Annotated in this window: 33 protein-coding genes; 14 read left to right on the plus strand and 19 right to left on the minus strand. The window is 52.6% G+C overall.

Annotated features, from left to right (window positions below; translation table 11 throughout):
- Positions 1–179: 179 nt before the first annotated feature.
- The 6 genes from HY774_20350 to HY774_20375 all read right to left on the minus strand — a co-directional run bounded on the left by HY774_20350 (position 180) and on the right by HY774_20375 (position 8997).
- The gene (locus HY774_20350) at positions 180–917 is read right to left on the minus strand and encodes a hypothetical protein (GenBank protein ID MBI4750836.1); all 738 of its coding nucleotides are present in this window, start codon (positions 915–917) and stop codon (positions 180–182) included.
- An 8-nt stretch (positions 918–925) separates the two neighbouring features.
- Positions 926–1945, minus strand: a complete 1020-nt coding sequence (locus HY774_20355; GenBank protein ID MBI4750837.1) for a lytic transglycosylase domain-containing protein — start codon at positions 1943–1945, stop codon at positions 926–928.
- A 122-nt stretch (positions 1946–2067) separates the two neighbouring features.
- Entirely contained in the window at positions 2068–5382 is a 3315-nt protein-coding gene (locus HY774_20360) for an efflux RND transporter permease subunit (protein MBI4750838.1), read from the minus strand.
- 69 nt (positions 5383–5451) lie between these two features.
- Positions 5452–7032: an efflux RND transporter periplasmic adaptor subunit gene (locus HY774_20365; GenBank protein ID MBI4750839.1), complete on the minus strand. Its 1581-nt coding sequence runs from the start codon at positions 7030–7032 to the stop codon at positions 5452–5454.
- A gap of 13 nt (positions 7033–7045) precedes the next feature.
- On the minus strand, positions 7046–8383 hold the full coding sequence (locus HY774_20370; GenBank protein MBI4750840.1) for a TolC family protein: 1338 nt from the start codon (positions 8381–8383) through the stop codon (positions 7046–7048).
- Positions 8384–8547: 164 nt separating this feature from the next.
- Entirely contained in the window at positions 8548–8997 is a 450-nt protein-coding gene (locus tag HY774_20375; protein ID MBI4750841.1) for a hypothetical protein, read from the minus strand.
- A 307-nt stretch (positions 8998–9304) separates the two neighbouring features.
- Here HY774_20375 and HY774_20380 point away from each other — a divergent pair, with 307 nt between their 5' ends.
- A complete protein-coding gene (locus HY774_20380; protein ID MBI4750842.1) occupies positions 9305–10390 on the plus strand; it encodes a DUF4118 domain-containing protein in 1086 nt (361 codons plus the stop codon).
- 17 nt (positions 10391–10407) lie between these two features.
- Positions 10408–11802 carry a sigma-54-dependent Fis family transcriptional regulator gene (locus HY774_20385; protein MBI4750843.1) on the plus strand — a complete coding sequence of 465 codons (1395 nt, stop codon included), beginning with the start codon at positions 10408–10410 and terminating at the stop codon, positions 11800–11802.
- Positions 11803–12154: 352 nt separating this feature from the next.
- On the opposite strand, the gene HY774_20390 is transcribed toward HY774_20385, so the two are convergent.
- Positions 12155–12307 (minus strand): hypothetical protein, encoded by a 153-nt coding sequence (locus HY774_20390; protein MBI4750844.1) that lies wholly within the window; start codon positions 12305–12307, stop codon positions 12155–12157.
- A gap of 395 nt (positions 12308–12702) precedes the next feature.
- On the opposite strand from HY774_20390, the gene HY774_20395 reads away from it, so the two are divergent.
- Positions 12703–13773 (plus strand): formylglycine-generating enzyme family protein, encoded by a 1071-nt coding sequence (locus tag HY774_20395; protein MBI4750845.1) that lies wholly within the window; start codon positions 12703–12705, stop codon positions 13771–13773.
- A 95-nt stretch (positions 13774–13868) separates the two neighbouring features.
- On the opposite strand, the gene HY774_20400 is transcribed toward HY774_20395, so the two are convergent.
- The 3 genes from HY774_20400 to HY774_20410 all read right to left on the minus strand — a co-directional run bounded on the left by HY774_20400 (position 13869) and on the right by HY774_20410 (position 17634).
- Positions 13869–15134, minus strand: a complete 1266-nt coding sequence (locus tag HY774_20400; protein ID MBI4750846.1) for an MFS transporter — start codon at positions 15132–15134, stop codon at positions 13869–13871.
- 154 nt (positions 15135–15288) lie between these two features.
- Positions 15289–16659, minus strand: a complete 1371-nt coding sequence (gene chrA / locus HY774_20405; protein ID MBI4750847.1) for a chromate efflux transporter — start codon at positions 16657–16659, stop codon at positions 15289–15291.
- A 12-nt stretch (positions 16660–16671) separates the two neighbouring features.
- Positions 16672–17634, minus strand: coding sequence for a chromate resistance protein (locus HY774_20410; protein ID MBI4750848.1), 963 nt, complete (start codon positions 17632–17634; stop codon positions 16672–16674).
- Positions 17635–17779: 145 nt separating this feature from the next.
- Between HY774_20410 and HY774_20415 the strand changes: the two genes are divergently transcribed.
- On the plus strand, positions 17780–18703 hold the full coding sequence (locus HY774_20415) for a sterol desaturase family protein (GenBank protein ID MBI4750849.1): 924 nt from the start codon (positions 17780–17782) through the stop codon (positions 18701–18703).
- A 429-nt stretch (positions 18704–19132) separates the two neighbouring features.
- Here the strand turns inward: HY774_20415 and HY774_20420 are convergent, their stop codons facing one another.
- The 4 genes from HY774_20420 to HY774_20435 form a co-directional block, all read right to left on the minus strand.
- A complete protein-coding gene (locus HY774_20420) occupies positions 19133–20074 on the minus strand; it encodes a TlpA family protein disulfide reductase (protein ID MBI4750850.1) in 942 nt (313 codons plus the stop codon).
- 76 nt (positions 20075–20150) lie between these two features.
- Positions 20151–20528 carry a hypothetical protein gene (locus HY774_20425; GenBank protein ID MBI4750851.1) on the minus strand — a complete coding sequence of 126 codons (378 nt, stop codon included), beginning with the start codon at positions 20526–20528 and terminating at the stop codon, positions 20151–20153.
- A gap of 137 nt (positions 20529–20665) precedes the next feature.
- Positions 20666–20905 carry a hypothetical protein gene (locus HY774_20430; GenBank protein MBI4750852.1) on the minus strand — a complete coding sequence of 80 codons (240 nt, stop codon included), beginning with the start codon at positions 20903–20905 and terminating at the stop codon, positions 20666–20668.
- 140 nt (positions 20906–21045) lie between these two features.
- A complete protein-coding gene (locus HY774_20435) occupies positions 21046–21408 on the minus strand; it encodes a hypothetical protein (protein ID MBI4750853.1) in 363 nt (120 codons plus the stop codon).
- Between the two features lie 321 nt (positions 21409–21729).
- Here HY774_20435 and HY774_20440 point away from each other — a divergent pair, with 321 nt between their 5' ends.
- Both HY774_20440 and HY774_20445 read left to right on the plus strand, forming a co-directional pair.
- Positions 21730–24873 carry a UvrD-helicase domain-containing protein gene (locus HY774_20440; protein MBI4750854.1) on the plus strand — a complete coding sequence of 1048 codons (3144 nt, stop codon included), beginning with the start codon at positions 21730–21732 and terminating at the stop codon, positions 24871–24873.
- A 112-nt stretch (positions 24874–24985) separates the two neighbouring features.
- A complete protein-coding gene (locus tag HY774_20445; GenBank protein ID MBI4750855.1) occupies positions 24986–26089 on the plus strand; it encodes a DUF1016 domain-containing protein in 1104 nt (367 codons plus the stop codon).
- Between the two features lie 335 nt (positions 26090–26424).
- On the opposite strand, the gene HY774_20450 is transcribed toward HY774_20445, so the two are convergent.
- Positions 26425–27129 (minus strand): ATP-binding cassette domain-containing protein, encoded by a 705-nt coding sequence (locus HY774_20450; GenBank protein ID MBI4750856.1) that lies wholly within the window; start codon positions 27127–27129, stop codon positions 26425–26427.
- 116 nt (positions 27130–27245) lie between these two features.
- On the opposite strand from HY774_20450, the gene HY774_20455 reads away from it, so the two are divergent.
- On the plus strand, positions 27246–27857 hold the full coding sequence (locus HY774_20455; protein ID MBI4750857.1) for an ATP-dependent Clp protease proteolytic subunit: 612 nt from the start codon (positions 27246–27248) through the stop codon (positions 27855–27857).
- A 338-nt stretch (positions 27858–28195) separates the two neighbouring features.
- Here the strand turns inward: HY774_20455 and modB are convergent, their stop codons facing one another.
- A complete protein-coding gene (gene modB / locus HY774_20460; GenBank protein MBI4750858.1) occupies positions 28196–28870 on the minus strand; it encodes a molybdate ABC transporter permease subunit in 675 nt (224 codons plus the stop codon).
- Positions 28871–29088: 218 nt separating this feature from the next.
- Positions 29089–32340: a glycosyl hydrolase gene (locus HY774_20465; protein ID MBI4750859.1), complete on the minus strand. Its 3252-nt coding sequence runs from the start codon at positions 32338–32340 to the stop codon at positions 29089–29091.
- Positions 32341–32689: 349 nt separating this feature from the next.
- Between HY774_20465 and HY774_20470 the strand changes: the two genes are divergently transcribed.
- The 3 genes from HY774_20470 (at position 32690) to HY774_20480 (ending at position 36899) form a co-directional block, all read left to right on the plus strand.
- On the plus strand, positions 32690–34879 hold the full coding sequence (locus tag HY774_20470) for a thioredoxin family protein (GenBank protein MBI4750860.1): 2190 nt from the start codon (positions 32690–32692) through the stop codon (positions 34877–34879).
- Positions 34880–34938: 59 nt separating this feature from the next.
- Positions 34939–35526, plus strand: a complete 588-nt coding sequence (locus tag HY774_20475; protein MBI4750861.1) for a thioredoxin family protein — start codon at positions 34939–34941, stop codon at positions 35524–35526.
- 614 nt (positions 35527–36140) lie between these two features.
- Positions 36141–36899 carry an alpha/beta hydrolase gene (locus HY774_20480; GenBank protein ID MBI4750862.1) on the plus strand — a complete coding sequence of 253 codons (759 nt, stop codon included), beginning with the start codon at positions 36141–36143 and terminating at the stop codon, positions 36897–36899.
- Positions 36900–37000: 101 nt separating this feature from the next.
- Here the strand turns inward: HY774_20480 and modA are convergent, their stop codons facing one another.
- On the minus strand, positions 37001–37780 hold the full coding sequence (gene modA, locus HY774_20485; GenBank protein ID MBI4750863.1) for a molybdate ABC transporter substrate-binding protein: 780 nt from the start codon (positions 37778–37780) through the stop codon (positions 37001–37003).
- 184 nt (positions 37781–37964) lie between these two features.
- Between modA and HY774_20490 the strand changes: the two genes are divergently transcribed.
- The 4 genes from HY774_20490 to HY774_20505 all read left to right on the plus strand — a co-directional run bounded on the left by HY774_20490 (position 37965) and on the right by HY774_20505 (position 42985).
- On the plus strand, positions 37965–38435 hold the full coding sequence (locus HY774_20490; GenBank protein ID MBI4750864.1) for a 6,7-dimethyl-8-ribityllumazine synthase: 471 nt from the start codon (positions 37965–37967) through the stop codon (positions 38433–38435).
- 106 nt (positions 38436–38541) lie between these two features.
- Positions 38542–39006, plus strand: a complete 465-nt coding sequence (gene nusB, locus HY774_20495) for a transcription antitermination factor NusB (protein MBI4750865.1) — start codon at positions 38542–38544, stop codon at positions 39004–39006.
- 23 nt (positions 39007–39029) lie between these two features.
- Positions 39030–40601 carry a DUF4388 domain-containing protein gene (locus HY774_20500; GenBank protein ID MBI4750866.1) on the plus strand — a complete coding sequence of 524 codons (1572 nt, stop codon included), beginning with the start codon at positions 39030–39032 and terminating at the stop codon, positions 40599–40601.
- 215 nt (positions 40602–40816) lie between these two features.
- Positions 40817–42985, plus strand: coding sequence for a molybdopterin-dependent oxidoreductase (locus tag HY774_20505; GenBank protein MBI4750867.1), 2169 nt, complete (start codon positions 40817–40819; stop codon positions 42983–42985).
- 134 nt (positions 42986–43119) lie between these two features.
- Here the strand turns inward: HY774_20505 and HY774_20510 are convergent.
- On the minus strand, positions 43120–43322 hold a 203-nt coding region (locus HY774_20510), incomplete at its 5' end, for a zinc metalloprotease (GenBank protein ID MBI4750868.1).

The following is a 43322-nucleotide window of genomic DNA, read 5'->3' on the forward strand; positions in this document are numbered from 1 at the left end:
GTTCGGCTTTTCCTCCTTCCCGCTCTTCCTGCTTCCTCTTCCTTTCGCCTCCTTTGCCTTCTTCTTCTCTTTGTTCTTCCGCCTTCACCTGGACTTCTCTTTCTGAATTGACCTTTTTTTATTCAAACAAAGAATTGCTGTACGACCGCTTCATTCCAAAATGGTATTACCAACCAGTATCAGAGGTTTTTGAATGGTTGACTGGGCTCCTGACGTGGATAGTTGGTCGGAAAAGCTCGGTTCCACAGCCATTCGTAAGCGGCTTCGGGAAGTTCCTCCTTGAGTTGAAAATTGTAGATTTTATTGGGACCGCCGAATTGAGGTTCAAACGTGGTGAAGGAGAGTTGAAACCGGTTTGGTCGGGTGACATCCTGAAGGTCTCGATACCCCCACGCCCGCGAGTGAGTTGAATCCTCCGGGGATTCAAATACAAATTGGTCCGAATACATTTTCAGGACCCCTTCACAGCCACCGAAACGATGCAGGTGTTTAACCGGAATTTGATAGACCGGCAGGGTCGGGCCTGCCTCCCACAGATTCGTGACCACCAGCCGTTTGGCGTTTGCCCGCAGGAGCCCAACCGTATCGAGCGGGATGTCGGAATCCACAAACCGAAAGCGGAAGACACGGTCACGCCCGGCATACCATTTCTGGTCTTCATAGGTGACCAGGACCAATATTCTCGGTGACTGGATGTAAATTTCGCGAAGGTCTTCATACCGCCAAACCCTGGAATCATTGACTTCTTTCAGCACTTTGGATTGGTAGGAAATCCCGTCGGATGTGATCGTCAAGCGACCAGTTTGGTTTTTCAGAAAATGCTGATGCTCCACGGCAAAACCAGGTTCTGGTTTTTGGACCTGCGACTGGTTTTGAAATCCGAACAGAAAACTGGCCAAAATGAGAAGAATGCACATAAAACTCCTTACCGGGTGCGAACCGTGATGCCTCTTCGTTGGAATGATACAGGTTGATTTCGACCAAGGGTGATCGCGGCCAGCACGGCGGGAACGTAGCTTTTGGTTTCATCTGGCAACAGGCCACGGCGGCTTAATTCCCAAAAATCACGGGCGCCGCTCTGGCGTTGCAAGCGCAGGATCCGGTGCTCACCGGCATTGTAAGCAGCCAGGGCGAGCGGCCAGTCCCGGAAGATTCCAAACAAATCCCGCAAATATCGAGCTGCGGCACGGGTTGATTTTTCGGGGTCATGGCGTTCGTCCACATCCCCGATTTGACGCAGGCCATAGCGTTCCCCAGTCCCTTTCATAAACTGCCAGATACCCGCTGCCCCGGCGCTGGAACGGGCAAAAGGGTTGTAGGCGCTTTCGACCAGGCCGAGAAAAATCAACTCCTCCGGTATGCCCTCCTCGTGGAAAACCTGTCGCATCATGGGTTCATACTCTTTCAAGCGGGAAAAAGCAGTCTTAAACCCTTGACCTTTGAAAAATTTGACGGACCTGGTCACCTGCGTTTGTCCAGGTTGGGAAAGTTCAAGTCTGGTACCTGGGGCAGGACTGTTGACCCCTTTGAGTTCGGCCACGTGACGGGACAGTTCGAGAAACGTCACGTGAATGGTCGGTTCGTAAAACGCGGCTTCATCCGATTCAAGCAGTGCCTGCCGGGCTTTTTCAAAGACAGCCTCTGCTTCCATCTGTTTTCCTTGCTTGAGCAGGGTTTCGCCATTCCGGAAAGCCGACTCGGCCAGCATCTGCAACTCTGCGAGACGGGCTTTCCGCTCGGTTTGCCGGTACAGGTCATCGAGCAAAATTTCCACCGTGCCCGGAAGGGCGGTCCGCTGGGTCTGGGTCAAGGCTGGTTGGGCGGAGGTCCGGGGTTCACTGGTTTGGGCCTGACACCCCAGAACCATTCCCAGCAGTGTAAGACAAAAGACGGGTACCTGACCGATGGCGACTGAAAAATGGTGATTACCAGTACCATGTTTCATAACAAACTCTTCAACTCTTATACCATTTTGGAATGGCATCCTCGTATTAGCAAACAGCTAAATTATTGAAAAAATTGCATTTTCCTGAACCATGAATCCGATCCCATGAACCCTAATTGGTATTAGCTGATGACTGAGGTTGGGGCTGGTTCGTGGTCAGGTTGGTGAATCCCGGCGGCTTCTTTTCTCACGTGGAAATACCAACGCCAGACCTCGTAAATCGCCGGGTACACCACCAATTCCAAAAGAAATGAAGTCAGCATCCCGCCCACCAGCGGCACGGCAATTCGTTTCATGGTGTCGGATCCGGTGCCGGTGGCCCACAACACCGGCAGCAGGCCGATGTAATCAACCATGACAGTCATTAACTTAGGCCGAAGGCGTTTGACGGCGCCTTCCACAATTGCCTGATGGAGTTGGTCACGGGTGTTGAGCTTTCCCTGGGATTTGGCCTCTTCATATGCCAGGTCCAGATAGAGCAACATAAAGACCCCGGTTTCGGCATCTACCCCCAACAACGCGATTAATCCGACCCACACGGCAATACTGACGTTGTAATCGAGGAAATAGAGCAACCAAATCGCTCCAATCGCTGAAAACGGCACCGCCAACAACACAATGGACGTCTTTACCAGCGACTGCGTGTTCAAATACAGAAGCAAAACAATCACCAGGAGGGTGATCGGAATAACCAACAACAATCGGTTGGCAACCCGCTCCATGCTCTCATATTGGCCGCTCCAGGTCAGAGTGTAGCCGGGGGGAATCTGGACGCCGGCACGCACGGCTTCCTTGGCGTCGGTGACAAATCCACCGACATCCCGACCGGCCACATCCACATACACATAACCGCTCAATCTCCCGTTTTCATTCCGAATCATGCCTGGCCCGGTGACGATTTTCAGATCGGCTAACTGTTCCAGTGGAATCTGGGGGCCGCCCATGGTGGGGACCCGAATGCGCCGCAGATCGGCCAGCGTGCTGCGGTAATCCCGAAAATTTCGGACATTGATCGGATATCGTTCACGACCTTCGATGGTGGTGGAGACAGATTCCCCGCCGATGGCAGACATGATCACCATCTCTACCTGTGCCACAGTCAAACCGTAGCGCGCCAATTCGGTACGTTTCACCTCAAAATCAATAAAATATCCCCCGGCGGTGCGTTCGGCATACACACTCGCTGTTCCCCTCACCGGGCGCAAAGCCGCTTCAATCTGTTGGCCAAGGTGCTCAATGACAGTTAAATCCGGTCCCAGAATTTTGATGCCCACCGGAGTCCGGACCCCAGTGGTCAGCATGTCAATCCGCGCTTTGATAGGCATCGTCCAGGCATTCACGGTTCCAGGAATTTGGAGCGCTTCATTGAGTCCGCCGGTCCCGTAAATCAACTCCTGGGTGCTTTGGTGGTCCGGCCAGGCGCGGCGCAACCAATTCTGTAACCACTCCGGTGCCCAGGCAGAGTACCAGCGGGGGATTTTCGGCCATTCGGAAGCCGGTTTCAGCACAATCACCGTTTCCATCATTGAGAAAGGGGCTGGGTCGGTGGCGGTTTCAGCGCGCCCTGCTTTGCCATGCACCGTTTTCACTTCTGGGAAGGATTTGATGATCCGGTCCTGAATCTGGAGCAGCCGTTGGGCCTCGGTGATTGAAATGCCAGGCAGTGTTGTGGGCATGTAGAGCAAGGTGCCTTCATCCAGAGGTGGCATAAATTCTGATCCCAATCGGAAATAAATCGGAAGGGTCAGAGCCACTACCAGGACTGCTCCAAGAATGGTCAGCCATTGATGTCGGAGAACCCATTCCACCACTGGTTGGTACAGGCGCATCAACCACCGGCTCAACGGGTGCTGCTCTTCGCTATAAATTTTTCCAACCAGCACCGCATTCACTATCGAACTCACCCATCGTGGCCGAAATCGGAACCGGTCGGTGCGAATCAACAGCACCGCGATGGCCGGAACCAGGGTGACTGACAGGATAGCCGCCATCACCATTGACAGGTTTTTGGTAAACGCCAGGGGCTTGAACAACCTGCCTTCCTGGGCTTCGAGAGCAATGATGGGCAGAAATGAAATGCCGATCACCAACAATGAATAGAAACTCGGTGCACCAACCTCTTTTGCAGCGTGAATAATAACGGTATGCCGCGGGGTGGGTCGCCCTTGGGCCTCCCATTCCTCCAATTTTTTATGGATTTGTTCGACCACGACGATGGCCGCATCCACCATGGCTCCGACCGCAATCGCAATCCCTGAGATGGACATGATGTTGGCGGTGACGCCCAGATATTCCATTGGGATGAAGGCGATGACCACCGCCACGCAAATCGTGATCACGGGAATCAGGGCGCTCGGCACGTGGAGCAAAAAGATGAGAATAATCAGGCTGACCACGGTCAGTTCCTCGATCAGGGTCTCTTTGAGGGTGTCAATCGAACGCCGAATGAGTTCGGATCGGTCATAGGTGGTCACCACGGTTACCCCCGGCGGCAAACTGGCTTCGATTGCCGCCAATTTGGCTTTGACGCCAGCGATCACATTCAGTGCATTTTCTCCTACCCGCATAATGACGATGGCACCTGCGGCTTCGCCTTCGCCATTGAATTCCCCGACCCCACGCCGCAAATCAGGCCCCAGAACCACCTTCCCCAGTTGTTTTATCAGGACCGGAGTGCCGGTTTCGCGGTTGACGGCCACAACCAGTTGTTCAATATCGGCTTTGGACCGAATGTACCCTCGTCCACGGACCATATATTCCCGCCCGGAAAATTCGACCAGGCGTCCACCGACTTCGTTATTCCCCTGACGAACCGTTTCAATGACCTTGTCAATTGGTATCTGATAGGCCGTCAGCGCATTGGGATCGAGATTAACCTGGTACTGCCGTATAAATCCGCCGAGAGGGGATACTTCTGCCACACCCGGAACGGATTGTAATTCATAGCGCAACTGCCAGTCCTGCAAGGATCGCAGGTCGGCCAGGTTGCGCTTGCCGGTTTGATCTACCAGCACATACTGATAAACCCACCCGACCGCGGTTTCGTCCCGGGCCAGTTCGACTGACACTCCTTCCGGCAGTTTAGGCAAGATGTTGTTGAGATATTCCAGGGTGCGTGACCGCGCCCAGTAAATGTCGGTGCCTTCCTCAAAGACAATGTAGACATAGGAAAAACCGAAATCGGAAAACCCCCGGATGTCTTTCACCTTGGGTACGCCCAGCATGGACCGAATAATCGGGTAAGTTACCTGATCTTCAATAATGTTTGGGCTGCGGTCCCACCGTGAGAACACAATCACCTGGGTATCTGATAGGTCAGGGATGGCATCCAGCGGGATGTTACGCATGGATCGGATGCCCATCACTATCGTCACGGCCACTATCAACAACACCAGCGCTTTGTTGTATGCACACCACTCAATGAGCCGGTCAATCATATCCGCCTCCTTGATGTCATCCTGTACCACCCCGACTTTGAATGTGAAAGCGTGGGGTTTGGGAAAAGGTCAATATTGTGAATGGTCGGGGGAAGTCGAGCCGGTTTTCTGATTTGGTTTTCCATCTGACGGCTCGGCCTTTCCGTGTCCGGAATGGCCCGAACCGGCCATTCCCTGCAGGGCTGACTTGAGGCGGCTTTCCGAATCAATCAAAAAATTGCCTGAGGTGACGATTCGTTCACCGACTTTCAATCCGCTTAATACAATGTACCGGCCAGCTACATTTGTTCCCAACCGCACGCTACGTGGCTCAAAGTAGCCGCCGTCGAGTGCCACAAATACGGTTTGCTCGCTCCCGGAATCCAGCACCGCCTCTTCGGGAATGGAAAGCTGGGTGCCGTACCCAACCTCAAGTTCGACGTTGGCGTACATATCGGGCTTCAACTTGAAGTGGGGATTCTGGAATTCAATCCTGACTTTGAGCGTCCGGGTCAAATTGTCGAGTTGCGGATAAATGTAATTCACCTTGCCGCGAAAGGTTTCACCTGGGAAGGCTGAAAAGGTCACCGTGGCGGACTGACCCAGTTTGATGGAGGGAATTTCGTACTCGTAAATATCAGCCAGCACCCAAATGCGGGACAGGTCAGCCAGGGTGTAGAGTTCCATTTCAGGTGTCACCTTCTGTTGTTCAAAGGCATTTTTAGTCAGGATGAAACCATCGTTGGGCGCATAAATCATCAGTGATTTCAGCGGTTCACCTCGCGCCTCGATTTGTTTGATGTCAGCTTCCGGAATATCCCACAACTGCAATCGTTTGCGGCTGGCTTCCACGAGTGCGTTCGTACTGGCGGCAATTTCTGGATAGGGGCTGTCACCGAGGTGTTTACGAGCTTTGAGCGCGAGCAGGTACTCTTGCTGGGTCGAGACCAGATCGGGGCTATAGAGGCTGACGAGCGGTTGGCCTTTGGTAATGAGTTTACCGGTAAAATCAACATAAATCTGTTCAATCCAACCGTCAATTTTGGTGTGGACATGTGTAATTTTGGTTTCGTCATAGGCTACCCTTCCGACCGCTCGAATGGTATGACCCAGGGCACTTGACGTCACCTCATCATAGGTGACCCCGATAAGTTGTTGTTTGGCCGGGTTGATTTTTACGGTGCCTGGAGGCATCTCCGGTGATGTGCCATCCTGGGCGTATACCGGTACCAAATCCATTCCATCCGGCGCTTTACCGGGTTTGTCCGAACGATTTGACGGGTTCATGGGGTCTTGCCAGTAGAGAATTTTTCGCTCGCCGGCAGGTCCTGAATTTGCACTTGAAGGGGTTGCAACTTTGATGAGCGTCATATTGCAAATCGGGCATTCGCCAGGTTTGGGCGAGGTGTACTGCGGGTGCATCGGGCAGGTATATAATTCGGCGACTGACTTCTGGAGCACGGGTTGGATTCCGAAATATCGGCCCACCGGGCCATCTCGAAGCTCTCGACGATAGATGTACCCAGCCACCACCACCACCAGGACCAGCCACCAAACCCACCGGCGTGTGGCTCGTCGCACTGGACGAATAACAGGCAGGGGCTGGGTTGGCGGGAGAGGTGGTTCAGTCGGGAGCGATTCCAGCGGGTCAGGAGGCAACTGCGGTTCCATAGTCAGGTTCCTTTCACCGAATCAATTCGACTCCAAGGAGCGGTTCCAAGGCAGCCAGGGCTTTGGCCTGATTGGCGACCTGTTCGTAATAATTAAGTTGGTAGGTTTGGAGCGTCAGTAAACCGTCCAGCAGGGTTAAAAAATCCACTTTCCCAACTTCATACCCGGCAATGGCGGATTCCAACGAAAGGGTTGATTGGGGAATGATGGTGGTGCCGTACAGGGTGGTCAATTTCCGGGCGGTGGTAACGGCCAGATGCTGTTCCTTGAGCTTGAAGAAAACCAGCGACGACAGGGTTTCCAATCGTTTTTGCTCCATGGCCGTGGCCGCTGCCGCCTCGGCGAGGGCTGGCCGTTGCTTTCTCCAAAAATAAAGCGGGAGTTTCAGACCCAGGCTGATGCCGTACATTTCCGGCAATTTGGGGCGATGGTAATAGATAAATCCGATACTGAAATCAGGATAAAACTCCTTTTGCGCCAGTTGGAACCCGTATCGCTCGCGGTCGATACGGCGTTTTTGGGCCTTGAACTCTGGATAGTTGGCGAGCGCCAGGTCCTTCATTTGGACCAGCGTCAATGTGAGCATCGGGGGTTGAAGTTCGGCGGGAAGCCCAAGTTCTGCCTCCGGGTCGCGGAATCGTAGCTGGTTCAGGGTGGCTTCCACGGTCAGGCGTCGTTGTTCCAAAATCGCCAGTTGGTCAATCAGTTTGGCGATTTCGACCTGGGCCTTGAAGACATCCTGCTGGATCCCTTTCCCAACCGAATACCGGGCTTCAGAAATCCGGGTGAATTTTTCAAGCAGGTCTTTGTTTTTTGTAATGATTTCAGTGGATTTGTACAAATACCACCATTCAATATAGGCACTTTTAACTTCGGCAGTCAGATTGAGCCGTGTCTGCTCGTACTTCCACCATTCCGTATCGGCCTCGACCGAAGCCATTTTGGCCTTGAGATCGAGTTTTCCGGGAAAAGGGAACTCCTGGCTGAAATTGAGCATTCGAGCACTGGCGGGGTCTTCGGATTGAAGGTCGAACGATGGCAACGGGTTGATGTTTCCAGCGTAACTGTAGGTCACTATTGGTTCCGGCAAAGCTTTCGCCTGCGGCACCCGTGCTCGCATCCGATCAAAATTGCGGGCCATGGATTGGATTTCAGGGTTGTGCTCCAACGAGTCCGCTACCAGGTCACGCAGTAGCACCAGTGACGGCTGAGGTGCGGAGGCTGGTGGTATTGGTGTTTGCTGGGCACCCACCGGAACCCACCAGCCATCGCAGACCAGCCACACCACCAGCCACCCAGCCAGGGACATACTTCCCGTAGGGTTTTTAGAGCCAGGCTTGAACCATTTCATAAGGCCCCCTGCAACTATTAATGCGAATTAAGAGTTGAAAAAATAAGCGGATTTGAGCCCAGGAACTGAGCGGCAGGCTCGGAGCCCAGAGTTGCACCCTGGGCTCTGAGCCTGCGTCTCCTTCGTAGACTGAGAACCAAAACCACTTCAACCCTGCATTCGCATTATTGTTTTGGTCGTGGTTCGTTGCCTTGCATTTCCTTGGCTCGAAAAGTGTGAAACTCAGCCATCCATTCGGCTTCGCGAGCCAGGGATTCGGCGGCGGTAATGTAGTGCTCACAATGGAGACGCATCTTTTTCACATAGCTGTTTTCAATCACTTCCTTGGTTTGAGGAACCCGCTTTTTGTAATCAGCCAGCATTTTGTGGTGGAATTCGGCTTCCGCGCGGTATTCAGCGGCTTTCTTGCGGTAGCTTTCCGCCATCGCCAGATGTTCCGCCGCTGTTTGCGGCGGTTTGTCTGTCTGAGGCAGGGATTGTTCAATCGTTGGTGTTGATGTGGCTGGTTGCCCGAAACCCGAAACGGTCACTGCTGTTCTTGCAAAGGCAATCAGCAGGGCCACCACCACTGCCATTGCCGCCACTGTTTTTCTGAATCGTTCCAGTTGGTTCATAACCTACCTCCTCAATCCGTTTCAAACGCGCACTGCTTCAGTCACCAGATAATAGAACAAATCCTGTACCATACCCGGAGAACCAGGGGATCGTCGGATACGTCAATCAAACCAGAGGGTTAGGAACCGCCTCAATCAATCCCCAACCAGGGATGTGTCTGAAAACAAACAGTGAGGTGTCTACCTGACAGACAGTTTCACGCCCTGTGCTTCCTGCCGGATACGGTATAATTGCGGTTATGGAGTGGCATAGTGGTTGCGCTCCAATTTTTGATACCAGACGCTCTGCGGCCAAAGGGAAGGCGACATGGAACCCATTCAGCGATTGATTCGGAACGGAAACCCGGAAACTATGATGATCGTGGTGGTGGTGGTCCTCATCACGGGACTCCATTTTTTGACCAGCACCAAATACCTGCTCCTGCACGAAATTTTTCAGCGGTTGTACTACGTTCCGATCATTTATGCGGCCTACCGGTACGGTGTGCGAGGTGGGCTGGCAACTTCCATTTTTAGCAGTCTGATTTACCTGCCGCATATTTTTCAGCATTGGGACCACTATGAAATCTACATGCTCAACCAGTTAGCCGAAGTGCTGTTGTTTCAAGTTGTGGCAGTCGTGACCGGAATCCTGGCGAATGCGGAACGGGTCCAGCGAACCCGGAGCGAGCAGGCAGCGAGCGAACGGCAACAGGCATATGAGGAACTCAAGCAAACCGTTGAGCAACTAATGGTCGCGGAGCGGATGACAACCCTGGCCCAGCTTTCACTGGCGTTAGTTCACGAAATCCGAAATCCATTGGGTGGGATTCGCGGGGCTGCCGAAGCACTGGAAACCGTCCTTCCGCCGACCGCGTCCAGTGGTGAATTCCTCGCCATTATTCAAGCCGAAGTTACCCGGCTCAACCGCCTGGTAACCGAATTCCTTGAATTCGGACGACCTCGCGTCCCCGAAAAACTTCCAACGCCGCCCAAGGAGCTGATTCAATCGGTGATCCGACTCACTAAACAACATCTCAAGGAACACAAGGTTGAAGTGAAAACTGATTTGGCGCCTGACCTGCCACAGATTCTGATTGATTCCGAACAAATCAAACAGGTTCTGATCAACTTGATCTTGAATGCCCTGGAGGCCATGCCTGACGGCGGCGAACTGTATCTCGGGGCACATTTACAGCACAATGAGCTGGAAATCCGAATTGCCGATACCGGGCATGGCGTCAGCGAAGAAATTCGCGAACGGCTGTTTCAACCCTTTGTTACCACTAAGGCAAAAGGTTCCGGGTTGGGGCTGGCGATTTGCGGCAAACTGGTCACCCAAAACGGCGGCACCATTTCGGCGGAAAACGGAAGTGATCGGGGAACCGTGCTCTGGCTCCGCTTTCCGATCTGACGAAGGAGGCTAAGGCTATGACCCCTGAACCCAAAATGCTCTTGCTGGTTGACGACGACGACAGCCTTCGGCGGGTCCTCCATCATCATTTGACGCAGGCCGGATATCAGGTTCTGACGGCGGCCAATGGTGAAGACGGCCTGCGGCTGTATACCGAAAACCCGGTCTCCCTCGTCATCACCGACGTGCTCATGGAAGGGATGGACGGAACGGAACTCCTTCGCCGGATTCGTGCCCTAAGCGACGAGGCGATGGTGATTGTTATCACAGCTCACGGCACGATTGAAGCGGCGGTGACCGCCATGAAACTTGGCGCCTTCGACTACATCACCAAACCATTCAACCGTGAGGAATTGTTACTGACGGTTTCCAAGGGCCTCCAGTTCACTGATTTGGTGCGGGAAAACAAGTCCCTCAAGCGGTTCATCAACGAGCATTTTTCCATCACCAATCTGGTTGGGGCCTCCACCGGGATGCGCAAAGTCCTGACCCTGGTTGAAAAAGTCGCCCGGACCGACGCCATCGTCCTGATTACTGGGGAGAGCGGTACTGGTAAAGAACTCATCGCCAAAGCCATCCATCAGAACAGCCGCCGCCGGGACAAACCGTTTGTCGTAATCAACTGCGGCGCGATTCCGGAAGGACTACTTGAATCGGAACTGTTCGGCCATAAAAAAGGGGCGTTCACCGGTGCTATCGCTGATGCCCGAGGGGTGCTTGAGTCGGCTGAAGGTGGAACAGTCTTTCTGGATGAAATCGGAGAACTCCCCCTGTCGCTCCAGGTCAAACTTCTGCGGGTGCTTCAGGAAGGAGAATTTCTTCGCGTTGGGGACCATGCCCCGCACCGGGTCAATGTGCGGTTTCTGGCTGCCACCAACCGATCACTTGATAAAATGATCGCAGAGGGAGATTTTCGGGAAGACCTGTATTTTCGTCTCAACGTCGTTCCGCTGGTCCTTCCACCTTTACGTGACCGCCGGGAAGACATTCCGATCCTGGCTGACATGTTTTTGACCGACCTGGCCAATAAGTACAGCCGTCCCTACCTGCGGATCGAAAAAGACGTCTTTCGCTACCTCGGCGCCTACCCCTGGCCTGGAAACATCCGCGAACTCAAAAACACGATTGAACGCATGGTGGTGCTGGCTGAAGGCGATACCATCACGCTGTCAGATTTGCCCGAACCATTTATCAAGCCAGCGGCCACCGTCGGACGGGTGACGCTGCACCTTCCCGACGAAGGAATTGACCTGGACGCAGTGGAAAAGGAAATTTTGGTCCAGGCGCTGGAGAAAAATGGGTGGAATCAAACCCACACTGCGCGCTATCTCAGCCTGACGCGTAGCGCCTTGATTTACCGGATGCAAAAATTTGCACTCGATGAACACTCGTACAAACGACATCCGGCCTAACCCAGAAAAACCTGTTGACTGGGGATTATTATTTTCAGGATTCCTCGACCGGGTCGAAGTAACAGCTCAGTAGAGCGTGTCGCAGAACGGATCTTTGGAAAGAAAAGAAATCAGGGATAAGAGACTTGAAACAGAAAGACGGTATAGGGTTTCCTAAAGAAATATGAAAAACCGAGAGGAAACCCATGACCGAACCAAAGAAGTGTACTGAGAAGAGGCCACCGGAACCAAGAGTTCGGTCATCACGCTTGAATTTCACAAAATTCGAAGTTGATCCAGCGCCCATCCGGGCGCGAATCTGGCCAGGATCTGGGTCCGGTGGTTGCGTGTCCAAAGCGACGCTGGCCACCGGTTACTGTCCATCGTCCTCCGGACGGAAAATATCAGGATCAAGCAACTTTTTCACAATGAAGTTGGATTTCTCCGTTCCGGAAAGGGTGGATTGAGCATCCTGAAAGGCTGCTGTTCGGATAGCCGGTCGGTTGGCCGCTTTTGGGCCTACCACCGGACACCAAGGTTACTCCGTTGTTGCTCCCCGCTTCGCCCGCGCACCGCAGGTGCGCGGGCGAAGCGGGAGAGGGTGGAGAATGGCCGGTGTCCGGTGGTAGCTCACAAAGCTTCGCAACCGACCGGCTATCCGAACCGCAACGCTTCGCGGTGCCAAACCAGCACCCCATCTGACGGGCAACTCAGTTTGTCAACTTCGTTTGACCTTTCCGCAATGGAGGTTGGATTTTTCATCGGTTGTCATCTTTCCAAAGGTATTTTATATTGAGGCTTCGGCACTAACTTTTGCTTGTTGCTTACCTTATTGGAACCCTTTTTCCGCTCAAAGTTCAACGCACAGGTGTTTTTTTCTATCCGCTCAAGCGTGAACTTCGAGAAACTGAGTCAACCTCTATGCCGGCTCCCCACTATCGCCAACGTCTCAAGCATTTGGATGACCTTCTGCATATCAACTATCAGAAGTTAGCTGAATTCGAGCGTGAGCTTGCCATTACTGCCGATACAAGCAAAAGCTTTGAGTTGAAAACGAAAATTAAAGAAATCAAAGCGGTTATTGATGAGCACGAAACCGAATATGACCACCTGGAAGCCAAATTATCAGCGAACACGCCAACTGATCCGGTTCAACCACCGTCAACGCCGCCACCGGTTTCGGACCCAGTACCCCTACCACTCAAGCCGACCTTTAAAAACAGCCTTGGCATGGAGTTTGTACTGATTCCAGCCGGGAGTTTTTTGATGGGCTCGACTGATGCTGAGGTTGAGGCTGCTTTGGCTGACGCGAAACGGTATGACCAAAATGCCAAACGAGAATGGTTTACTCGTGAACAACCCCAGCATCGAGTCACTTTCGACCAGCCTTTTTACCTGGGGAAATTCCAGGTAACCCAGGCGCAATGGCAAACAGTGATGGGAAACAATCCATCATCTTTTAAAGGCGATACTTTGCCGGTCGAGCGAGTATCCTGGAATGACTGCCAGGAATTCCTGAAAAAGCTGAATGCCAAAAAAGATGGCTACCTCTATCGGTTGCCGAGTGAGGCGGAGTGGGAATATGCCTGCCGGGCTGGGACAACGACCCCGTTCTCGTTTGGGGAAACGATCACAACTGACCAGGTAAACTATGATGGGAAGTACCCTTATGGGAATGCTTCCAAAGGTGAGTATCGTCAAAAAACCACGCCGGTCGGAAGTTTTCCGGCGAATGTCTGGGGGCTTCACGATATGCACGGGAATGTCTGGGAATGGTGTCAGGATTGGTTTCAGGACACGTATGCCGGGGCACCGGATGACGGGAGTGCACGAGAGTCGGGGTCCGATAAACAATTCCGCGTGATGCGGGGCGGTTCTTGGTTCAACTTTGCCAAATACTGCCGGTCGGCGAACCGCGACAGGGACGATCCAGTGGTCGGCAGCGGGGACTTCGGTTTTCGGGTGGTTGCGGCGAGGACTCTAAATCATTGATGCACTTTGATTTATGCACTCTTGACCGCGCGGTTTTTGCGCGGTCCCGAAATTTTTCCTTCTGTAAATTTTTTGGCCCCCGCTGGTTCATGAGTTCAGAGCTGCTGCCTGGAAGGTTCAGCGTTTCGTCTTTCGACGAGAGATTTTTCTTCCGGGGGCTTGAGCCGACGAAAGTTATAGAATAAGGCCAGGTCATAGATGATTTTGAGCCCGCCCGCCACAAAGAACGGCGCCCCAAAGAGCGCATGTGCAAAAAACAGCCCGGTGACACATGGGGAGATTGAACTTGAGGCAGTGCGGACGATAGCCGTAATGCCGGCAGCGGCTGAACGTTCATCCGGTGCCACCACCGCCATGACGTAGGACTGGCGGGTTGGGACATCCATCTGAGAAATGCTGAACCGGAGCAGCAACACGCTCACTGCGAGCGGTAAGTTCGGCATCAGCGGCACGAAAATCAAAAGAAGATTGGAGGGAATGTGGGTAAACACCATGGTGTTGATCAACCCAAACCGCTCTGCCAGGCGTGCTGCAAGCAGTGCTGAGAACCCGGCCAGAATGTTTCCTCCAAAGAAAATTCCTCCCAAGACTGCTGGGTTCACACCAAACCGCACCACAAACCAGTAGGCCAGCAAGCTTTGCACCAGCAGGCCACCCGCAAACGAATCCACCATGAACAGGCCGGAAAGCTTTAACACGACCTTTTGAGACCGATGGAGACCAAACCGGGAGGGTTTCGGAGGCGTGATTTTTTGGTTGACTTCGGCTGCTTCAGAGAGTTTCAAAAAGCACAACCCCAGTACAGCCCCCAACAGCCCATACCCGATGAGGACCAGCCGGTAGCTTTGGAATGCAGTGGTTCCGGCTCCCTGCAACATTTGTGTGAGGATGCCGCTGGCCAGTGATCCAGCCGCCGTTGCAAACGAGCCAACGAGGTTGTACCAGGCAAAAACACGGGTCCGATGCTCATTCGGGGTGGTTTGTGACAGGATGGCCTGTTCAATTGAGAGAAATGATCCAACTTCGCCACCGCTGGGACTGATCGTTCCAATGATTCCAGCCACAATCAATATGAAAAAGTTATTGGTCAGGGCAAAAACGACACCGGCCAGGACCATTAACCCGGCGCCCAGGAGCAGCATCTTTCGTCGTCCAATTCGGTCGGCAACGAGTGTAATCCAAAGTGTAACCGCTGTGTCTCCCACCAGTGTCAACGTCAATAAAAGACCAATCTGCCGATCCGTCAAACCCGCTTGAACAAGATACAGCGTCAGCACCACCGAGAGAAAGCCATAGGCAAACAATCGGACGATACGGGTGAGAAACAACAATTTTCCATCTTGGGTCAGGAGGCGGCTCATGTGGAAATCCCGTGCCAGATCGAACAAGTGTTATACCAATTTGGGGTCAGGGTATCGGGGTCAGGGGTCAGGGAAATACAATTTTTTCAATCATTTAGCCTTCCAGTAATACAAAGGCTTCATTCCCAAATGGTGTTACCAATCGGTCTGCCTATCAGAAGACTGATGTCAAAAACCCAATGCCCCCGGCGACCAGCACCGCCCACAGCACGTCAATCTTGAACCGATACAGCGCCGCAAATGCCACCAGACTCCACAGGAGCGCCCACCAGTTGGTGGTGGCTGAAAATCCTTGCGGCCAGATGACGGTGCTGCCGAAAACCAGCGCCAGATTGAGGACGACGCCGACGACGGCTGCTGTGATACCGCTCAGGGCGGCGGTCAGGTGCTGGTTCCCGCGAAGCAACTCGATGTAGGGCGCTCCCAGAAAAATAAAGAAAAAACAGGGCAGAAAGGTTGTGTAGGTCGTAACCAACGCTCCGATAACCGCACTCAACAGCGGCGTAAGCGTGCCGGGGTGATTCCACCCGGCCATAAACCCAACAAACTGAAGCACCATAATCAACGGGCCGGGGGTGGTTTCAGCCAGTGCCAGCCCGTCAACTGCCTGGGACTGGCTGAGCCAGCCATATGAGCCAACCGCCGCCTGGGTCACATATGCCAGCACCGAATAGGCCCCGCCGAATGTCACCAGCGCCGCTTGACTGAAAAACAGATATTCGCGCACATGCAGGTGGTGGCGTCCCTGCCAGCTTATCAAGGCCAGTAGCGGCAGCCCCCACAACACCAGACAGATGGTCGCGATTGTGAACGCCCGTTTTCGGGAAGGCAGTGTGTGTGCCGGTGGCGGGGCATGGTCGTCAATCACGGTTGGGAGTTCGGGCTGACCGGTTGCCGATGTATCAGTTGTCGCCTTACCTTTGGCGGTTGAGGCGGTAAATACATTTGGAGCGATTCGGTTGCCAACCAAACCAATGAGTCCAGCCGCTAAGACAATGAGCGGGAAGGGAATGTGGAGCAGGAAAATTGCCGCAAATGAAAGCGCCGCAATCGTGTAATGAGCCTTGTGTTTGAGCGCCCGCCCGCCGATTTTGATCACTGCCTCAACGACAATTGCCACCACCACTGGTTTAAACCCGTTGAGCACCCCGGCGACGGTTGGGAGCGAGCCATAGGCCGCATACACATAGGAAAGCCCCATCAAAATAAAGATTGACGGCAACACAAAGAACCCACCGGCGACAATTCCGCCCCAGGTGCGGTGCATCAGCCAGCCGATGTAGGTCGCCAATTGCTGTGCTTCCGGCCCAGGCAGCAACATGCAGTAGTTGAGCGCGTGCAAAAATCGTTCTTCACTGAGCCATCGCCGCCGCTCAACCAGTTCGCGGTGCATAATCGCAATCTGGCCGGCTGGTCCGCCAAAGGAAATAAACCCCAGTTTCACCCAAAACCGAAAGGCTTCGCCAAAGGTGACTGGTTGCCGGGCAGGTGATGAGTTTTCCGGCACTGTACCGGTTGAAGTCATAAGAATTGCCTTTCAATTTGCAGTCAGAGTCGTTTGAAAAAAGCGATAAAGCGCTTCAAACACCAGGGTTGCAATTTCCAACCGGCGTGAATCGTCCTGAATTTCCAGCGTGATGCCATTGATTACCGCTTTGATCCCGCCGGTTTCGGCCCGTTGATAGACATTGTCTTTAAGATCGAGGTCGTGGACGATTTCCCCAATCGCCCGCAAGGCCAGGTCGGAACTCCCACTCAGGTCGAGCAGGACTTCAAACGTGCACAGGTTCCCCTGATGGGTAAACTCACCCTCAAACATGTCAAAACGCAGGTGATCTGGTTCGTGGGCATAGCTGGTTGGATCCACATAGACAAATCGCGCTGCCGGATCAATCAACCGCCGAATAAGCCAGGCTGAAGCCATTCGATCCACCTTGATGCCGGAACGCGTGACCCACGTGCGGCCAGTCAGGTTCGTCAATCCTGTTTCGGCGGGGGTGTCTGGTGACGGATACAAGATTCCGTCAATGGTCAGCAGCAGGGCATCGAGTTCCTCGCGTCCGGGAGCCTGAAAAAAGTCAATTCGGCGGACTTCTTCACTGCGTCGCTTCAGCTTTCGGAACTCAGTTTCAACCGCTGACAACTCAGGTTGTTGTGGCAACGCTCGCACTGTGGCCTGCAGGGCCTGTCCAGCCGCATTCAACGCCGCGTATTCTTCCGCCCGGAGCTTGCGGAAGTTTTCCTCTAATGTGTCGTCTGAAAGTCCGCCAATCACATCGGTTTGGAAAAGCCATGCCTCCCCACCTTCTTCAGTGATCTCCTTCAAAATCCATTGAAAATCTTCCAGCAATTCATCATTGTGCGGCAGCACGTAGGCCGAGTTTTTGATTGCCAGTGCCCCGATCTGGTGCAGCCGTCGCAAGACTTTGGCGCGAAAATACGCCGGTTTGGGAGGAATTTGGTGAATGAGCAGCAGCCACTTTCCGGAAAATGCATTCATATGACTCCCTGAAATCGAACAAAGTTTATTTGTTTTATATAGCAGTTGTGATATTTTTAAAATGAAAAATCTTGCAATTGAAATATAATTCTATTTTGGTTGTTTTTCAAGCGATTGGTTTGATTCAGTCGAGAAGGAGTTGAATATGGAAAATGGGCTGTCGGAACCGGTTCGATTGGCGGTGTGGTTAGGAATGGGAATGCTCTTATGGGGCGTTGAGTCGGTTTTCCCCCTGCAGGCCAGACCTTCAGGGCGTGGGCGGGCTTACCGGGTCAATTTGTTCCTCACTGGTCTGACATTGACAGTGAATCTTTTACTGGCGGGGGGAATTCTGTGGGTATTGGGGCAGGCGACACGTCACCAGTTTGGAATCCTGCAACTGGTGGAGGGACCGGGATGGGTCAAGGCACTGCTGGGCATTCTTGGGCTTGATTTCTTTGCCTATCTGGCCCACGTCACAATGCACAAAACAAGCCTGGGATGGAGCTTTCATCAGGTTCATCATGCGGAAACTCATGTGGATGTCACCACGACACTTCGACAACATCCAGGGGAAACCCTTGTCCGCATTGGATTTCAACTGGCAGGAAGTCTGGTTTTCGGTGTTTCGTTTGCGGTGTTTACCGTTTACGTCACGCTCTCAGCCCTCAATGCGCAACTGGAGCACGTCAACTTTCACCTTCCTGAACCGATAGACCGTCTGGTTCGCAGTTTTTGGGTTACTCCAAACATGCATAAACTGCATCATTCGAGCCTGGAGGTCCATTCACATTCAAACTACGCCAATCTTTTTTCTTTCTGGGATCGCCTCTTTGGTACGTTTCAACCACCCGTTGGCCTGGAAAAACTGACGTACGGTGTGGTGAAGCCTTACCCCTCACTGGAGTTCGAACCAAAAGAAAAACTCCCCGACTTGATGTCAAATCGGGGAGTTTGGGGTTTAAAACGAAATGCTGTAGCTCACCCCAGGATTGCGGCTTTGGGCGAGCAGGAAGGTTACGACGTGCCGCCGACCAAACGCATAGGTCAGGCTTGGGTGAAACTTCACGCCATCAAAAATCAGGAGTGATGAAAGGTTTTGGGTCAGGTTGATATTCATCCCGGCCAGCGGCAGAAAGCGATGTTCAAACTGGCTGTAGGCAACGCCCACATAGGGCGCAATCGGGAGTTTGACAACTTCCGAAATGTCTTTGCTGACAGTGGCGTAAAAGGACCGTCCGCTGGGTGTCCCGATCCGGTCCGAACTGGTGCCGAAAATCAACGCCGGTCTCTTTTTGGTCTCGGTAACGGCCACAAAATTGGCCAGGAGTCCGACATCATCAGCGCGTGGATTATATTCAACGCCGACTGAAAGCCGAGGCAACAGCCGGTAGGTTAAGGTTGTCCGTAAGCCGGCGCGTGGAATCTGATGGCTTAAAACCCGAATTCCAAACGTCCAGCGATCCTGGTGCGAATTGGCAATCCCCCGGATTGCCCGGCCTTCGCCCGGTCAAAGCGGTCAAGAGGGAACGCTGGAACTTTTCGCATTCTCCTCGTGGCCCTCATGTTCGGTTGAGTCAACCGGTTCGGGTTCGGATTCTGACGTCTGGCTGGCTGATTGGGCGGCCAGCAGCGCATCAATCTGCCGGGTGAGTTCGGCTTCGGTGACGACGCTTGAAAACACCGCGGCGATTTTGCCTTCGCGGTCAATCACAATCGTGGCCGGAATGCCGGGACCAACCCCAAATCGGGCCATTGCGTCGGTGTTTGTCCCCAGCCAGATTGGAAAATTGAGCCCTGCTTCGCGAACAAACTTGATGACGGCATCGCGTTTTGAGGGTTCGTCTGCCGAAGCCGCAACCACCTGGACTCCGAACGCGGCATACGCATTTTGAGCTTTCACAAAAACGGGCATTTCCTGTTTGCACGGAGCGCACCACGTTGCCCAAAAATTGAGCACCACGATTTTGCCGCGATAGCCGCGCAGGTTCTGGGAACTCCCCGTCAGGTCTTTGAGTTGCAGGTCAGGTGCTTCGGTGCCAACTACATTGGCTGTAACCGGCTTTGATTCAGACACGGGTTGTTGTTGCAAGACCTTCAGGCTGTTGACCTTCAGGTATTGTTTGCCGTCCTTTTCCCGAAGCGTGCCACTGATTTCCACCTGTTTCGCCGTGTAGTCGAGCCACCCGCGTTTGGTTTTCTTCAACTTCCCAAACTCAAGTTGATACAGCGTGAAATCATCATTGGTTTTGACAGCCAGAAGGCTTCCAATGCCGTCGTTATGGCACGTCACGGCACATTTCATGTCGTGGGCACTGCCGTACGGGGTCGTTTTGCGGTCGGCTTCCGTCCAGCATTCGGTACAGGCAATCTGGCCCTGGATAACAATTGCTTTTTCCTGAGCGGTGACCACCGGCACGGAAAAAAACAAACTACAGATCAAAAGAGCAAGTACTCTCATATCACCTCAATCCAAAGTATGAAGGATGAATGATGAAGGATGAAAAAAGCTTCTTCCTTGTGAGGACAACTCGGAATCAGGCGTGTTTGGGAGGTGGAATGAGTGGGGGAAATTTTGGATCAGGCCGCACCAGACAGTACCAGTTGGGGAGAGGCTGAGCAATTTCAGCCTGGATCGAGAGACACATCAGTTTGGACGGGAGTTTGGCAATACAACAAAAACAATCTTCGTTCTGGCATTGCTCGGGAGTGTCTGGATGATGCTCGGAATTGCAATGTACTGTCGGGTCTGTTTGGGTGACGAGGGGGTTTTCTTCGTGGTGTGAAAACTCATCAGTACAGGGTTCGTTGCAATGACAGGTTGGACTGACGACATAACTCAAAACGACCAGACAGGCAAAACAAACCCGCAGAAGCGTTTGTATCGGTTGTATTTGCCGGTGGATGAGTTTCACTGCTGCCTCGCCAAAAAAATAGGTTTCCCAACTTAGCACAAACTACCGTGCGGCTCAATTCAAAGGGAAACGGTGACACACTTACACCTGGTTGGAGTGTCCGAAGTGAAAGAAGGCGCAAACGTTACCACAAGCTTTCATTGACGGCCAATTTGTGAGGGGCACAGAGCGCGCTCAGCCGGAATACCATCTCCGTTGCCGAAAAGGTCGTTTTCGCCCGGATGGGCGGTGGAAAGTAGCCGGTGGGCAGCCTGCTTTGAGGCGCACCCACCGGAATCCAGGCCGAAAAACGGTTCGCGCCCGGATGGGCGCCGGAAAATCAGTTTGGTTTGAGTGGTTGAGTTTCGACAACCGTGTGGCTTTGTTCCAGCGCCCATCCGGACGCGATTCGATCTGGGTAGGGTCCCGGTGGTAGCTCGCAAAGCCTCGCGACCACCGGCTACTGTCCATCATCCTCCGGATGGGAAATGTCAAGATCAAGCGATCTTTCCGCAACGGAGGAAATACCATTTTTAAATTATCTCATCATTCCGTACTGAAACCCTCGAACTGGCTCAATTTTTGTAAACAGCGGATTTTCAACCCCCTGACGCTGGGCTGATTCATACACTGCTTTGGCATCTACCCCATGAGCGAGCAACTGGTAACCCAGCAATGCCACCCATTGCCCGGCATATTGAGCCTGGTGTTCTTTTATCCAACGTTGCTCATCTGGCCAGGTCGCTCGTTTGGGACCGTCAGATGGTGTTGATTCTGTCGAAACATCCGCTTCAGATTTCACTAAAACAGCTTCAATTCGCTGGAATTCTTCAATTGGGATTACCACTGCAATTGGATTCTGATTTTCGTCAACCAAAAACTGTTTAGGGATATTACTCATGATAATCCAACCTTTCTCATCCAGGATGTTCTGAACACAGGCAAACCAGGTTTCAAAAGTCTACAGGTTTTCAGAAAAAGATACAGAGTTCGAACTGTAGTTTGCTTCCATCTGATGAATCAACCAACTCAAGTCAAATCAACAACTTGAATACCACGAAGGAAAGATTTTCACAAGCTCAAGCTTGAACTCTGGTTACTACTTGCAGGAAGATGCCTGCTCAGAATCTTGCGCATTATTTCAAAGGACATAAAACATAGAACGCCTACCCGCTGATGCAGGTGGCATTGACCTCTTTTATTTCAAGGAGAACCCAACTGCGTGTCTGAAGATTTCTCAACTGCTTTTCTGACCCCTGCCCAAAAAATGGCCGTGACGGCGCCGCTTGAATCCCGACTGGTGCTGGCTGGTCCCGGAACTGGAAAAACCCGGACACTGGTTCATCGGGTCGCCTATCTGATTTCAGAACTTCGTCTTCCGGCTGAAAGCCTGCTTGCGGTGACTTACACCAACAAAGCCACTGAGGAAATGCGCCACCGGCTGCGTCGGATGGTGCCCGATGATGCCCAGCGGCTGTCGGTGGGAACGTTTCACTCGTTTTGTATTCGGGTGCTCCGGCAACATTATGAAGCCCTCAACATGCCGAAACACTTTGCCGTCACCGATGAAAGAGGACAGCTCAGTGTGCTCCAAAAAGTGGTGCCGACGTTGCGCGATACCAATGACGCCAAACGGCTGCTCGGACAACTCAGCTCGTGGCGGATGTCAGAAGCAGCCCAGCGGTCTTCGTTGACTGATTTTCAAGAAGAGACACTCAAAAAATATCTCACTGAGCTTCGCCGCCAGGCATTGATTGATTTTGACGACATTTTGCTGCTGACCTTCAAGCTATTTCACAAGCACGCCGACGTCTTAAAGCACCAGCAGGCACAGTACCAATCCATTTTAGTTGATGAATTTCAGGACACCGACTTGCTCCAATACCGCATTCTGAAACAACTCACGGGCTTGCAGACCCCGGTGTTTGCCGTGGCCGATGATGACCAGTCCATTTTTGCGTGGCGCGGGGCCAATCCGGAAAACCTCCGGCAATTTGTGGCTGAGTATTTGTCCAGTGACAGTGAACCGCACGTGATCAAGCTCGAAGCAAACTATCGCTGCAGCGGCTCGATTGTTGCCGCCGCCAACCGAATGATTGCCCCAAGTTTGCGTTTGTTTGACAAAGTGCCAACGGCGGTCAATGAAACCGGCGGGCCGGTGGAAGTTCGCGAATTTGACACCGACCAGGAGGAAGCCGAAGCCATTGCCCAGGAAATCGAGGATCTGGTTCAGGATCCAGGCCAGAACCTGACCTATCGCGATCTGGCGATTTTGTACCGTCGCCACCAGATTGGCGAGGTGCTGGAACTGACGCTCCTGAGTCATGGGATTCCCTGTCAGGTGGTGCGTGGGGCAAGCCTGTTTGACCTGCCGCGAATCCAGCGCGTGCTGGCCTTGATGCGGGTACAGCTCAATCCGAAAGATGAAGTCAGTTTACAGGCTCTGGTCAAGGAATATCTCGACGATCTGTTGTTTCACAAAGTCGAAGCCCTGGCGCGGTCGTGCGGCTCGCTTCGTCTGGCGCTCTGGAAGCGGTTGAATGCCAGCGACGGTGATCATGCCGAGCGGCGTCAGATTGGCCGGGTGGTCGGAATGCTTTCGACGGCCAAAGCCCTGTATGAAATGCAGCCCGGACTTTCGCTCAGCGAATGGGTCCAGGCGCTCAATCTCTACCTTGAAGCCGAAGTCGTGCAGCGGGTTCAGGACACGGCCAGCCAGCAAGATATGCAGCGGATTTGTGACCCGCTCGGAATTCCGGCGCTTGAAACAGCGGCGCGATGGCTCGAACGGCTTGGAATGCGTCACGGTGTACTCGTGATTGCTGCCACCGATGAAGCCAACGAACTGGCGGCGGCGTTTCTGCTCAAGCCGCTGCTGGCGAATGCCCCGTTTGGTGTCAGCACCTGGCGGGCAATCGAGGTCAATCCAGTACCAAAAGGCAAACCGATGCTGCTCCTGGCACTTGATCCGGAAGCCGAAAAAGAAGTGCTGCACCATCATCAGTTTATTGCGATTCTGGCCGTGACGACGGTTGATTCGCCGCTTCCAAAATCCAATCCGCCCAAACGCAACCTGCCGACCAGACTGATTCCAGCCGGTGAAGCCGGGCCGCAGCCTTCGATGTTTGTCACGCTGTGGAAACTGGGCCAGGCGTATCAGGGCTTGCGGAGCAATGTGTTTTTGCCTGATTACACCGCTGTGGATATTGAAACGACTGATCTTGACCTTGAACGCTGTGACATTGTCGAACTGGCTGCCGTGCGGGTACGCAATGGTCAGGTCGTGGCTGAATTTTCCGAATTGCTCAAGCCATCTGTTCCCATCAGTCCACAGGCCGAAGCCGTGCATCATATCAGCGCCTCAATGGTGGCGACTGCCCCGACGTTTGAACAGGTCGCGGCTGAATTTCGGGCCTTCATTGGTTCTGACACGCTGGTGGCGCACAACGGACTTGGGTTTGATTTCCCAATCCTGATGCGGCGGCTCCGAACGGCAGCACAGGCCGCACAACAGCCAGTCCAGGGGCTTGAGAATGCGTTTTTCGACACGCTTCCGATGGCTCGCCAGCTTTATCCGGACGCCAAAAAAGCCACGCTCGAATCACTGGCTGCGCGGTTTGAAGTTGACCCCGGCTCCAGTCATCGTGCGCTGGGCGATACGCGCACGCTGGCGCTGGTTTTTGAACGGATGAAAACTGACTATGCCGAAGCCCAGCGGGCCCGCAACGGCTTTGACACGCTCGGATGTCTGGCCGTGGCGATGCTGCTGGAAATGGATGAACTTTCAGCCGAGAAATCGCCGCTCTTCCGACTTGGCCGCCGCCAGTGGACCTCGGAAAATACCGAAGATCTGGTCAAAACCCTGGCAACGGCGGCTGAAGGCCGGGATGATGGCAGCGGCGAGCAATTGCAGGCGGCGTGGCACATGGTGATTCAGGAATGTGCCGACAGTCAGTTGTCACGCGATGCCGCCCAGGAAACGGAAAGTTATCTGCGGTTTCTGGAACTCCTCAAACGCTATGACGGGCGACCGCTGGCCGAAGTGATCCAGGAATTCGTTGATTTTACGCGTCTCTTTCAGCAGCAGGATGGTTGGAAAGAACGCAATGCCGTGACATTGATGACGATTCACGCCGCGAAGGGCCTGGAATTTCCCTTTGTGTGGATTGCCGGTGTTGATCAGGGCGTGATTCCGACCTATCAGGCAATCAAGGCCGAAGGCAAGCTCCGGGCGGCCAAAGTTGATGAAGAACGTCGTCTGCTCTATGTCGCGATGACTCGGGCACAAACCAAACTCATGCTTTCCTTTGCCCATCAGCGCAAGGGAATGGACACCGGCCCGTCCGAATTTTTGCGGAGCCTGTGACACGGAAAGCTTTGGAGTGCGGTGACTTGTCACCGCTTTTCCATACAGCGACTTGTCGCTGCTTTTCGGTGGTTCCAGGTTGAGGAAGTTGCTATTGAAAGGAGATCCCGTGGTGAAGAAAAAAACACCTCGTCAGTTAAAGGCGTTGACTCCGAAACCAGTTGAAACGCCGGAAGAATCACCTGGGCGGCTTTTGAACGATATTCGCTTCTTAATCGAAGAAACCCGTGGAAGAATCGCTCGGGCGGTGAATTCCGCGTTGGTTTTACTGAACTGGCACATTGGTCATCGAATCCAAACTGAAATTTTAGGACACGAACGTGCCGGTTACGGTGATCAGGTTATTAAATTTCTGTCAGAAAAACTGACGGCTGAATATGGCCCTGGCTACACACGAACAGCTCTTTCGCGAATGGTTCAATTCACTGAGAGGTTTCCTCAAATAGAGATTGTCGCGACACTGTCGCAACAATTAAGCTGGAGTCATTTTATTGAAATCATTCCACTTAAAGACTCTCTCAAGCGCGACTTCTATGCCGAGATGTGCCGGATTGAACGCTGGTCGGTGCGGATGCTCCGAGCCAAAATTGACGGGATGCTCTTTGAACGAACGGCGATTTCCAAAAACACGGATGAATTCATCAAACAGGAGCTGGAAAATTTAAGAGCCGAAGACCGGATGACGCCCGATCTGGTGTTTCGAGACCCGTACCTGCTGGATTTCCTTGGATTAACCGGTACTTACAGCGAAAAAGATCTGGAGAATGCCATCCTGCGCGACCTGGAAAAGTTTCTGCTCGAACTTGGGTCGGATTTTGCTTTTGTGGCCAGACAAAAGCGCATCAACGTTGACGACGAAGATTTTTACCTCGATTTGCTGTTCTTTCATCGGCGATTGCGGCGACTGGTGGCGGTTGAATTAAAGCTCGGCAAGTTTATGCCGGCTGATTCCGGGCAGATGGAATTTTACCTCCGGTATCTGAACCGCTACGAACGATTGCCGGGCGAAGAATCTCCACTTGGCTTGATCCTTTGCGCTGGAAAGTCAGAGCCACGGGTTGAGTTGCTCGAACTCGAACAGCGAGGAATTCGGATTGCCGAGTATTTGACCGAACTTCCACCCAAAACCACGCTGGCCCTCAAACTGGCTGAAGTCGTTCGTCTCAATCGTGAACGGATAGACAATTTCACCCCAGGGAAAGAAACACCATCATGACCGATTTCTCGTAGCGGATTTTGCGCTCCGGTTTGGGAACAAACTGATCAACACCTGGTGCCATTTGAACAGCAAAAACCAGATATAGCTTTTCAGATAAATATTTCTGTTCAGAGTAACGCCTTCAGGCGTGAGACGTGCCGGGTGGGACGGAAGAAAAAATCTCTCGTCTAAAGACGATACTCTGAACCTTTTTCTGAAAGGCTATAGCATGAACACCCTCAGCTCAACATCACCAGCAAGCCAGGTATGTCAACCTGGTGTCCGGCGAAGCTTCAGGTTTGGGAATCCGATCAAAAAACTGGCAGCCGCTGGTGGCTGCCTATCCCACCCGCTCAGACATCTGGTACTGACAAAATTTCACCTGGTTTTCCTTCAAAAACAATTTTTCCACGATCAAAGACAAACACCTGCTCGCCGAGGGCTTTGACTTCGTCGAGGTTGTGTGAGACATAGAGGATCGGGATTTTGAGTTCCTGTCGGAGCCGTAACAAGTCGTCAATCAACGACTGTTTGGTGACTGAATCCAGAGCGGAAAGCGGTTCATCGAGGAGCAGAATTTCAGGGCGCACAACCAGTGTCCGGGCCAGGGCGACCCGCTGACGTTCACCGCCTGACAGGGCACTGGGAAAGCGGTCAGCCAGAGTTCCAATTCCAAACTGATCAAGCATGGCCTGGGCTGTCGGTTGGGCGGCTGTTTTCGGCAGATGAGCGAGTCCATAGGCGACGTTTTCAATGACGCGCAAGTGTTCAAACAATCCCAAATGCTGAAACACATAGCCAACTCGCCGTTCCCGCAAGGCAAGATTGATCTTTGGATGTGAACCACCATTCGATTCAAACAACACCCGATTCCCAAGTTGGATATGACCCGAGTCAGGTTGATGAATTCCGGCAATACAATTGAGCGTTGTGCTTTTCCCCGACCCTGACGGCCCAAAGAGCACGGTAATCCCAGCCTGAACGGTGAAGGTCACATCGAGTGCAAATGGAGTTTGCCCCGAAGTAAATTGTTTTTTGATCGCCACCGAAAAGTGCATAAAGCGGATGCCTGCCTTGTCTCAATGCCTCAGAGTAGACTAAAACATCCTTACACATCGAGTTTGATTTTCGGAATTCACCCACAAACCTTCATTGCACAAAAGGACAGGTCCCCATGTTGGTCCCAATGGTTGTTGAGCAAACAGCGCGTGGCGAGCGTGCTTTCGATATTTATTCACGCCTCCTGAAAGAAAACATTATCTTCATCAATGGCGAAATTGACGATGATATGGCCAATGTGGTCGTGGCTCAGATTTTGTTTTTGGAGGCGGAAGACCCGGAGAAAGATATCAACATCTATATTAACTCACCGGGAGGGAGCATCACGTCGGGTCTTGCGATTTATGACACCATACAGTTCGTCAAACCAGATGTGGTGACGCTGGGTATCGGAATGTGTGCCAGTATGGCGGCGGTGCTGCTGGCTGCTGGCACCAAAGGGAAACGCTGTGCACTCCCCAACACCTGCGTCATGATCCATCAACCGCATATGGGTGGACGCGGAATGCGTGGCCAGGCAACGGACATCAAGATTTATGCCAATGAAATCATCCGGTTACGCGAAATCATCAGTGGTTTGCTCTCACACCACAGCGGAAAACCTTTTGATCTCGTTGAGCAGGATGTCGAACGTGATCGGTATCTAACCGCACCCCAGGCCCTGGAATATGGCTTGATTGATACCATTTTGGATCGGCGGGAACTTCCTGCAAAAGAAGGGAAATAATACCAGTTTGTAGTCAGTAGTCAGTAGTCAGTAGTCAGTAGTTCACTAAGTTTATTTGATTGAATTACTTGACTGTTTTCTCATACGAGGACTCCATTGCAAATTGGTATCAAGGACATACATTCGAAACCCCTGACCCCCTGACCCCCATAAGCGCCAGGATAAGAATCCTTGTGTCCTTTCCGTTGGCATTGAACGATTCTTTTATCGGGATTGGGCCGCGTCCTGGCCGTGACCGTGGGCTTCGCACCACGGCTATTACACAACGACCCTGCGGGCCTAAAACCTATGCCCCTGACCCCTGACCCCTGACCCCTGACCCCTGACCCCTGGTTTCATCACCACTGGTGGCGGGCGGCGGTTAGTCGGTTCACACTGTAAAGCAATAGGGCTGCCACAACTGACATTACACCTGAGAGCATTAAGGCTTCTGAATCACGACCGGCAGCGACGGCGTCATAAATCGCCAGTGCTGCCGTTTGTGTTTTTCCAGGAAGGTTGCCGGCGACCATCAGGGTGGCGCCGAAATCTCCGAGGGCCCGGGCAAAGGCCAGGGTTCCAGCGGCAGCCAGTCCCCTCCAGGCCAGCGGGAGTGTGATAGTGCGTGCTACGCGCCATTCCGAAGCACCTAGCAACCGGGCGGCGTTTTCGGCTTCAGTCTCAACCGCTTCCATGGCAGAACGAGCTGACTTCACGACCAGTGGAAGCGCCGACATAAATGCAGCCAGTACGGCTGCTGTCGGGGTAAACACCAGTGGATTGCCGAAACAATTTTCCCAGACTCGACCAATCACCGACCGATTTCCAATCACAACCAGCAGATAATATCCCAGTACCGTTGGCGGCAGCACCAGCGGCAATGTCAGGAGCACATCACACCATTCCTTACCGGGAAACCGAAGTTTGGCTAGTACCCAGGCAAACGTCGCTCCGACAGCCAGTGCCAGTGCACTGGCAGCCAGGGCGACTTCAAAGGAAAGAAACAGGGGATGAAATGGGATGGTTGATGACATGAAACTTATGACAAGGTGACAGGGTGACAAGGTGACAAGGTGACAGAATGACAAGGTGACAGGGTGACGGGGTGACAAGGTGACAAGGTGACAGGGTGACAGGGTGACAAGGTGACAAGGTGACAGAGTGACAAAACCTTCATTTCCTGAGCATCTTGTCAAAAAGTCATTTTGTCAAAAGGTCACCCTGTCACCTTGTCACCTTGTCCCCTTATCAGTTACTTCCATTCCGGCAGGCGGCCTGGTGTCCAGGGAGCATCGGCGGCTTCGAGGGCTTTATCGAGGTTCTTGAGGTCAACTTCGAGCAGCGTGCGCAGCTTGGCGAGTTCAACCTTGAATTCCTCATCCGCCACTTTCAATGAATCAACATGGGTTTGGGTCGGACGTGACGTGGACATCCGTTGTTCGCTCAGGATGCCTTCGATCCGTTCCGAGATTGATGGTGGTGTGGTTTCGTTCCGGGCACGGAGCACCACGTCGCCTCTGAGCGCCATCAGGATGGCGTTGAGCCGTTTTTCAATGCCCAGCGCATCGTCCATCAGCTTGTTGTCAGCCTGGGGTGTTTCGTGAATCGCCTGTTTGATCTTCTTCAGGCGGGTTTTGGTGTCACCAGCAATTTCGAGTGCCCCAGAGACCACGCGTTTCAGCTTCATCGTTTTTTGCTGGAACTCGGTGAGCGCCGCCAGATCCGCCGGGTTCATGGTGTCAGTGCCTTCGGCGACAACCGAAAATTCCTGTGGTTCAACCAGTTGGGTCAACACTCCATCCACCCGTTTGGCGATGTTGACTTTATAGCGTCCAGGCATGACCAGGGCCCCAAAACTACCACTGTCTTCATCAACAAAATCGGGTTGGTTTTCTGATGGAAGCTCTGGTTCCGGTTCACGAAGATCCCAGGTGACGCGGTTAAACCCAGACTGGTTTTTGCCTGTGAGTTTGCGGACCACTCGACCACTGGCATCCGTGACTGTCACCAGGATGGATGGTGGTTCTTCTTCGGCTTCGGCTCGTAACTGGTCGGGTGTTGGATAGGGAGCTGTGGTTTTCTTTTTGACGGCTTCCTTCTCACCTTCCTGGCGCTGTTGTTTTTTGGTCTTGAGTTCGTCTTTCAGGTAGTAAGTAAACGTGGCGCCAAACGGTGGGTTTTCTGCTGTGAAGTAATTGGCCCCCTGTGAGCCTTTTCCGTTTTCCCCAATCGGACGCGACTGGATGTAGAGCAAAGCTTCACGAGTCGGATAGAGCAGGCACTCTGGTCCATTCAGGGCTTCGGCTGAGATGTTCCGCAGAGCTGAATAATCATCCAGGACATAAAATCCACGTCCAAAGGTCGCGACCACCAGGTCATTTTCCCGTTTCTGGATGGCCAGGTCGCGGACCGCAATCGTCGGCAAGCCGCCCTTTAACTGGATCCATTTCTGACCGCCATTGGGAGTGAAGAAAAGTCCAAATTCGGTGCCGGCAAAGAGTAAATTCGCAGTGCCGTGATCTTCAGCGATTGCCAGGGCTGGACCGTTCACCGGAAGGTTGGCTTTGAGCGAGGTCCAGGTTTTTCCGGTGTCGGTACTCTTGAGCACATAGGGTTTGAAGTCGTTGTTTTTGTGGTTGTCAAACGTGGCATACACCGTGGCGGCATCGTGCTGCGAGGCCAGCAATCGGCTGACATAGGTGGTTTCAGGAACTTCAGGAAATTTTTCCACCTTGCGCCAGGTGGCTCCGCCGTCTTCACTGATTTGGATCAATCCATCATCAGTTCCGACATACAGAAGACCTTCTTTTTTGGGAGATTCAGCCAGCGCGGTAATGTTGCCATAGGGTGAGGTCGAGACACCTTTGGCCACGGCATCGGCTTCCCAAACACGTCCCATGACCGGCAGGGAATTGCGGTCAATGCGCCGCGTCAGGTCGCCGCTCACGGCTTTCCAGGTATTTCCACGGTCGTCGCTGCGGAACAGTTTGTTGGCGGCAAAATAGAGCCGCGTGTTGAGGTGTGGACTGATGATCAGCGGTGAGTCCCAGTTCCAGCGATAGGCTTCTTCGCCTTTGCCTTCAACCGGCTTGATTCCGGTCCGTTGGCCGGTCCGTTTGTCATAGCGGGTCAACCCGCCGTACTGATATTCGGAATAGACAATGTTTGGATCAAGCGGGTCAACTTGCTGGCGGAATCCATCGCCGCCCTGGGTGACAAACCAGTCGGAATTGACGATCCCAGAGGCGCTTCGGGTGCGTGACGGTCCACCCAAACTGAAATTGTCCTGGGTGCCGCCATAGATGTTGTAAAAGGGTTTCGCGTTATCAACCGTTACATCATAAAATTGGGTGACTGAGAGGTTTGACTTGTAGTTCCAGTTCGCCGCCCGGTCAAAGCTTTCGTAAATGCCACCGTCACAACCAACCAGGTAATAACTGGTGTCATTGGGGTCAACCCAGATGACGTGATTGTCAACGTGCTTGTTTTTCTCACCCAGATTTTTGAGCGTCTTTCCACCATCGTCGGAAACTTTGATCAGCACGCCCATAATGTAAATGCGCTCGGCATTTTTGGGGTCAACATAAATGTGGGCGTAATACTGGGCCTGGGCGTCATAGGGGTTGCGCTTTTCCCAGGTGGCCCCGGAATCCGTTGACCGGAAGATCCCTCCGGCTTTATTGGTGGATTCAATCTGGGCATAGACCATCTGTGGCTCAGTTGGGGCAATGGCCAGCCCGATACGGCCCATCTGTTCGGTTGGCAGTCCCGAAGAGAGTTTATTCCAGGTCTTGCCGGCATCGGTTGACTTATGGATCGCGCTTTCAGGACCGCCGTTGATGAGCGTCCAGACGTGCCGCCGCCGTTGATAAGCCGCCGCATAGAGCACATCCGGGTTGGTCGGGTCCATGGCAAGATCGCTCACGCCGGTGTTTTCGCTGATTGAGAGGACTTTGTCCCAGGTTTTGCCATTATCCGTGGTTTTATACAGACCACGATCACCACCTGGTCCCCAGAGCGGTCCCTGGGCCGCCACATAGACGTGGTGGCTGTTGCGCGGGTCAATCACAATTTTGCCAATGTGTTCCGAGGCTTTGAGTCCCAGATGCTTCCAGGATTTTCCTCCGTCATCCGAACGATACACACCATCGCCATAGCCGACACTCCGCTGGCTGTTATCTTCGCCGGTGCCGACCCAAACCACAGATGGGTTTTTCGGGTCAAGCACTACGGTTCCAATCGAATAGGAACCTTCTTTGTCAAAAACAGATGCCCAGGTGGTTCCGGAATTGGTGGTTTTCCAGACCCCGCCGCAGGCAACGGCCACATAGTACTGCGCGCGGTTTTGGGGATGAACGGCAAAGTCAACGATCCGCCCGGAAGTCAACGCTGGACCAATCGAGCGCAATTTGAGCCCGGAAAACTTTTCAGATGCCAGCGGATCTTTGGGTTTGGAGTCAGTGGAAGCTGGATTTGGATCGGAAGATTGCTGAGCTTGAACCATCGCAAAGGTTGGCGAGAGCACGGCAATCAAAAAGAGAGACAACAAGGCACGAATTTTCTTCAAAACCCGATTCTCCTTTTTATGGAATTGTAAATTTTTAGGAGTGGAATAGCGACGGTTGAAATTTTGACGCAAGCGAACCGATTATGCCCGGACCGGACCTAAGTAGCAATTATTTGAAAGCAATCTAGGGAAGTAAAGACTTGCGTAGCGCACACTTGACTTGACTTTACGTCAGTTTCTCCTCTCAAATCCAACGTTCATTCAGTTGATTTAACCGTTTTCAGACAGCTTGTCCCGTGAAAACCTCTCTTTTGCGGCAGCCGTCTTTTTTCAAACTCAGGATCATATGACATTACCGATGCTTCGCTTTTTTGCCCGTTCTGCTGCCCTGTGTGTATTGATGCTGGCGACCAGCCTGACTTTTTTGGTGCAGGCAGCGCCATTTAAAGACGAACATATTGAAGTTGAACTGGTTTCCGAAGTGGAATCCATTCAGGCCGGACAGCCCTTTTGGGTTGCCCTGCGCATGAAGACCGAAGATCACTGGCACACTTACTGGCTCAATCCCGGCGGACCAGGGCTTCCGACCTCCCTCAAATGGAAACTGCCTGCCGGATTCACTGCTGGCCCGATTCAGTGGCCATATCCCGTCAAAATTGTGACCGAAGGGTTGGTGAGCTACGGGTACGAAGAAGAAACCTTCCTCCTGGTTCGTCTCCAACCGCCTGCCACCTTAAAACCTGGTTCCACAATTGAACTGGCCGTTGCGGCTGACTGGCTGGTCTGTAAAGAAATCTGTCTGCCGGGCCATGCTGATTTGAAACTGGGCCTGACTGTGGCGGATGGGGTTGCTAAACCTTCCTCCTGGTCCGAAGCCTTTTCCGCCACCCGCGCCAAACTCCCACTTGAAGGCGCTGATTGGAAGTTACAAGCCGCGATTCAAAATGACAAAATTCTGCTGAAAGCGACCCAACCGGCTGATTTCAAAGACCAGCTCAAACAAATCGTGTTTTTGCCTCAGGAAGGGCTGGTCATCGAAGACGACGCCCCCCAAACCGTCAAACGGGTCGAAAACGGCTATCTGATTGAACTCAAACGGTCAATGATTGATCCGTCAAAGGTGCCGACCAAACTGGAAGGGATTCTGATTTCAGAAGGCTGGCGCGGTGAAAAGTCAGAACGGTCATTGCGAGTCAATATTGAGATTGAACCAGTTGTCAAACTCGGCAATCTGGCCGCCGTGACTGAGACCACCAAGCCCGGTGCTGGGGCCAAACCTGGCGCACCAGCTTCGTTTCTGACCATTCTGATTGCCATCGGGTCAGCGTTTGTCGGCGGATTGATTCTCAATCTTATGCCCTGTGTGTTGCCGGTGCTTTCAATCAAAGTTCTGAGTTTTGTCCAACAAGCTGGCGAAGACAAAAGCAAAGTCTGGAAACACGGTGCCGTGTTTACCCTCGGGGTGCTGACCCTGTTTTGGGGGCTGGCCGGGTCGTTGCTCATCCTGCGGGCTGGCGGAGAGCAGATTGGCTGGGGGTTTCAGCTTCAGTCGCCGGGATTTTTAATTTTTATTTGTTCGCTGCTATTTTTACTTGGACTTAACCTGTTTGGTGTATTTGAAATCGTGCTCAACGTCGGCGGCAACCTGTCGTCCCAGTCTGGCTATTCGGGGTCATTTTTCAGCGGCGCACTGGCCACGCTGGTCGCAACCCCTTGTACTGCACCGTTTATGGGATCAGCGCTTGGGTTTGCGATTGCCCAGCCACCGATTGTTTCGATGCTGATTTTTACCTCGCTCGGGTTGGGAATGGCCTTTCCATACTTGATGCTTTCGCTGTTTCCGGCCTTGATGCGGTTTGTGCCGCGGCCCGGTGTCTGGATGGAAGCCTTCAAGCAGTTTATGGGCTTCCTGATGATGGCCACCGTGGTTTGGCTGGCGTGGGTGTTTGGACTCCAGGTCGGCGTGAACGGCTTGATTGCTTTGATGGCTGGTTTTGTCGTGATGGGGATTGGTGCCTGGGTTTTAGGCCGCTGGGGCAATCTGATGATGGCCTCGCGGACCCGGTTGATTGCCCACGTGGCGGCAGGAGTTTTAATTGCCAGTGGAATTGGGCTGGTTTGGGTTAATTCAAGGGATGTGGCGACAACAGCTTCAGCCAATACTCAGCCCACAACCACAGCCGAAGGGATTACCTGGGAACCATATTCTCCTCAGCGGTTTGCCGAAGTTCGAGCTGCGGGGAAACCGGTGTTTATTGATTTCACGGCTGCCTGGTGCCTGAGCTGTCAGGTCAATGAAAAAGTCGCCTTGAGCAAACCTGAAATTGCGGCTGAGTTTAAAAAGCGTGGCATTGTGACAATGAAGGCTGACTGGACATCGCGCAACGAAGAGATTACCCGCAAACTTGCCGAGTTTGAACGCAACGGCGTGCCGCTGTATGTGCTCTATACCAAAGATCAGAATCAGCCCCCAATGGTTCTGCCCGAAGTTATTACCCCCGGCATCGTGATGGATGCCCTGCAAAAAGTGAATTAAATCCGCAAATTGAATCTGTGAACCTTAGTTTTTAGGAGATGATAGCAATGACAACAAAGATGAAGAACCTTGCATTACTCGCCATTTTAGGTGTTTTTCTGGTGATTGGCTGCAGCCCGGTGAATGGTGCCGGTGATGTGGCTGTTGGCGGTGCCGCCCCAAATTTCACCGGTACCGATAGCCATGGGAAAACCCACTCATTAACCGATTTCAAAGGCAAGTTTGTGGTTTTGGAATGGTTTAACCCGGACTGCCCGTTTGTAAAGGCCCAATATGATCCAAAACACATGCAGGAATTACAAAAGCTCTTCACCAAAAAAGGGATTGTCTGGCTTTCGGTTGATTCCTCAGCCCCTGGAAAACAGGGTCACTTAACCCCCGACCAGGCCAATGCGGTGTTGAAAGAAAAAGGCGCCGCGCCAACGGCATTGCTGCTTGATCCAGAAGGCAAAATCGGTCGCCTCTACGGTGCCAAAACCACACCGCATATGTTTGTGATTGATCCGAGCGGAAAACTCATCTACGCCGGCGCGATTGATGACAAACAGGGCAAAAACTATGTCAGGGCCGCACTCGAAGAAGCTCTGGCCGGCAAGCCTGTGAGCCAGGCTGCCACCCAGCCCTATGGCTGCTCAGTAAAGTACTAATGCCAGTCAGTAGTCAGTAGTCAGTAGTCAGTAGTCTACTAAGGGACCCAGAAGAAAATAAAATCCCACTGAAATCGGGTTCAGGGTTCAGGGTTCAGGGTTTCGGCGATGAGTTGACTGATCCCACTCAAGATGAAGACTGGGGAACTGGCGGGTACCACTCAACGTGGAGTATCTGGTTGATTGAATTACCTGGCTGTTTTCCAGTACAAAGTTTTTTCCAAGATGGTATAACCTCATTGAGGGTTCAGAGTTGGAGGGGAACGAACAGTTTTTGAATCGTTTCGTCCTGAAGTTTCAATTTCTTTCCCACAGGTCGCGCCAGTCGCGACCTTTTTCATTCGAACGGGATCGGTTTTTGGCTCAGAGTTCAGGCTTTATCCGCTCCCGTTCGGTACCAGTGTGAAACAGAAGTTCCGAATGATGGATAGGTTATCTCATTGAATCAAAATGTTTTGACCTGTTCATAATTCATAATTCATCACTGGTATTTCCAAGGAGAATTTGCATTGATTGCCACAGCAAGAAAAACAACCAGACGCCGCGTTGGGTCTTCGTCACGGCGCGCACGGCGCCATTCACCAGTTCAACATACGCTGACCGGGAATTTCCGAATGCACACGGCCTTTCCCTCCAAATTTTTGCCGCAGGCCAGAAATGTCCTGGTCTATTTGCCGCCCGACTATGAAACCAATGCCACCCAGCACTACCCGGTTTTTTACATGCACGATGGGCAGAACTTGTTTGACGCCGCCACAGCCTACATCCCTGGAAATGACTGGCGGGTTGATGAGACGGCTGAAGAGTTGATCAAAAAAGGTCGGATGGAACCGGCGATTATTGTCGGCATTTACAACACCGGAGTGCATCGAATTGATGAATACACGCCCACCCACGATCCTCGGGTTAAAGCTGGAGGGAAGGCTGACCTCTATGGTCGGCTGATTGTCGAAGAGTTAAAGCCGTTTATTGATACGGTGTACCGGACGCTTCCTGGGCGCTTACACACGGCGCTTGGCGGTTCGTCATTGGGAGGATTGGTAACATTGTATCTGGGGCTCAAATACCCGCATGTCTTTGGCCGGTTGGCGGCACTTTCGCCTTCACTCTGGTGGGATCAGCACTGGCTGGTGCGCCAGTATCAGGCACTTCCTGGCAAGCTGCCCTCAAAAATCTGGCTCGACATGGGGACGCGTGAAGGCCACACCGCCCTGGCCCCAGTGCAACACTTTCGGGATGCTCTGGTCCATAAAGGGCATGATCTGGACGTTGATTTGCGGTACTTTGAAGCCAAAGGTGCCCGCCATGGCGAACGAGCCTGGGCCAAACGCGTAAAACCGCTGCTCAGATTTTTGTTCCCACCTCAGAAGTGAGTGGAGAATAAAGGATGAAGAAACCCTCGGGTTCCGGGGTTTTGAAACCAAAAAACCGGAACCCGGCCTTTCTTCATTCTTCATTCTTCATTCTTCATTCTTCATTCTTCATTCTTCACTTCTCCAAACCCATATTTCTGAAGGATTTGCTGGCCTTCCTGGCTCAGGGTAAATTCCCTGAACCGTTTAGCCTGGTCAGGATGCCGGGTGCGCTTGAGGATGCACAGGGTCTGGTTGAGCGGTTGATAGAGTGCTCGATCAATCGGAAACAAGTGTCCTTCAGATCGAGTGGTCACCAAAGATTTGGCCACCAGGCCGATGTCGGCATTCCCGGTGTTGATATACTGGAACGCCTGGCTGATATTTTCTCCCATAATCAATTTTGTTTGGATCTGGTCATAGATTTTGGCTGCTTGCAGCACCTGAACGGCTGCTTTGCCATAAGGGGCGTGGTCTGGGTTGGCAATGGCAATTCGACGGATGGCTGGATTGGTGAGTTCGGTGAGCGAGGTTATTCGAACGGGGGTATCTGCCCGTTGCCAGCCAACCAGATATCCCTGGGCATAGGAAGTTGTTGATTTTTCAAGAACCAACCCCTGGTTGCGGAGTTGGTCGGTATAGCTTTGATCAGCGGCGAAAAAGAGATCAATCGGGGCGCCTTGTTCGATTTGGCGGGTCAACAAACCCGTTGAGCCAAAGTTGATTTTTACGGATTGACCGGTTTTTTGTTGAAACAGAGTCGCAATTTCCTGCAAGGCCGGATTCAAATCAGCCGCCGCGGCGATCTGTAACGGCTCGTTGGCTGGTTGGTGTACTGAGGATGTACATCCCGCCCCAGCCCAGGCGAAAACCAGTATTAGAAAACAAAAGAGATTTTTCATGGATCGTGTCAACCGTTCAGGTTTCGGAAAGCTTCATTGAAACTGTCTTTGCGTGGTTCAACCGGCTATGTTATAACCAGTGCCAGTCTTTGACACCTCGTTCCTTACCTGAGGTCAAAAAGAATCCCAAGTCTGAGCCAACTTTCATACTGATCTGGTTCTTCGCCAGCCCAAGGAACAATCTGTGCCACGTGAAATCATTGGAAAATTAAATGCTGACGGCCTGCGATGTGCCATTGTCGTCAGTCGCTGGAATGATCTGGTTGTCAACCGATTGCTTTCGGGGGCAACTGATACCCTGGAACGTCTTGGAGGCTCGCCTGACTTATGGGCGATTGTCCGGGTGCCGGGCTCCTTTGAAATTCCTTTGGCAGCGAAAAAACTGGCCATCAGTGGAAAGTGGGATGCCATTATTTGCCTCGGAGCTTTGATTCGAGGTGAAACACCGCATTTTGACTATATTGCCGCAGAAGTCACAAAAGGAATCGCAGCTGTGTCCCTTGAATCAAACATCCCGATTACCTATGGGGTCTTAACGGCTGACACCGTTGAGCAAGCCCTGAATCGGGCTGGTTTGAAAGCTGGGAACAAAGGGGTTGAAGCTGCGATGGCCGCGGTGGAGTTATTCAACCTCTACAAAGAACTTTCAAGTTAGGGTGCAGAGTGCACTGGAACCGATTCCTCTGGTGTTTTCTGCCGACCCAGAGCTTTCCCAGTTCCGGCCTCTTAATTTTTTTCCCGTCTGTAGGATTTGAAATATTATGGGTGTTCGTCGTAGGGCTAGAGAGTGCGCCTTACAAATGCTCTTTCAATTTGATTTAGCAAAACCAACTCTTCCAGAACTTCTCAAAACATATTGGGAAGAACTCAATGACACCAGTGGCGATGCTCAGGAATTTGCCACCAATCTCACCCTGGGGGTAATCGCCCATCTTGATGAGGTTGATGCGTTGATTCGTCGGCGCACCGAACACTGGCGAATTTCCCGGATGGCGGTGGTTGACCGGAACCTCCTTCGGTTGGCGGTCTATGAATTTTTGTACGAGCCTGAGACGCCAAAAACCGTTGTCATCAATGAAGCCCTTGAAATTGCCCGGCGCTTCAGTACCTATGAAGCGACCCAGTTTGTCAATGGAATCCTGGATGGCATCAAGCGGGACTTAGAGGGCAATGAAGAGGACCAGGCGCCGTTGACGCCTCAAAGTTCGTCTGCAACGACCGCGTAACAATCTGTGATGGAGACTAACCGATGAGCCTTGCCGGGACACTTGAGGAACTTCCTCTGGCGGACATTCTTCAAATTATCAGCCTTGGCCGGCGCACCGGGATTCTGACGCTGCTCACTGCGGATGGTCGCTTTACGATGTCCTTTCGGGATGGGCTGGTGGTTGGGGCAACCGAAGCCCAGGGCCGTCCACTCGGGCAGGTGCTGATTGATTCCGGGCTCATTACGGCGGCGCAACTGGCAGCCGCGCTGGATTTACAAATCTCTGGCGACTGGAAACCACTTGGTGCCATCCTGGTTCAGCAAGGGGTGATTGTGTATGACCAGTTGGAGGATGTTGCCCGCCGTGAACTTGAACGGATTACCCGCCGGATTGTCCAGCTTCAAAAAGGAAATTTTAGTTTTCAAGTGGCGGAAGTTCCCACCTATGGCAGTTGCCGTTTGAACGCGCAGGAAATGTTGCTCGAAACTGCCCGACAGCACGACGAACTCCGTCACCATCAAGCGCTTCAGACTCTCAGCGATCCCAATCCCCGCAAAGGCTACATTCTCATTATCAACCCCCACGGTGAACTGGTTTTGCCTCTGCGCCAAGCCCTGGCAAACCTTGAAGTCGAAGTCCATGCCGTGAGTAATCTGGCCCCAGAGGCACTTGTGACCGGGTTTGATGAACTGATTCACAGTGGATTACCGGCCCTGGTCATCGCTGATTTTGAGGAACTCAACCCGCAACCTGGTGGGGAGCCAAGGCTGGCCTGGAAGTATTTGAAAGAGATTGGGGAGCGTTCCATCACGTTGATTACCGCTGAGTACCCGGCTCAGGTGACACAGGCGATGCTGGATGCCTTCAATCCATTGCGGATCCTGTCACGTCCGAATGTACGGAGCCTCCAGGGCTCTATTTCACCCCACGCCCAATCCCAATTGACGGCTTTTGTCGAGCATATCAAAACGGTTGTCGCCCAATTGACCAGTGCCTCACTTTTTGAATCAATGCATCCGGACGCGGCTGACTTTTTTTCGGATGTCGGGATTCCCATTGTTTTGCCTGAACGTCAGGATGAAGGCTCTGAAAAGCGATTGCTTGAACTCCTCCATGAGTCCATCTCTCAGTTAAAAAATCCGGACGAAACCACGGAAGTTTCCTTGTTGTTAATGCGATTGCTGGCTGAATGCTTTGACCGGGCGCTCTTTTTTCTCGTCAGGGGCGATCAACTCATCGGACGCGGTGGGTTTGGGTTTTCAGCGGCGGCTGAAAAAGCAACGGCTAAAGTCCGTAAATTGCGCATTCCACTTGCGGAAAGCGATACATTCGGCCAGGTGTGTGCTCAGGGAAAGCCATTTCGCGGAAATCTCAACCCGCACTGGTGGGTCAAATATATTCCGGTTGAAGTCGGTGAATGTCCTTCGCGTGAAATTGTGATTTACCCGCTCCAAACCCAGGGCGGAACGATTGGACTGGTCTATGCCGACAACTCAATTCATCATAAACCACTTTCGAATACCCACGTCCTTGAGATTTTTCTGTTCCAGGCCGGGATTGCTCTCGAAAACCGCAACCTGCAACAACGCCTGATGGGCCGCTCGGCAAGCTAGGTGACCGGGCTGAAGACATCGGGCTGAAGACATCGGGCTGAAGACATTGGGCTCAGGGCTTGGGGCTGAAGACACCGGGCTCAGGGCTTGGGGCTCAGGGCTGAAGAACTGGTTTTATTTCATCCCTCATCCTTCATCCCTCATCCCTTTCTGTGCCCCGAGCTTGCGAGACTTCAGCCCAACTCCTAACCTCTCATTCTTATCTCTCACACTTTATGACCACTCCTGTGACACATTTCCGAACCTGTAATTTGTGTGAAGCCCTCTGTGGCATCGAAATCACGGTGAACAACCAGGACATCGTTTCGATTCAAGGTGATCGCCAGGATCCATTTAGTCGTGGCCATATTTGCCCCAAGGCCGTGGCGCTCAAGGATGTTCACCTGGATCCAAATCGGTTGCGGCAACCAGTCCGCCGGACAGCAACTGGCTGGGAACCAATCAGTTGGGAAACCGCTTTTGATGAGGTTGCCACCCGGCTGCGAAGTGTGCAGGCCCAGCACGGCGTGAATGCGGTGGGAGTGTATTTGGGAAACCCGAATGTTCATAACTATGGTTCGATTCTGTTTGGCCCATTGTTGCTCAAAGCACTGGGTACCAAAAATCGGTTTTCGGCCACTTCAGTTGATCAGTTGCCGCACCATTTCTCAGGTTTCTTTTTGTATGGTCACCAATTGATGCTTCCAATTCCGGATATTGATCGGACTGACTATCTGTTGATTGTGGGCGGGAATCCAGTGGTATCAAACGGAAGCCTGATGTCGGCACCTGATGTCGCCGACCGGTTAAAGGAAATTCGGCAGCGTGGTGGAAAAGTGATTGTGGTTGATCCACGCCGGACTGAAACCGCAGCAATCGCGGATGAACATTTTTTTATTCGCCCAGGAACCGATGTCTTTTTTTTGCTGGGAATGCTCAACACCCTGCTAGTTGAAAACCATGTCCAGTTGGGGCGGCTGGCGGAGTTTACCGACAACCTGGACCAGCTTTGGCCCCTGGTCGAAGCCTATTCGGCGGACGCGGTGGCTGGCGTGACTGGTATTCCGGCTGATGTTATTCGGCGGCTGGCACATGATTTTGCCGCCGCACCTTCGGCGGTGTGTTATGGCCGAATGGGGGTTTCAGTCCAGGAATTTGGTGCCACAACCCAGTGGTTGATTCAGGTGTTCAACATTGTGACCGGCAATCTGGATCGTCCAGGCGGAGCCATGTTTACCTTGCCAGCCTTTGATGCCGTTGATTTGACTGGGCGGATGGGGCGCAACGGTCATTTTGGAAAATGGAAAAGTCGGGTTCGAAACCTGCCTGAATTTGGCGGTGAACTCCCGGTCGTGGCCATGGCTGAGGAAATGTTGACTGAAGGTCCGGGGCAAATTCGGGCGTTGGTGACTTCGGCGGGAAATCCGGTGCTGTCAACGCCAAATGGAAGTCAGCTTGAAACGGCACTTGCCGGTCTCGATTTTATGGTGTCGGTTGATTTTTATATCAACGAAACCACCCGCCACGCCCATGTCATCTTGCCGCCCACGGCTGGATTGGAGCATGAAAACTACGATGTGGTTTTTCACGTGCTGGCCATTCGGAACACGACCAAATACACCTCGGCACTTTTTCCGGCTGATTCAACTTCCCGCCATGACTGGGAAATCTTTTTAGAACTGTTTTTGAGACTTGGTGGGAAACATATTCCAGAGAAGGAGCAGCGGCGAATCAAGCGCTGGCTGACCAAACGCAACGCCCCCGAAGTCGTTTTGGATTGGGCATTACGGAACGGTCCCTATGGCTCCCGATTGTCACCAGTCTCTCAACAACTCACCTTGCACAAGTTGAAACAACAACCGCATGGCATTGATCTTGGGCCGTTACAACCCTGTTTACCGCAACGGTTATTTACCCAGGATAAACGCATCAACCTTGTCCCCGATGTGTTTACCAGCGATTTAACACGGGTCCAACGCCGATTTTCAGAAATTGCCCAGGAAGTGCCTTCCGATCAATTATGGCTCATCAGCCGCCGCCATTTACGGAGCAATAATTCCTGGATGCACAATGCGGTTCGACTGGTGCGTGGAAAAGACCGCTGTACCTTGCTGATGAACCCGCAGGATGCCCAGAACCGGCACATTGAGCATGGTCAACAGGTGGCGATTTCTTCGCGTGTCGGCAAAGTCCAGGCCAAAGTTGAAATCACCACTGAAATGATGCCAGGTGTTGTGAGCCTTCCTCACGGTTGGGGGCACCATCGGGAAGGTATTCAGATGGATGTCGCTCAGAAATTTGCGGGTGTGAGCGTCAATGACTTGACGGATGATTCGCGACTTGATGAATTGAGCGGGAATGCGGCCCTGAGCGGGGTGCCCGTTTCAGTTGTGGGAATTGGTTAAATCCCGTTGAAGAGAGGGAACGACAGCCAGGGTCAGGATTGAACCCACCTGTAAAATAGATTGACAGTAAAAGCAAAAAGGAGGAGCGATATCGCTCCTCCTTTTGTTTTGATCAAACCAGATCAGCTACCGATTTATTTGTTGTAGCGGTAGGTGGTGTACTGGGAATCCATCCGGGTATCCTGACCAGCCGAGAACTGGAACATACAGCTATCATCGGTGTAGTCCATAAAGTTGGTGATCGGGTCGTTGCCGGCGATTGAAGCGCAGCTATTGCGGCCAGTTGGGCAGCCATACGCGGCTGAGCGTTCGGCTGGCGTGTCAGACACCAGGTCGC

Source organism: Acidobacteriota bacterium (assembly GCA_016208495.1).
Classification (GTDB): domain Bacteria; phylum Acidobacteriota; class Blastocatellia; order Chloracidobacteriales; family Chloracidobacteriaceae; genus JACQXX01.

What these genes read in the sequence shown, in the direction of transcription:
- HY774_20350 (MBI4750836.1), bottom strand. Translation starts at nt 917, where the DNA reads ATGTGCATTCTTCTCATTTTGGCCAGTTTTCTGTTCGGATTTCAAAAC.
- HY774_20355 (MBI4750837.1), bottom strand. Translation starts at nt 1,945, where the DNA reads ATGAAACATGGTACTGGTAATCACCATTTTTCAGTCGCCATCGGTCAG.
- HY774_20360 (MBI4750838.1), bottom strand. Translation starts at nt 5,382, where the DNA reads ATGATTGACCGGCTCATTGAGTGGTGTGCATACAACAAAGCGCTGGTG.
- HY774_20365 (MBI4750839.1), bottom strand. Translation starts at nt 7,032, where the DNA reads ATGGAACCGCAGTTGCCTCCTGACCCGCTGGAATCGCTCCCGACTGAA.
- HY774_20370 (MBI4750840.1), bottom strand. Translation starts at nt 8,383, where the DNA reads ATGAAATGGTTCAAGCCTGGCTCTAAAAACCCTACGGGAAGTATGTCC.
- HY774_20375 (MBI4750841.1), bottom strand. Translation starts at nt 8,997, where the DNA reads ATGAACCAACTGGAACGATTCAGAAAAACAGTGGCGGCAATGGCAGTG.
- HY774_20380 (MBI4750842.1), top strand. Translation starts at nt 9,305, where the DNA reads ATGGAACCCATTCAGCGATTGATTCGGAACGGAAACCCGGAAACTATG.
- HY774_20385 (MBI4750843.1), top strand. Translation starts at nt 10,408, where the DNA reads ATGACCCCTGAACCCAAAATGCTCTTGCTGGTTGACGACGACGACAGC.
- HY774_20395 (MBI4750845.1), top strand. Translation starts at nt 12,703, where the DNA reads ATGCCGGCTCCCCACTATCGCCAACGTCTCAAGCATTTGGATGACCTT.
- HY774_20400 (MBI4750846.1), bottom strand. Translation starts at nt 15,134, where the DNA reads ATGAGCCGCCTCCTGACCCAAGATGGAAAATTGTTGTTTCTCACCCGT.
- chrA (MBI4750847.1), bottom strand. Translation starts at nt 16,659, where the DNA reads ATGACTTCAACCGGTACAGTGCCGGAAAACTCATCACCTGCCCGGCAA.
- HY774_20410 (MBI4750848.1), bottom strand. Translation starts at nt 17,634, where the DNA reads ATGAATGCATTTTCCGGAAAGTGGCTGCTGCTCATTCACCAAATTCCT.
- HY774_20415 (MBI4750849.1), top strand. Translation starts at nt 17,780, where the DNA reads ATGGAAAATGGGCTGTCGGAACCGGTTCGATTGGCGGTGTGGTTAGGA.
- HY774_20420 (MBI4750850.1), bottom strand. Translation starts at nt 20,074, where the DNA reads ATGAGAGTACTTGCTCTTTTGATCTGTAGTTTGTTTTTTTCCGTGCCG.
- HY774_20430 (MBI4750852.1), bottom strand. Translation starts at nt 20,905, where the DNA reads ATGGGCGCTGGAACAAAGCCACACGGTTGTCGAAACTCAACCACTCAA.
- HY774_20435 (MBI4750853.1), bottom strand. Translation starts at nt 21,408, where the DNA reads ATGAGTAATATCCCTAAACAGTTTTTGGTTGACGAAAATCAGAATCCA.
- HY774_20450 (MBI4750856.1), bottom strand. Translation starts at nt 27,129, where the DNA reads ATGCACTTTTCGGTGGCGATCAAAAAACAATTTACTTCGGGGCAAACT.
- HY774_20455 (MBI4750857.1), top strand. Translation starts at nt 27,246, where the DNA reads ATGTTGGTCCCAATGGTTGTTGAGCAAACAGCGCGTGGCGAGCGTGCT.
- modB (MBI4750858.1), bottom strand. Translation starts at nt 28,870, where the DNA reads ATGTCATCAACCATCCCATTTCATCCCCTGTTTCTTTCCTTTGAAGTC.
- HY774_20465 (MBI4750859.1), bottom strand. Translation starts at nt 32,340, where the DNA reads ATGGTTCAAGCTCAGCAATCTTCCGATCCAAATCCAGCTTCCACTGAC.
- HY774_20470 (MBI4750860.1), top strand. Translation starts at nt 32,690, where the DNA reads ATGACATTACCGATGCTTCGCTTTTTTGCCCGTTCTGCTGCCCTGTGT.
- HY774_20475 (MBI4750861.1), top strand. Translation starts at nt 34,939, where the DNA reads ATGAAGAACCTTGCATTACTCGCCATTTTAGGTGTTTTTCTGGTGATT.
- HY774_20480 (MBI4750862.1), top strand. Translation starts at nt 36,141, where the DNA reads ATGCACACGGCCTTTCCCTCCAAATTTTTGCCGCAGGCCAGAAATGTC.
- modA (MBI4750863.1), bottom strand. Translation starts at nt 37,780, where the DNA reads ATGAAAAATCTCTTTTGTTTTCTAATACTGGTTTTCGCCTGGGCTGGG.
- nusB (MBI4750865.1), top strand. Translation starts at nt 38,542, where the DNA reads ATGGGTGTTCGTCGTAGGGCTAGAGAGTGCGCCTTACAAATGCTCTTT.
- HY774_20500 (MBI4750866.1), top strand. Translation starts at nt 39,030, where the DNA reads ATGAGCCTTGCCGGGACACTTGAGGAACTTCCTCTGGCGGACATTCTT.
- HY774_20505 (MBI4750867.1), top strand. Translation starts at nt 40,817, where the DNA reads ATGACCACTCCTGTGACACATTTCCGAACCTGTAATTTGTGTGAAGCC.